The following is a 51,693-nucleotide window of genomic DNA, read 5'->3' as shown; positions in this document are numbered from 1 at the left end:
TGTGAACGATGTCCCGACACATTACAAACGCGGAGGATGGGGGATTTGAACCCCCGAGGGCGTGAACCCAACACGCGTTCCAGGCGTGCGCCATAGGCCGCTAGGCGAATCCTCCTCGGATACCCACTTCAGACCCCAGGCCTGAACAAGGCTTTACATACTTTAGCGAACTAAACAGCTAAGAGCCAATCGAGACCACCTACACGGCTGATTCGCGTCCTATTAGCCTCTCAGTTAGACTGATACGCGACCCCTCACGTGGTGTTATCTCGCTGAACTCCCCCAGGGCCGGAAGGCAGCAAGGGTAAGTGGGCTCTGGCAGGTGCGTGAGGGGTCGTTACTTTTAACTCTTCCCTCCGCCCGAACGAACCACCGTCCTCCGCACACACTCGCTTACAGCCCAGGCATACACTCGATGACTTAAACGAGCGAAGGGCCCACGGCGGTCATCGCCGTGAACCCCTCGTCCGTATATTCCAGTAGTCAGCTAGCCGAATATTCGAAGCCCGCAACTACCGTTCAAACTTGTGTAGCGCGAGGCTTACTTGAGGTTGTCCTTGACGTCCTCTGCAGCGTCGCCGGCCTTGCCCTTAGCGTTCTGGGCCTTGCCTTCAGCCTGCTGGCCCTTGTCATCGCGCAGATCGCCAAGCTTATCCTTAGCGGCGCCGACTACCTTGTCCTTAGCGTTTTCCAACTTGTCTCCCAAGCTCATGGGATACTCCTTTCACGCTGAGACCGGGGTAGCTCCCCGAGGTCTTCTATGTGTGACACTTCCACACTCACCCGCCCATGTCTAGGCATCCGCCACTTTGTTTGCTTAGAACGAATATTCAGCCACCATCGTGCACCCTTTGCTAGGGGTCTGCTGTGGTCTCTGGGTAGTCTGGTGGGGTGAGCACAGCGCTATACCGCCGGTTTAGACCCGACACGTTCGAAGACGTCATCGGGCAAGATCACGTGACCAAACCGCTCCAAGTGGCTTTGGATAAGAACCGTGTCAACCACGCGTACCTGTTCTCTGGGCCCCGCGGCTGCGGTAAGACGACCTCGGCACGCATCCTCGCCCGTTGCCTCAACTGCGAGAACGGCCCCACCTCGCATCCATGTGGCGAATGCCCGTCCTGCCGCGATCTTGCGACGGGCGGCTCGGGCTCCCTTGACGTAATCGAAATCGACGCCGCCTCCCACGGCGGTGTGGATGACGCCCGCGAGCTACGCGAGCGTGCATCCTTCGCTCCTGCACGCGACCGCTACAAGATCTTCATCATCGATGAAGCCCACATGGTGACCTCGGCCGGCTTCAACGCGTTGCTGAAAATCGTGGAAGAGCCGCCGGAGCACATCAAGTTCATTTTCGCGACAACCGAACCTGAGAAGGTCATTGGCACCATCCGTTCGCGCACCCACCACTACCCTTTCCGGCTCATCCCGCCGGAACCCATGACTGAATATGTGCAGCATCTTGCTGATGTTGAGCATGTAGCGATCGCACCCGGGGTAGTGCCTCTCGTGGTGCGTGCCGGCGGCGGTTCCGCCCGCGACACACTCTCCGTCCTCGATCAGCTCATGGCCGGCTCCGGTGATGACGGCATCTCATACGACCTCGCTGTCGCACTGTTGGGTTTCACCCACGGTGAGCTTCTGGACGATGTGGTGGATGCGTTGGCCGCGCACGATTCCGCTTCCGTGTTCGCGGCCGTGGACCGCGTGATCCAGTCTGGCCAGGACCCTCGCCGTTTTGTTGAGGACCTTCTGGAACGCTTCCGCGACCTCATTCTGGTGCGCGCCGTCCCCGAGAACGCCTCCGATGTTCTGCACGGCGTGCCCGAAGACCAGATCCAGCGGATGGCAACCCAAGCCTCCGGCCTAGGCCCGGCAGAGCTGTCTCGGTGGGGCGACATCACCAACGCCGCGCTCACCGAAATGACCGGCGCAACAAGCCCTCGCCTGCATCTTGAGCTCCTGTGCGCACGCCTATTGTTGCCGTCCACCGATGACACCGAGCGTGGCCTCGCCGCCCGCATGGACCGTGTGGAACGCCACTTGAGCTTCAGCGGCGGCCCCATGGAAGCTGGCAGCGCCTCCCCTGCACCCGCACCAGATAAGAAAACCACACAGTCCGATGCGCAAGCCGGCCCATCTTCACCGGCACCCGCAACGGCATCCAATGATGCGGCACCGGCTGCGGGACGTGGTGCTGCCGCCGCGCGCGCCGCACTGCGGGACTCGGCTCCGGCCGCGCCTCAGCCATCACAAAATCCTGAGCCTCGCCAGATGCAAGAGCCAGCGGCACCGGCTGCACAGGCTACACCGGCTGCACCCCGCCCAGCCGCACCCGCGCCAGCTTCGGCTGAACCTGCGCAGAAACCTGCGCCTACAGAGGAAACAGAACCAGCCGCACCAGCACCGGAATCGGCACCCGAGCCTGCGCAGGCACCTGAAGCAACGCCGGAGCCCACGCCCGCACAAGCCCCGGCACGCGAACCGGAAGCTGCGCCTACTCCCGAACCTGCTGCCACGCCGGCACCTGCCTCTGCCTCCGAGCCCGCTTATACTCCTGAACCTGCTCCGGAGACTCCACCGGCAACCGAGCCTGAACCTGCACAGCAACCCGAACGGCCCGCGGCAGGTTCCGAGGGTTCCGTTGAGATGTTCCGCAGGGCGTGGCCGCAGATCCTCGAGAACGTCAAACAGAACCGCAGGTTCGTGTGGTCGATCCTGCAGCAAGACGTCTCGGTCGCCGGCTATGACGGGAAGACTCTCACCCTCGGGTTCAGCAATCCTGGCCCGATGAACGCGTTCCGCAACCGTGCCGATGCCGCCGAAACACTCAAGGCTTCCATCAGTGCAGTGATAGGAGTGACACCGGACATCGACGTCGCTGAAGGCGGCGATGCCGGCCCAAAAGCTGACGGCCGGAACAACCTTCCGGCCGCGGAAGAACCACAGCACCACGAAGCACCGCACGAAGAGCCGGCCTACGGAGAAGCGCAGTACGAGGACGCGCCGCGGCACGACGACCCGTCCTACGAAGAGCCGCCCTACGAAGAGTCGCCGCGGCACGATAAGGAGCTGGCCGATGCGCCGAAGCCTCAGCCAGAACCTCCGGCTACTCCCGCTCCAGAGCCACCCACCGCTCCCACGCCGGCTGCCTCATCACCTGCGGCGGCGCCCGCTGCGCCAACACCATCATCCGCGCCTGCACCATCGGCGGCGCCAGCGGCACCGGCTCCGCCTGCCGTAGCGCCACCACAACCGGCAGCGCCCGCGCCACCATCCTCAGCACCTGCTGCTCCAGTACCACCTGCAACGTCACCAGCGGCGCCACCCCCATCGTCGGCCCCGACCCCTTCAACACCTGCGCCTGCGCCCCCAACGCCGCCATCGGGCGGGAAGCTCAGTCGCTATCAACAGTTGCTCGCGCAAAGCAAGAACAACAGCCAGGCTCCAGCTCCAGGCTGGGGTGCCCCACCGCCGCAAGCGCCGGCGCCCGTTGAAGAGCATAACTTTGTTCCGAGCGAGGATGATGAACAGCTCGAGAACTCGGTCTCGTTCGGGCGTGCCGCGTTCGAGAACATCCTCAACGCGAAGCTCATCGAAGAAACAGACCTCGAAGGCAATCCGCTACCCCACCGTCGCTGATTCGCCTCACCGCAACCATCAGGAGAGTGCACCGTGTACGAAGGCGCCGTCCAAGACCTCATCGACGAGCTCGGGCGTCTACCCGGCATTGGCCCTAAGTCTGCTCAACGCATCGCGTTCCACATCCTGGAAGCAGACAAAGAGGATATGCGGCGGCTCGCGGACGCGATCAAGGTTGTCAAAGACAAAGTGTCTTTCTGCGAAGTGTGCTTCAACATCACCGAAGACGAAAAGTGCGCGATCTGCCGCGACCCTAACCGGGACGACAGCACCATTTGTGTTGTCGAGGAATCGAAGGACGTCATGGTGATCGAACGGACGCGCGCATTCCGCGGCCGGTATCACGTACTGGGTGGCGCGATCGACCCGATGGCCGGTATTGGCCCGGATCAGCTGCACATCAAGGAGCTACTCACCAGGCTCTCGGATGATGCGATCCAGGAACTCATCATCGCAACGGACCCGAACCTTGAAGGCGAAGCCACCGCAACGTACCTGGTGAGGATCCTCAAAAGCATCGGCGTCAAAGTGTCCCGGCTCGCATCCGGACTACCGGTGGGCGGGGATCTGGAATACGCGGACGAAGTCACGCTCGGGCGAGCACTTGAAGGCCGCCGCTCACTCATCAACTAAGCGGGCGACGATCAACTAACCGGCCGATGGGGCCCAGCGGGTAGCCAGCACCGTGCGGCCCAGTCTCGCACCGGTCGCACGGCCGGACGGCTCAGCCGCACTCACTAGCGTGAGCCGGAAGGGGCGCGTGCACAACCGAATCGAGCCGCGCTCAGCCGCGCTCGAGCTCGTCTTGAATATTGTTGAGAGCGGCCAGGATGTGGAACAGGTGCTGGTCCGCTTGCAGTCGGGTTGCGTACACGATCTGCTCGGGATCCAACATGTAGCTTTGGCCCACGGTGTCTGTGACTAAGACGTGGTCTTTGCGGTGGCGCAGGCTTGCTACCTGGATTGAGACGCGTTCTGCGGGTTGATCGAACGTGAGTTGCCCCGCAACGTTTCGCCCGTCGAGCCGGCTAGCCGTGATTTCTAGACCGAATGGCTGAGGAAGGTCTTCCCTGCTACCCATCGCGTTTACGCCCCTGTCCTGTTGTGTCGATCCTGCTGGTGTCGATCGTGTCGTGTCGAATGAAGTACAGATCGGCCGCAACTAAGACGTAACCAATCCTAATCCACGGGAACAAATCACCTTTGAAGCGTCCCCCGGTAAAGATAATAGTCAAAGATAGGGTAAATCCTGGGATCTGAGAGTCTCTGGCACGAAATATTTGACTCGTCACCCATTTAACCTCTGTTGCATGCGTCACACTTGATGTTCTTACGATACCCGCTGCAACGCGCGTCACTTATTGTGTGTGCCATGCCTGCGCACCGTAGGCTGAAACACAACACTTCCCTGGGGTGCCGGCATGGCTTAGGCGCACCCATCGACTAGCGAAAGGCGCTCATGGCTCTGATCGTGCAGAAATACGGCGGCTCTTCCGTTGCGGATGCCGCAGGTATTAAGCGAGTCGCCGCCCGTGTGTTGGAAACCCGCGAAGCCGGCAACGATGTTGTCGTTGTTGTTTCCGCGATGGGTGACACGACTGATGAGCTGTTGGATCTGGCCGCCGAAATCACTGACAAGGCACCCGCCCGCGAAATGGACATGTTGCTGTCCGCTGGCGAACGCATGTCCATGGCTCTGCTCGCTATGGCGATCGAAGCGGCAGGCGGCAAAGCTGTCTCCTTCACCGGTTCGCAGGCCGGGATGATCACTGACGCACTGCACGGTTCGGCCCGCATCGTCGAGGTCTCCCCTGCGCGTGTCCGCCGCGCGGTTGAGCTCGGTTCAGTCGCGATCGTGGCTGGCTTCCAGGGCATGTCGAAGGAATCGAAGAACATTACGACGATGGGCCGCGGCGGTTCTGACACGACCGCGGTTGCGCTCGCTGCGGCCCTTGATGCCGATGTGTGCGAGATTTACACGGATGTGGACGGCGTCTTCACTGCTGATCCGCGCGTGGTTCACCATGCGCGGAAGCTCGATACGCTCTCGAGCGAGGAGATGCTGGAGCTTGCCGCGCACGGCTCGAAGATCCTGCATTTGCGCTGCGTTGAGTATGCGCGGCGTTTCGGTATCCCGATTCACGTGCGTTCGTCCTTTAGCCACAATGAGGGGACCTGGATTGTCCCTGACGCTTCTGACAAGATCCAACTCCCGGAGGGGGAACCATTGGAACAACCGATTGTTGCCGGCGTAGCTCATGACCTCTCCGAGGAGAAAGTCACCGTGATCGGCGTCCCAGACATCCCGGGTAAGGCCGCCCACATTTTTGAGGTCATCGCCCAGGCGGATACGAACGTGGACATGATCGTCCAGAACGTCTCCACCGCAGGCTCCGGCAAGACTGACATCACGTTCACCGTACCGAAGACTCAAGGCGACCGCGTGGGGAGCGCGTTGCGTGAAGCCCAGACCGAGATCGGTTTTGAGGACATCGAACAAGACAACAAGATCGGTAAGGTCTCCCTGGTTGGCGCAGCGATGCGCTCCAACGCGGGCGTCTCCGCGACGTTCTTCCGCGCCCTGCACGAGGCCGGCATCAACGTTGACCTGATCTCCACTTCGGAGATCCGCATCTCGATCGTGACCCACGAAGACAAACTCGCCAAAGCTGTCGAGGCGATCCACACCGCATTCGGACTCGACACCGAACAGGAAGCCACGGTCTACGGCGGCACAGGCCGCTAAGCTCCCTGCCGCTCGCCGCGCGGTTCGGTTCTCGCACGCGCTCTTAAGAACTTCCCAGAAGCTTCCCACTTAACTTCCCACAGTGTTATGTTGAGTGGGAAGTTAAGTGGGAAGTTAGTGAGCACTCAATGGACACCGAACGCTTAGAGTCAATCGTCCACACACTGCGGATGGTGGGAACAGACAACCAACCAACCGAGGTCAAAAGCAATGTGGGCAAGTCGATTCGCGAAACTCTCAGCGCATTCGCGAACGCAAACGGCGGCCTCATCATCCTTGGGCTCGATGAGTCAAACGGCTTCTTGCCGGTGGAGGGCTTCGATGCCGCAAAAGCTCAGGACGCGCTAGAAACCCAATGCGCCCAAACCACACCGCCAATACGTCCACTCATCGACACAGTGCCCTTTGAGAACTCCTTAGTTGTTGTAGCGGAAGTCAGTGAAATGACCTCCGAAGACAAGCCTTGCTACGTAACTGACCAGGGAAGATATGGCGGTAGCTATATACGGGTTGCCGACGGTGACATACGGCTTACGCAATACGAAGTCGACCGCCTCGTTGAGGAGCGAACCCAACCTAAATGGGACGAACAGTCAGTCACAGATGCACAACCTGAAGACCTGCATTCAGGCACCGTGAACGCCTACCTTAGCGTTCAACGCAAGCGTCGTCCCAAAACCTTCAACGATGGCCTCGAAACCGCAATGAAACGCTTGCGTATCCTCAAAGACGGACACCCAACCCTGGCGTCATTGCTTGTCATGGGCGAATATCCGCAGGAGTTTTATCCGCGCCTTACGGTGACATTTGCTAACTTCCCTGGAACAACGAAGGGCTCTGTTACTGAGGGGATTCGTCTCCTAGACAGCAAAACTTTCACCGGCACCATTCCGGAGCTCGTTGATGAAGGCATTGAAGTCGTCAGAAAAAACATGCGCACTGCCGCGCTCATCGGGGAAAAGTACCGCTCAGATTTGCCAGACTATCCGCCTGTCGCAGTACGCGAAGCTCTCGTAAATGCACTCATGCACCGCGATTACTCCCCGCTCGCGCAAGGCAGCCAGGTACAGATCAATATGTTCGTTGATCGTCTCGAAGTCACCAGTCCAGGAGGACTATATGGAGGCGTTACCGTTAGAAACTTAGGGAAGCCAGGCGTGAGCTCGACTAGAAACCAACGTCTCTCTGCATTCCTCGAGGACGTGAAGTTTCACGACGATGACGGCGAGGCAGGTGTCGTTGCTGAAAATAGGGGCACGGGCATCGCAGTCATTCAACGCTCACTCGCCGATGCCCTCATGCCGCCACCTGAGTACATCAACCGGCTAGACAGCTTCACCATTATTTTCCACCGGCGAAGAGTGGCGGAGAAAGAGCGCTATGCAAGCGCCTTTGACCAAGTGCTCACCGCTCTCAAGAGCCAAGTCTCTGCTTCCACAGCTGAGCTCGTCAAGAGCACAAAACTAAGCCGTACAGCAGTCCAAAAAGCAGTGAACGAACTCATCGCCGAAGGTGTCGTCGAGCGCACTGAACCGTTACGAAGCCCGCGGCAACGCTACCGGATCACAACATAGTCATTCAGCCAAGAAAGCCCGGCACTACCGAGCTTCCCACTTAACCTCCCACCAACTTCCCACAGTGTTATGTTGAGTGGGAAGTTGGTGGGAAGCTCAAGCATGAGCCCCCTAGCGTCGCTCCACATAGCCTCAACGCGATCCGTGAACATGGCCTCTGCATCGTCGTTGAGGGCGCGGTTTACTCCACGGTTTGGGTGTGGCCGGTTGCGTCAGCAATCGCGCGGCGAATGGTGGCTTCATCGAGCACGCCTTCTTGAACCGCGAGGTCAATGATGGACGCGTTCTCTTCGAGCGCCTGTTTCATGAGGTCAGCGGAACGTTCGTAGCCGATCAGCGGCGAAAGCGCAGTCACCACGGACACTGACTCAGCCACACGCCGCGAAAGCACGTCCTCGTTCGCCTCGATCCCGTCCACGCAACGCAACCGCAACGTCGCACATGCCGCGCGCAGGGAATCGATCGCATCGAACAAAACATCAGCCATCACGGGTTCGAAAGCGTTGAGCTGCATCTGACCGGCCTCAACCGCCATCGCAACCGTGGTATCAGCACCGACCACGCGGAACGCGACCTGGTTCACGACCTCCGGGATCACCGGGTTGACCTTGCCCGGCATGATCGAAGAACCCGCCTGCACTGGCGGCAAGTTGATCTCATTCAAGCCAGCCTGCGGGCCGGATGAAAGCAAACGCAGGTCATTACAGATCTTGGAAAGCTTGATCGCGGTACGCTTCAACCCACCGGATACGAGCACGAAAACACCCGTATCCGAGGTCGCCTCAACCAGGTTACGGGCACCGATCACGTTGTTCTTAGTGATCTGCTGCAGGTGCTTGAGCACAAGCTCGCGATACCCCACCGGCGCCGTAATCCCGGTACCGATCGCGGTGGCACCCAGGTTGAGTTCCAGCAGATGCGGAATGAAGTTAGTGAGCATCACGACGTCTTCACGCATCGCATCCGCGAACGCACCGAACTCCTGGCCCAACGTCATCGGGACGGCATCCTGGAGCTGGGTGCGGCCGATCTTGGTGATCTCCGCGAACTCTTGAGCCTTCTTCCCGAAGGATTCGGCGAGCAACCCAACCTCTTCGATGAGCCCACGCATCGCCCAATGCAGCGCAAGTTTCAGCGCGGACGGGTACACATCGTTAGTGGACTGGGCGGCGTTGACGTGATCGATCGGGTTGATCACAATCGAATCATCCCCGATGATCTGCTGGGCACGATGCGCAATAACCTCGTTCGCGTTCATGTTCGTTGAGGTTCCCGCACCACCCTGAACACGGTCGATCACAAACTGCGAATCCCACTTACCGTCCATGACCTCTTGGGCCGCGGCCTCGATCGCCTCGCAACGAGCATCATCAAGCCGGCCCAACTCGTGATTAGCCCGGGCAGCCGCGAGCTTCACAGCACCCAAAGCCCACACAAGCTCCCGGATCTGACCCACGGTGCGGCCCGTGATCGGGAAGTTCTCGACCGCCCGCAACGTGGAAATACCCCACAAAACCTCCGCCGGGACTTCACGTGTCCCCAGCGAGTCCTTCTCGGTACGGGTTTCGGTGGATTCAAGCGCGGCCCGCAACTCGGCAGGGGCCGTCAGAGGCAAAAACGACATGATGCTCCTGAGAACCGCAAACCAACGGTTTGCAACAACTGATACCAACTGATGAGTCTACGCAGACACCACGCGATCGGCCGCATCCGCACCCGCTGGTAGCTGCCGCGAGCGCTGGCCGGGGCCGCATCGTCCACAATGGATGTATGCCCACCTTGCTCTATCCTGACCAGTGGCGTGCCCGCGAGCACGCTCACGCCGAACGCGCCCGCGCATACACCGAGCCGTTCCGGCAACGGCGAGCGCGGCAGCAGACCCACCCGGTCTATGACTTCTTGTTCACGTATTACTCGTTCCCGCCGGCGCAGCTGGAACGTTGGCATCCCGGCCCCGGCGTGGTGTTGTTAGGCGACGATGCGGTAGCGCAGCGGTCTGGGTGGCGGTTTTATTCGGTGGTTGAGGATGCCGGTGGCAGCGGGAGGCCGGGCGTTACGGTGGATGCCGCGGAATTCGTGGCGGCTCGGGGACGGATGGTGGACTTCGCGGACACGATCTTCAGTGCGGTCGCGGCGCGGCCAGGGAGTTTTTCGTGTTTTGGTTTGCACGAGTGGGCTATGGCGTATAAGTCGGAAGAGAACGGTGTGCGCCACGACTATGTTCCGTTGCGGCTGGGTTCCACCGGCACCGATGAGGTGGTTGAGACCCACCAGATCCGGTGCACGCATTTTGATGCTTTCCGGTTTTATGCCCCGCAGGCTCGCGGGCTGAACCAGCTCACGCCTACGCGGGAGCGACAGGTTGAGCTTGAACAGCCTGGATGTTTGCACGCCGGGATGGACGTCTATAAGTGGCTGTATAAGCTCGCGCCACTCGTGGATTCGGGGCTCATCATGGACGCTTTCGAGCTCGCGTGGGAGACCCGCATCATGGACATGCAGGCCTCACCCTATGACTTGAGTGAATGGGGCTTCGAACCCATCCGGATCGAAACCGCGCACGGCAAGGCCGAATATGTTGAACGGCAACGCGCATTCTCTGAACGCTCCCAGCGGCTACGCCAGCGGGGGCTCGATGCGGTCGCCGCGATCCGCGCGGCCGGCAGCGGCTAGAGCAGGGTGGTGTAGCTGGCACGCAACAAGCGCCGCTGCTGCCTAGCCAAACCAGCCGCTACCTAGTCGAGGACCTTGCCGGGGTTCATGATCCCTTGCGGGTCGAAGACCTTCCGCAACTGTTGCTGCAGTTCCGTCTGGTCTGCGCCGAGCTCCTCGGGCAGGAAGCGTTTCTTCAGCAAGCCCACACCGTGTTCGCCGGTGAGCGTTCCGCCCATCTCGAGGGCAACACTGAACACTTCGTCGGCGGCTTCCCATACGTGAGTCGGAACTGCGTCCAGCCCCGTCTCACCCGCGACCGGTTCGAACACGAACACCGGATGCATATTGCCATCGCCGGCGTGGGCCGCGCTCGGCAACGCAACCTCATACTTCCGTTCAATCTCACGCATCCGAGTGAACGCCTCCGCCATCCTGGTCCGCGGAACAGCGATGTCCTCAACCAAGACGCTACCGCCCATGCGTTCAATCGCAGGGAACACGGCCCGCCGCATACCGATCAGCGCTTCGGTCTCGGCATCGCTCTGCGCAACCCGCACGTGACGGGCGAAACCAGCCACCGCATCGTGCACCTGAGCCAACTCTGCTTCGGCACCCAAGCCATCGGTCTGTACCAAAAGCAGCGACGCCGGCCTGCCCTCGGTAGGGTCCACGAACGCCTCATCCGTAGCAACCAAGTGCCCCACCACCGCGGCCGAGGTCACCTCATCGAGTAGCTCCATCATCGCCGGTTGAAGATGCGCCGCCGTCACAGCGCTCGCGGCAGCTGCGGCATCCACCGCCGAATCACACACCGCAACCAGCGTGGCAACCTCAGCGGACTGTAGCGGCCGCACCTTCAGAACACACTCGACGATGATCCCCAGCGTGCCCTCGGAACCGATCAGCATCGAGGTGACGTCATATCCTGAAACACCCTTGACGGTGCGCCGCCCCATCGACACCACACGGCCATCCGCCAAAACCACCGTGAGCCCCAAAACCCACTGCTGCGTCACACCATATTTAGCGCACAAAAACCCGCCAGCATTCGCCGCGATGTTCCCGCCCACCGTGGAGATAGCTTTCGACGCCGGATCTGGCGGCCACCACAAACCATCCTTGTGTAGCACCGCATTGAGCTCATCGTTCAAGATGCCCGGCTGAACCACCGCCAAACGGTCATCCGCCGAAACTTCAAGGACCTTATTCATGCGCTCCAGGCACACCACAAGCGAGCCTGCGCCCGCCGTCGCAGACCCCGCCAGACCCGTGCCAGCACCCCGCGGAACCACACTTACACCATGTTCGGAAGCCCAGCGCAACGCCGACTGAACCTGCTCTGTCGTTTCCGGCCACACCACCGCAACCGGAACACCATCCGGCTCAACACCCGAACGGTCAATCGAGTACGCACGCAAGGTCGGCTCATCCGTCGCGATGCCGCCGCACATCGCCTCCCGCAGAGAATCCAGGGCCGTCTGTGAAATCGACGGCGCCTGCGAAACAGCTGCAGATGCAGAAACAGTTGCCTCCGATGCCGGAGCCACCTTGGCCATGAAACCTCACCTTCCCCACAACTTTGGTATGAGCCAGGACACACACTGGTCGGAAACTAGACTAGCGCTTATGCCCACCCCACCAGAGCGCGCTGAACACGGCGACGCTACGCCGCACAGTGAAGCAAAACAGCGCAGTGAAGCAGAACAACGCGGTGAAGTTGAACAGCGCAGTGAAGCAGAACACCAGGCCGGGTCCGAGTCTCTGCTTCAGTTGCTCGGTGGTGCGCGCCCCGCGATCGAGGCGACCATCCCGCCGGTTGTGTTCGTGCTCGCATGGATGCTCAGCGGCAACGACATCGTCATCGGGGGCGCGGCAGCAACCCTGTCCGGGCTCATCATCGCCGGCTTCGCGCTCTACCAACGCCGCAGACTAACCTCCGTCATATTCGGGTTGCTCGCCGTGGTCGCATCCGCCGCGGTTGCGGTCTATACCGGCAACGCCGTGGACTTCTTCCTGTTGCGGCTGCTTTCCAACGCGGCCTCGATGCTGGCCTGGATAGCTTCCATCATGATTCGCTGGCCGTTCCTTGGGATCGTGCTCGGGGCACTGCTCGGAACCAAAACCACGTGGCGTAAGGACCCCGTGATCCTACGCGCCTACAACCGCGCATCATGGTTCTGGGTCGCCCAATACGGTGTCCGCGTCATCGTGCTCGGCTACTTCTGGGCTACCGGCCACGTCATCGGGCTCTCGGTGGCCCACATCCTGCTGAGCTACCCGCTCTTCGCGCTCAGCCTCATCGCATCCGGCTGGATGCTGTTCGGATCCATCCCGAAAACCCATCCCGGGATCCGCCACCCACAAGTGGCGCACCCTGCACAGGCTGCGGAACAGAAATAAGCCGTAAAACAGCACCAGAACCGAGCCAGAAACCGACGCCTCACCGCAGCCCTATACACGATTTCCAGACGGTTTGTCCTGAGCCTTCACATTCCCAGACGTTAAGAAATAAAAAACCGGCGAGCGCACAAATTTTTCTAGACTGGGAAGCCGCAACACGATTTCAGGAGGACCTGTGGAACCACAGCTAGAGGATGCATACGCTGACGTACTTCGCCGCAACCCTGGCGAACCAGAGTTCCACCAAGCAGTTGCAGAGGTTTTCGATTCCCTCGGCCCAGTCGTCAAACAGCACCCCGAGCTCATGGAGTACGGGATCATGCAGCGGTTGTGTGAGCCGGAGCGTCAGATCATTTTCCGTGTGCCGTGGGTTGATGACAACGGCCAGGTGCAGATCAACCGTGGCTTCCGTGTGCAATACAACTCGGCACTTGGCCCGTATAAGGGTGGTTTGCGTTTCCACCCTTCGGTGAACATCGGCATCATCAAGTTCTTGGGCTTCGAGCAGATCTTCAAGAACTCACTGACCGGTATGCCTATCGGCGGCGGTAAGGGTGGCTCTGACTTTGATCCGCACGGGAAGTCCGATGCGGAGGTCATGCGTTTCTGCCAGTCGTTTATGACTGAGCTGGCTTCCCACATCGGACAGTACACTGACGTCCCGGCTGGTGACATCGGTGTGGGTGCCCGCGAAATCGGCTACATGTTCGGCCAGTACCGCCGCATGACTAACGCTTATGAGTCCGGTGTCCTGACCGGTAAGGCGTTGCTGTGGGGTGGGTCTCGCGCCCGCACGGAAGCGACCGGCTACGGTGCCGTGATCTTCGCGGAGTCCATGCTGAAAACCCGCGGTGAATCTTTCGACGGCGCCAAGGTGACCGTGTCCGGTTCCGGTAACGTCGCGATCTATGCGATGCAGAAGTCCCAGATGCTGGGTGCCACCGTGCAGGCGTGCTCGGATTCCTCGGGTTATGTTTATGACCCGAACGGGATCGATGTTGACCTGATCAAGCAGGTCAAGGAAGTGGAGCGCGGCCGCATCTCTGATTACGCCGAACGCCGGGGCAACGGCGCCCGCGTTGTCACTGACGGCTCCATCTGGGACCTGCCGACCGACGTCGCCTTGCCGTGTGCAACCCAGAACGAACTCAACGGCCGTGACGCCCACACCCTGATCCGCAATGGTGTCAAAGCGGTTTCCGAGGGCGCGAACATGCCATCAACCCCCGATGCGGTGGCGGCTTTCCGTGACGCGAAGGTGCTCTTCGGCCCAGGTAAGGCTGCGAACGCCGGTGGCGTTGCGACCTCCGCGCTTGAGATGCAGCAGAATGCCTCCCGTGACTCCTGGACGTTCGACTACACGGTCCAGCGTCTCACCGAGATCATGGAAGACATCCACGAAACCTGCCTCGAATCAGCGGATAAGTATGGCCGCGGCGGCGACTATGTTTTCGGCGCGAACGTAGCCGGTTTCAGCCGTGTCGCAACCGCGATGCTCAACCAAGGCATCATCTAGCGGGAGCCCACCCCACGCGTGTTCCTAAACGGATAAGATAGAGAGGCAAGTGCGCAAGCACCATTTCTGTGTGCTCGCGGCAAGAAACTGCCATCTCAGGAGATCCCACATCATGGCCCGGATCGTCGTTGACGTCATGCCCAAGCCCGAGATTCTGGACCCGCAGGGTAAAGCTATTCTCGGTGCGTTCCCTCGCCTCGGTTTCACCCAGTTCAGCGAAGTCCGTCAGGGCAAGCGTTTTGAACTGACCGTGGACGGTGAAGTGACAGAAGATACTTTGGCAGCAGCTCGCGAAGCCGCTGAGACCCTGCTGTCCAACCCGGTCATCGAAGACGTTGTCAACGTGGCTGTGGTTGAGGACGGTCAGTAATGCCGCGCACCACTGATTTCCCTTTCTTGGTTGATAATTCCGTGGACACCTACCCGGATTCGGGTGTCAAGATCGGTGTTGTCACGTTCCCCGGAACCCTTGATGACCGCGATGCGTGCCGTGCGGTGCGTTTGGCTGGCGGCGAGCCGGTGAACCTGTGGCACGCCGACGCTGATCTGAAGGATGTTCAGGCTGTTGTAATCGCTGGCGGTTTCTCCTACGGCGACTACCTGCGCCCGGGCGCCATCGCTCGTTTCGCGCCTGTGATGGACAGCATCATCGCTGCCGCGAACTCGGATGAGAAGCTGCCGGTACTGGGTATCTGTAACGGTTTCCAGATCCTCACCGAAGCGCACCTGCTTCCCGGTTCGATGATCAAGAACGATCACCTCAAGTTCATTCGCCGCGATCAGCCGTTGACGATTGAGAACAACGAAACCAAGTGGACCCGCCTGTATGAGAAGAACCAGAGCGTGGTCTATCCGTTGAAGAACCAGGACGGCCAGTACGTCGCAGACGAGGCGACTCTCGACATGCTCGAGGCCGAGGGTCGCGTGGTATTCCGTTATGAGGGCTGGAACCCGAACGGTTCCCGCCGCGGCATCGCCGGCATCACGAACGAGGCCGGGAACGTGGTTGGTCTGATGCCTCACCCAGAGCACGCAGTCGAGCTGGGCTTCGGACCAGACGATGGCCGCGGCCGTGACGGCCTGACCGTGTTCACTTCCTTGATCAGCAACTTTGTGGAGGACGCCAAGTGACCACCCAAGATTTCACCCTTGATACCGTCGCTGATGCCGAATCCACCCCAGACGTTGAGCAGCCGTGGGCTGAACTGGGGCTGAAGGAAAACGAATACGAGGACATCAAGAAGATCCTGGGCCGCCGCCCCACGGATTCCGAGCTCGCGATCTATTCCGTGATGTGGTCCGAGCACGCCTCCTATAAGTCCTCCAAGATTCACCTCCGCTCCTTCGGTAAGAAGGTTGACGATGAGATGAAGAAGCACACTCTGGTTGGTATGGGCCAGAACGCTGGCGTGACCGACCTCGGTGACGGCTGGGCTGTGACGTTCAAGATCGAATCCCACAACTCACCTTCCTATGTTGAGCCGTATCAGGGTGCCGCTACCGGCATCGGCGGTATCGTCCGCGACATCATCTCGATGGGTGCCCGCCCTGTAGCGGTCATGGATCCGCTGCGTTTCGGCGCGATCGACCATCAGGACACCGCACGCGTGGTGCACGGGGCCGTGGCGGGCATCGGCGGCTACGGTAACTCGCTTGGTCTGCCGAACATCGGAGGCGAAACCGTGTTCGATCCCGTCTATCAGGGCAATCCGCTCGTCAACGCGCTCGCTGTGGGCGTGATGCGTCACGAGGACATCCACCTCGCCAACGCTAAGGGCGAAGGCAACCGTGTGGTCCTGTTCGGTGCGCGCACAGGCGGCGACGGTATCGGCGGAACCTCGGTTCTGGCTTCGGCGTCCTTCGAGGAAGACAAGCCATCCAAGCGCCCAGCGGTCCAGGTGGGTGACCCGTTCGCTGAGAAGGTCCTGATCGAATGCTGCCTCGACTTGTTCCGTGACGAGCTTGTTGTGGCGATCCAGGACCTCGGCGCGGCCGGTATTTCGTGCGCGACCAGCGAACTCGCCTCCAACGGTGGCGTGGGCATGAACGTTGAGCTCAAGGACGTGCTGTTGCGTGATCCGAGCCTCAACCCGTCCGAAATCCTGATGTCCGAATCCCAGGAACGCATGATGGCCGTGGTGACCCCTGAGAACGCCGAGGCGTTCGAGAAAGTCCTGGAGCACTACGGTGTCGAATACTCCTGGATTGGTGAGATCACCGAGGATCCGCGCCTGATCATCACGTGGAACGGCGAGGTCATTGTGGACATCGATCCGCAGACCGCCGCTGAAGAGGGACCTGAATACGACCGCCCATACGCCCGCCCTGACTATCAGGATGCGTTGCAGGCTGACTCGTTCCGTGCTTCCGAGGCCGCTAAGAACCTGCCGGAGCAGGGCGAGGACCTCAAGCAGGCGATGCTGGAGCTCATGGCGCGGCCTAACCTGTGCGATAAGACGTGGGTCACCCAACAGTTCGATTCCAACGTTGGAGGCAACACAGCGTTGGCTTCCCCTGACGACGCCGGCGTGATCCGCGTTGATGAAAACACCGGCATGGGTGTCGGTTTCGCGACGGATGCGAACGGCCGTTACGCCTACCTCGACCCCTACGCTGGCGCTCAGCTGGCTTTGGCCGAGGCGTACCGCAACGTCGCGACCTCCGGCGCTACCCCGATGGCTGTGACTGACTGCTTGAACTTCGGTTCCCCTGAGGACCCGAATGTGATGTGGCAGCTGGTCCAGGCGATCGAGGGGCTTTCGGATGCCTGCCTTGCACTCCAGGTTCCGGTGACCGGCGGTAACGTTTCGCTCTACAACCAGACCGGCGAGACCCCGATCCACCCGACCCCGGTTGTGGGCGTGATGGGTCGCTTCGATGACGTCACCGCGCGCACGGTTTCGGGTTGGCGTGAAGAGCACGACGGCAACGCGGTCTACTTGCTTGGTGTGACCCGCGATGAGCTGGATGGCTCCGAGCTCGCCGCGATGCGTGACCACCTCGGCGGTATCCCGCCGAAGGTCGACCTCGATGCGGAACGCACCCTGGGCCAGCTTCTGGTCTCTGGTTCCCGCGACGGCATGTTCGATGCCGCCCACGACCTCTCCGAAGGCGGCCTCGCAGCCGGGCTGGTCGAGATGTCGATGCGCTACGGCGTCGGTGTGCGCGTGAACCTGGATGAGCTCAAACAGCGTGACGGCATTGACGCTTTCACCGCTCTGTTCTCAGAATCGCAGGCCCGCGCGCTGGTGTGCCTGCCGCGTTCCGAGGAGGAACGTTTCACCGCGATGGCCGCGGCACGCGGCTTCGCCCACGTCCGCCTGGGTGTCGTGGACGCTTCCTCGCACGCGATCGAAGTTCAAGGCGAGTTCTGTGCAACCCTCGACGAAATCCGCGAAGGCTGGGGCACAACCATGCAACGCCACTTCGGCTAACGCCTGTTGCTAGCGGTGTGCCGTACGGCTACAGCACACCGCTAGCAGGCACCTTCGATAACAAGAGATGGCTGTGGGCGCCAGGTTCATCCTGGCGCCCACAGCCATGTCGTATTCGCGGCCGTGAAATGTACGGCCTACCCTGGCTGGCGGGCGCTGTCTCCTGCCCGCCAGCGTGGCAACCTAGCGGCGGACAGCCGCGCCCGGATGGTTTTCCGGCAACCGGTCGCCGCGACCAAACAGTGCGTGGCGCAAGGAGGAACCCGTCTGGTCTTCCACTGGGCGGTCGGCATCCCACGCAACCGTGGCGTCGGCGGCTTCCTCAGCGCTCGGGTACACGCCGAGCGCTTCGAGTTCTGGAATCACGTAGTCCACGACGTCACGGAACGTGCCAGGCTTGACCGCGTAGGCGACGTTGAAGCCATCCACCCCGGTGTCACGCACCCATTCGTGGAACTGTTCGGCGACTTCGCGGCCGGTACCCACGGCAACCGGACCGAAACCACCCACGCCGATGTAGCGCGCCAACTGGCCCACGTTCCACGGCTTATCAGAATCACCTGAAGCCGCCTGGAACATGTTCACCGCGGACTGGATCGCGTTGGACTCCACGTCTTCACCGATCACCGCATCCAGCGGGTATTCGGACAAGTCGATGCCCGTCCAGCCTGCGAGCAACGCCAACGCGCCCTGCTCATCGGCATAAGACTGGTATTCGCGGAACTTCTCCCACGCTTCCTCGTTCGTCTTACCCACAACCGGGGTGATCATCGCGAAAATCTTGACGTCATCAGCGTTACGGCCCGCCGCCACGGTTGCTTCACGAATCTTCTTCACGGTCTTCGCGAGGCCTTCCTTGGTTGCCTGCGAAACGAACACAGCCTCAGCGTGCTTCCCCGCGAAAGCCATACCGCGCGAGGACGCGCCGGCCTGGAAGATCACCGGGGTGCGTTGGCGGGAAGGCTCCGTGATCGCAATGCCTGGAACGTTGAACCACGTGCCTTCGTGTTCAATCGGGTGCACCTTAGCCGGGTCAACGAACAAGCCGGATTCGCGGTCAGCTACAACCGCGTCGTCCTCCCACGAACCCTCGAGCAGCTTATACACGACCTCGAGGTATTCATCCGCGTGATCGTAGCGTTCGTCGTGCTCCATCTGGCTGGTCTGGCCAAAGTTCTTCGCCGCGGACTCGAGGTAGCCGGTCACAACGTTCCAGCCGACTCGCCCGCCCGTGATGTGATCCAGGGTCGCCATGCGGCGCGCGAGCCCCACCGGATGCTCATACGCAGTGCCCGCAGTGACACCGAAACCGAGGTTCTTCGTCGCTGCAGCCATCCCCGCCACGATCACCGCCGGATCAGCCAACGGGATCTGCGCACCGGAACGCAACGCCGTTTCCGGGGAGTTCGCATACGCGTCATACACACCCATCACATCGGCCAAAAACAGGGCGGAGAAACGGCCCTCTTCCAGGATCCTGGCGAGCTCAACCCAGTGCGAGAGCTTGTTGTAATCCCGCGAGGTATCTTCCGGATGCTTCCACAAACCCGGGGACTGGTGGCCAATCGTGTTCATCGCGAAGGCGTTGAGAAGAATCGGTTTTTCAGACGACATGTTAACCCTTTCCCGCAGCCCTCAAACGCTGCGCCATCGTCTTCTGGCGGGAGCACCTTTCCCTCACGATTCCTGCTACGGAACCCTTCAGGATGGTTGCTGCGGCGTCAACGAGCCAGATCTCTCGGCCGCTCTGGATGGATACGGATTCAGCATAGAGGCACACCATGGGCATCACGCAAATCGCTCGTGACCGATGACAAAGAATGACGGCACGCATCGGCGGCTACACTTGCGAAAGTATTACCCCAAGCCATAACACGGGTTTCTGCAGGTGAAAGGGCTACAGCGACGTGGAACTTGCGCGGCCAGAAGTGTTCTTTACCGTCGATATCATCGCGCTGATCATCAACGGGATCATGGGTGGGGTGATCGCCCGCCGCATCGGACGCCTTTGCTTCGCCAGCCGTGTTGAGCAACATGACACACACGCTGACCCGATTTGCGTGCAACCGCATTCGTCACCCACTATGGACAGCACAACCATCCAGAGCGGCTGAGAGATCTGGCTCTACGACGCCGCAGCAACCACCCCGGGTTTTTACCGGGCATGGTGCTCACGCCAGGATCGATGGAGTGACAACGCATGACCGCAACGTCCGCACCCGCGCACCAGGCCGCCCAGGCTCAGCTCAGCAACGCAAACCTCAGCAGCGCGCAGCCTAGCGATGACGCGCTGCTTAGCGATGAAGAGCACAGCGCGTACTGGGCCAAACAGGCCGGGCAGCTCACGTGGGAGACCCCGTGGGATACGGTGCACACGCTAACCCCGCCTAACCCTGAAACTCAGGAAGGTCTGCAGCAAACCTGGTTCGCGGGAGGCACGCTCAACGCCGCTGTCAACTGCGCAGACCGCCACGTAGCGGCGGGCAACGGGGACAAAGTAGCGCTCTACTTCGAAGGTGAACCCGGCGACCGTCGCACCGTGACCTACCGCGAACTCACCGAGGAAGTCTCGCAGGCCGCCCACGCGCTCACGGAACTGGGCATCACCCGCGGCGATCGCGTCGTGATCTATCTTCCGGTGCTCGTTGAGACGATCATCATCACGCTGGCTTGCGCACGCATCGGCGCGATCCACTCGCTTGTTTTCGGCGGGTTCAGCGCAGAAGCGTTGCGTTTCCGGGTTGAAGACACCCGCGCCAAGCTGCTGGTCACCAGCGACGGCCAGTACCGCCGCGGCAAGGCCGTGCCCGTCAAGGACATCGCGGACGAGGCCGCATCCGGGGAGAACCAGCTCGAGCATGTGCTCGTGATCGACCGCACCGGCCAGCGAGACATCCCGTGGACCGAAGGCCGTGACATCTGGTGGGACCAGATTGTGCCCCGCCAGCCCCGGCAGCACACACCGGAAGCGTTCGATGCGGAAAATCCGCTGTTCATCATGTACACCTCCGGGACCACCGGGAAACCGAAGGGCCTGGTGCACACGACCGGCGGCTACCTCACCGGTGCTGTAGCGACCTATAACCAGATTTTCGCCCACCCGGACCCAGCTCAACGCGCGGGCGACGTGCATTGGTGCACTGCAGATCTCGCGTGGGTCACCGCCCACACCTACGAGATCTATGGGCCGCTCGGGGCCGGCGCGACCCAAGTCATCTATGAAGGCGTGCCGAACGCCCCGCACCCGGGCCGGCACTTCGAAGTCATCCAGCGTTATGGTGTGACCTCCTACTACACCGCGCCAACGCTCGTGCGTTCGCTCATGGGCTGGTTCCCGGAAGGGATCCCAGCCGAATACGATCTCTCCAGCATCCGCCTCGGCGGAACCGTAGGTGAAGCCGTCAACCCTGAAGCAGCACGGTGGCTACGCGAACAGATCGGCCGCGACACCTACCAGCCCGCCAACCCTGAAACCGGGGAACCCGAGCGCGGCATCAGCATGGTCGATACCTGGTGGCAGTCAGAAACTGGCTCCACCATCCTCACTCCCCTACCCGGCGCAACCACCGTCAAGCCCGGCAGCGTAGGCCGCGACATGCCAGGGGTAGCGACCGCGGTTGTCGACGACGAGGGCAACCCGACACCGGCTGGAACCCAAGGCAACATCGTGCTCACCCAGTTCCCGCCCTCGATGGCGCGCACCGTGTGGGGAAACCCTGAACGCTGGTACACCTCCTATTGGAAGGCCTACGCCACATACGGTTGGTTCAGCGCAGGCGACGGCGCGAAAGTCGATGCCGACGGCGACACCTGGATCCTCGGCCGTACCGATGACGTCATCAACATTTCAGGCCACAGGCTCTCAACCATTGAGATCGAGTCCGCGCTCGTGACCGACCCGGGTGTTGTGGAAGCCGGCGTGTGCCCGGTACCGGATGCGAAGACCGGGCACGCCGCGATCGCGTTCGTGGTCCCCGGCGATCAGTCCCTGCTCGGCGCTGACGCGAGCGAGGAGGCCGTCGCCGAGTTCGCGCAGCGGCTACGCGCCACCGTGACCAAGGAGATCGGGCCCATCGCGAAACCGGCCCGCATCATCCTCGTGCCCGACGTACCGAAAACCCGCTCCGGCAAGATCATGCGCCGCATCCTCACCCAGGCCTATACCGGTGAAACACTCGGCGACACCACGAGCCTGCGCAACGAAGAATGCATCCCGGACGTGCTCGCCGCCGCCCGCGGCTAGCTGTATCCGCAGCTAGGCCGTACCAACCGGGGAACTTACCCGCGGCTACAGCAGGAGGCCGCGCCGCAGGAGAAAATGCGTGCTTTGAGCTGATTTGAAGTCAGTTCGTCTAGGGTTAGGCGGCCAGCTCGCCCAAGCCCTATCGCGAATGTGCATTGGGTCACGCATCGTCCTAGTCTCGATGCATGCGTTCTAGCAAAGACACGGCTTCTAACAGCGGCACGGGTTCCAGCGCCGACGCTTCGCCCCGGGTTGAGAAGGCTTCCCTCGATAAAGGCCTGACCGGGCGCCACATCCAGTTCATGGCGCTGGGTTCGGCGATCGGAACCGGGCTTTTCTATGGCTCAGCGGATGCGATCAAGGCCGCCGGCCCGATCGTTCTGCTCGCCTACATCGTGGCGGGTGCCGCGGTATTCATCGTGATGCGCGCCCTGGGCGAGATGGCGGTCCGCAACCCCGTCGCTGGCGCGTTCTCTGACTACGCGACCCGCTATTTGGGCCGCTACCTGGGGTTCACGACCGGCTGGACGTACGTGTTCTGTATGCTCGTCGTCTCGATCGCGGACGTCACCGCGGTGTCCGTGTATATGGGGTTGTGGTTCCCCAACGCGCCGCAATGGATCTGGGCGGCGGCCGTCGTTTTGTTGATCGCGGGCATCAACACCCGGCACGTGAAGGTGTTCGGCGAGATGGAGTTCTGGATGTCGATCATCAAGGTCGGCGCCGTGATCGCGATGATCCTCGGCGGCATCGCGATCCTGATCTTCGGCATGAGCGTGCCGGGTGAGGCGACCCCGGGCCTTCATAATCTTTTCGATCACGGCGGCTTGGCACCTAACGGCTGGATGGGCATTCTGGCGTGCTTGACGATGGTCGTGTTCAGCTTCGGTGGCATCGAGACCATCGCCGTGACCGCGGGCGAGGCTAACGATCCGCACACCGCGATCCCGCGCGCCGTGAACTCGGTTCCGATCCGCATCCTGCTGTTCTATGTTCTGGCTTTGGGTGTGATCATGACGCTGGTTCCGTGGAACCACATGAGCTCGGACACTTCCCCGTTCGTCCAGATTTTCGCGACGCTAGGAATCCCGGCGGCGCAACATATTTTGAATATCGTGGTGCTCACGGCCGCGATCTCTGCGATCAACGCGAACTCGTACGGTGCCGGCCGCATGCTGTTCGGGATGGCACACCTGGGGCAATCCCCACGCGCGTTCACCCGGACCACGGGCAAGGGCGTGCCGTGGGCTGCGGCACTGCTCATGATGTGCGCGCTCACGGTGGGTGTGGTGTTGAACTTCCTGATGCCGGAGTCCGCTTTCGCCGTGGTTGCCTCGGTCGGTGCGTTTGCGATCACGTGGCTGTGGTGCATGGTTTTGCTGTCCCACACCGCGATGCGCATCAAACTACGCCGCGAAGGCGTGCCTAAGGAAGGGCTTGAGTTCCCGGTGCCGTTGTGGCCCATCACCCCGATCTTCGCGGGTTCCTTCCTGGTTCTGGTGATCGTGTTGATGGCGTGGTTCCCGAACACGCGCGTCTCACTCATCGCGGGTGCCGTGTGGATCGCCCTGATTTCGGTGATATATGTTGTCACAACGTGGCTCAAGCGCCGCCAGAGTCAGTAACGTGTGGTCATGGCTCCTACGTTTTACCCTGCACAGATCCCTACGGCGGCCGGTCAGAAGATCGGCCCAGACCTTGCGCGTTCGTGGCTTTTGACGAACGCGGCGCATCCTGACCGTTTCGCTGAAGCCGAGGATTCCGCCGCCGATGTGGTGGTTTTGGATATCGAAGATGCGGTGGCGCCGAAAGACAAGGTTGCTGCCCGTGAAGCCGCGGTTGAGTGGATGACTAGCGGCCACACCGCGTGGGTTCGTATGAACGGTTATGCGACCAAGTATTGGGAAGACGACGTTGAGGCTTTAGCTGCCGCGTTGCCTTCCGCTGTGGGTGGGCCTGTGGCTGAGGGTGGTTTGGCCGGTGTGATCCTCGCGATGGTCGAATCCACCGACCACGTCAACGAGACCGCACGCCGCTTGCCTGGGATTCCCGTGATTGCACTCGTTGAGACCGCGCGCGGTTTGCAGCGCATCGATTCGATCGCCGCGGCGAAGGGAACCTACCGTTTGGCGTTCGGTATCGGTGACTTCCGCCGCGACACCGGGATGGGGGACGGCCCGATGGCGTTGGCTTATGCCCGCTCACAGTTCACGATCGCATCCCGCGCAACAGGCCTGCCGGGCGCGATCGACGGCCCGACCGTGGGTACCACGGGCGTCAAACTCGCCGAAGCCGCCGCGGTCACGAGCGAGTTCGGTATGACCGGCAAACTGTGCCTAGTTCCAGAACAGACCGCAACCGTCAACGAAGGCCTCTCCCCTTCCAGCGAGGACGTCGCGTGGGCACACGAGTTCCTCACAGAATTCGAGGAAGCCGGCGGAGAGATCCGCAACGGCTCCGACCTGCCGCGCCTCTCCCGCGCGAACAAGATCCTCGCCCTTGCGAAGGCCTACAACGTGCAATGGCGCAAGGCATCCGACCCGGCCCCTGCGCCATCGGACACCTACCACTACTGACACGCGTAGCCGCCGCCGGCTTGTCGTTGCGGGCTGATCGTTAATGTGCGAGAGGCCCGCGGCGTAGCGCAAGTTCCGCGAAAAGCCGCACGCTACGGCCCAGCACGCGGTCGTCAAAGATCGCGTGCGGCGAGTGGTTGCCCGCAACTTTCGTGGGGTCTTCGCCTTCCGGGACGGCACCGAGGAAAATGTAGGCGCCCGGTACGCGCTGGAGCACTTCGGAGAAGTCTTCTGAACCGGCTTCGGTGCGCGGCAGGTCTCGGTAGGCGGTATCCCCGAACAGGTCCCGCACGGTTTCGGCAACGTAGTCCACGTGTTCGGCCGAGTTCACGGTTACAGGAAAGTCGCATTCGACCCTGTAGCTTGCGCTCATCCCGTGGGCTTCCGCGATGCCTTTGGCGACGCGCTGCACGGCCGGCACGAGCTTTTCACGTGACGCCGGGCTGAAGGAACGCAGCGTGACCTGGATGGTTGCGGTGGACGGGATGATGTTCGGCGCAGAGCCCGCCTTGATCGAGCCGACAGTCACCACGACGGGGTCGAACGGGTCGAACTGGCGGGTCACCATGGTCTGTAGGCCGAGCACGATCTCTGCCGCGACTGGCACCGGGTCCGCGGCTTGGTGCGGGGCGGATCCGTGGCCGCCTTGGCCGTGGACGGTGATGACGAGGTCATCACATCCGGACTGTATGGTTCCCGGTTTGGAGACGAACGTCGCGTGCGGATAGCGGTCGGCGTACACGTGGATCGCGTACGCCTCATCGACCGGCTGGCCTGCGGCTTCCAGTAGGCCTTCTTCGATCATGGTTTTCGCGCCGCCAGCGGTTTCTTCGGCAGGCTGGAACATGCCTACAACATCGGCGGTAAGTTCATCGCGGCGCTGTGCGAGATACAGCAGCGTGCCCACCAGGCCCGCGGTGTGCATGTCGTGGCCGCACGCATGCATCTTCCCGGTTTCGGTGGGCGAATATTCAAGCCCGGTTTCTTCGGTGACCGGTAGCGCGTCCATGTCTCCACGCAACAGGACTACGGGGCGGCGCGTACCTTCAGGAAGCGGAGCAGCACCGCGCAGAACAGCGGTCACGGAGGACTGCGCCTTCCCGGTGTGCAACTCGATCCCCTCGGTTCCCTCGAGCGCATCCAGCACCGCGGCCTGCGTCGTGGGCAGGTGCCGGTCCAGCTCGGGATTCGCGTGCAGATAGCGGCGCAACCGGACGATGTGCCCGTTGAGTTCCGCCGGGATCGGTTCTTGCGCCGCCGGATGTACCGCCGGAAGCTGTTGCCCCGGTGCTGACGTGTTTCTCGCTGATGTACTGGCGGTGCTCATCATGGGTGTCCTTGGCTTAGCTGGTGTCCGTGAACGGCGTCACAGTCAGTGTAGTGGGTGGCTGTGATGCAGCGCCGGGTTAGGAAAGTGCGCTGCGGATGTGGTGCAGGTGCGCTTCTTGGGCTGGGGTGAGGTAGCGGATGTCGCAGTTGCGCAACCCCGGATTGCTGATGTTCCACTCGTCCAGGGTGTTGAGCAGGCAGCGGGTGGTCGAGCCGTGGGATACGGCGATGACGCGTTGGCCTGGGTTGCGCTGGAGCGCTTCGGCGAGCGCTGTAGCGCTACGGCGGCCGGCGTCTTTGGAGCTTTCGACGCCTTCGAGGATCCCGAGCTCTTTACCGCGGGCTTCGACCTCTTCGACGTTGGGGAGGTGTGCCGGGAAGAGGTAGGTGAAGGTTTCTTTGTCGAGGTCGCCGTAGGCACGGCCTTCGTAGGGCCCGTATGAGCGTTCTTTGAGCCCGGCGACGACGCGCGGCGCCTCAAGTCCGAGGTGTTCAGCGATGATCTCCGCGGTTTCGCGCGCCCTGAGTTGCGGGGAGGTGAGGATGACGTCCCACGGGCTACCCCATCGTGATGTCGCGTCAGCCGCCAGGGTTTCCGCCGCGGCGCGGGCTTGTTCGATGCCGGTCGCGTTGAGGGGGACGTCCGCGCTTCCTTGGAAGCGGCGTTCTTTATTCCAGTCTGTTTGCCCGTGGCGGACCAAAGCGAGAGACGGGACGTGGTGAGGGCTGGTGCTCATATCCCCAGCTTATGCCGGCCGCACTGTTCCCGGCGCGCCTTAGTACGTCACATGCGTTTGCCCTGGCTCGAGGCGAGTGCGCATAATGGTGGCTGACCATCTAGAGCGGTCGAGGGACCTGGCCCTGTGACGCCGCAGCAACCATCGCCACAGTGTTCACTCATGTAGCGTTCACTGCTGCAGCGAATGGTGCTCATGCCGGGATCGATGGAGTTGAAGGAGTTCCATGTCTTCTGCCGACCGTCAATTCGGTTTCCGTACCCGTGCCCTGCATGCGGGTGCCACCCCTGATTCGGAGCACGGTTCGCGTGCCGTCCCGCTGTATAACACGACGTCTTTCGTGTTTGAAAACGCGGACGATGCGGCAACGCTGTTCGCGCTGCAGAAGTACGGGAACGTGTATTCGCGTATCGCTAACCCTACGGTTGCGGCGTTCGAGGAACGCGTCGCGTCCCTTGAGGGCGGTATCGGCGCGGTCGCGACGTCTTCGGGTATGGCCGCTGAGTTCATCACGTTCGCCGCGCTGTGCCAGGCGGGCGATCACGTGGTCGCTTCCTCGAAGCTCTACGGCGGGACCGTAACCCAGCTGGATGTCACGCTGCGCCGATTCGGCGTGGAGACGACGTTCATCGACTCGACCGAGGTCGAGGACTTCGCGGCCGCGATCCAACCGAACACCAAGGTCCTCTACACCGAGGTGGTAGCGAACCCATCCGGAGTCATCACCGACATCGAAGGTCTCGGCGCTCTCGCCCACGAACACGGGATCCCACTGGTTGTGGATTCAACCCTGACCCCGCCGTACATTTTCCGTCCGCTGGAACACGGCGCGGACATCGTGATCCACTCGGCGACCAAGTTCCTGGGCGGCCACGGAACCACCCTGGGCGGCGTCGTCGTTGAATCAGGCCGTTTCAACTGGGGCAACGGCAACTTCCCATCCATGACGGAGCCGGTGCCTTCCTACGGTGACTTGTCGTGGTGGGGCAACTTCGGTGAATACGGTTTCCTCACCAAGCTACGCAACGAACAGTTGCGTGACATCGGCGCATCGCTCGCCCCTCAGTCCGCGTGGCAGTTGCTCATCGGCATCGAAACCCTGCCGCAGCGTATGGATGAGCACATCGCCAACGCCCGTGAGGTCGCGCGTTGGCTGGCTAACGATGACCGCATCGAGTGGGTCTCCTACGCCGGCCTGGAAGACCACGCCTACCACGAGCGCGGCAAGCAGCTCTTGCCGAAGGGCGTGGGCTCCGTGTTCAGCTTTGGTGTCAAGGGTGGGCGCGACGTCGGGGCTGAGTTCATCGCGAACCTGCAGCTGGCAAGCCACCTAGCCAACATTGGTGACGCGAAGACCCTCGTGTTGCATCCGGCATCCACAACGCATCAGCAGCTAAGTAAAGAACAGCTGATTGCGGGCGGGATCGGCGAAGACCTGATCCGTATTTCGGTGGGCCTTGAAGATGTTGAGGACATCATCTGGGACCTCGACCAGGCCCTGGAAGCCGCCGTGAACGGTGCTAGTGACGGTGCTGCGAACGGGGAGGAAGCGTAATGAGCAACGAAACCACCACAACAGAGGCCAACAGTGCGTGGGTTGGCCCATCAGCCCCGCAACGGTTGAACCTGCTGCGTGCCGCCAAGAGCATCGCGATCGTGGGCGCCTCCACGAACCCCGCGCGTGCCGCGTATTTCGTGGCGACCTACCTGCAGTCCTCCGCCCCCTACAAGCTGTACTTCATCAACCCGCGAGCCACTGAGCTACTCGGGGAGCCCGTGTACCCGAGCCTCGATGACCTGCCGGAAGTGCCCGACATCGTGGTTGCGTTCCGCCGTAACGAGGACCTCCCGAGCGTCGCTGAGGACGCCGTGCGTGTGGGCGCGAAGGTGTTCTGGGCACAGTTGGGCCTGTGGAACGAAGAAGCCGCGCGCATCGCTGAAGCCGGCGGGCTCGCCGCGGTCATGAACCGTTGCGTCAAAATCGAGCACGCACGCTTCCACGGCGGCCTCCACCTTGCAGGCTTCGACACCGGAGTCATCTCCTCCAAACGCCAACTGCGCGCATAACGGTTGCTGTTGCGTCGCTGCGCGGCACGATCGCGCACCGACGCTTGAGGCGCCTGCGCGGCGGCGCGGTGGCGACCGCGTGACCGTCTCACCGCGGCGCCGCGGGGTTGAACGTCCAGCGCGTCGCGGTGGCCGGGAACGGGTGGAACTGGTGCCAGAATAGAGGCATGTCTGCTCGCAACAAGATCCGCTCCAAACTCGGCCTCCCCCTCGTTTCGGGACGTGCCAGTCATAAGCGAACCCCCGTTGCGCCGCCGACCCCGCACGTGGTGAAAGACAACATCCGCGCAGTCTCATTCGATAACGAAGGCGCGTTCCCGCTCACCGGCGGCCACACCATCGAAACCGCTGGCAGGTATTCGGAAGAACACCCTGACCAGGTCGTCGTGATCTCGATGGATAAGCCGACTGACCAGCAGATTGAAGACCTCGCGGAGGCCTGGGATCTTCACCCGCTGCTGCTCGAGGACCTGCAGGCCCCATCGCGGCGCGCTAAAGCCGAACGTCAGGGCGACACCCTGTTCGTCGTGACTCACTCTGTTGCCTATCAAGATGACATCGAAGAGGTCGTTTTCGGCGAATTCAACCTGTTGATGCGAGGGAACCAGGTAGCGGTTTTGTGCCAGGATCAGGCCGCGGTGCGAGCCTGGCAGGCGAAAGGTTTCCGGCTCGAACACCGCTTCGGCGAACAGAACGAGCTACTCAAGCACGGCCCGGAAGCCGTGCTGCATGCAGTGCTCGATGCGGTCGTGGACGGATACGGCCCCGTGCTGCGTGGCCTCGAGACTGACAAAGAAGAGATTGAACGCCAGGTGTTCTCGGGTGACCCGGCGGCTGCCGAGCGTATTTACCGCTTGTCGCGCGAGATCATCGAGCTACGCCAAATGTCCAACGGGTTAGCGACCGTGATCCGCCGCCTGTTGATCGGAACCACCCGCTATGGGACCGACACCGAGTTGCGTATGTACCTCGATGACGTCTCTGATCATCTCTCCCAGATCATCCCCGACATCGCCGAGCTACGGGACGCGCTGAATCAGATCCTGCAGGTCAACGCGACCTTGGTCTCTCAGCGGCAAAACGAAGACATGAAGAAGATCTCCGGGTGGGCGGCTATCATCTTTGCGCCCACGCTCATCGGTGCGATCTACGGCATGAACTTCACCAACATGCCCGAACTCGAATGGACCTACGGCTACCCGCTCGCGCTCGCGGCCATGTTTGGATTCGCTCTGTTCCTGTTCATCGTCTTCAAAAAGAAAGACTGGATGTAGCGGCGCTGGCTAGCCCTGCCGCGGCTAGCCCGCGGTCAGCGATCAGGCCTTTGGCGCGTCGACCCCTACGCGGCGGTTCTGAAGAACCGGCAGGTATTCTCGCACGCTCTTGACCTTCTTGCGGCCCACTTTGCCTGTGACCAAACCGAATGGCTCGTCCTCAAGATAAGCGACAGGCTGGGCCAGCGGATCCAGGATGACCGAGTAGCCGATCGTCTGGTTCGAGGCCGTACCGGCAGCCGCAACCCATACCGTGTTCTCCACAGCGCGGGCCTTCAGTAGCGTCTGCCAGTGGTCGATCTTGTTCTCGCCCTTATACCAAGCCGCTGGAACCAACAGGACATCAGCGCCAGCCAACGCAAGGTTGCGCGCGAGCTCGGGGAAACGCACGTCGTAGCACGTCATCATCCCGAACGTCAGGTTCCCGTACGTGAACGTAGCGACCTGGTTGGGGTCGCCTGCAGAAATACGGTTGGATTCCTTGAACGTGAACGCGTCATATAAGTGGATCTTGCGGTACGTCTCAAGCTCCTGACCATTCGCATCCACTGCCAAGACCGTGTTGTACGGCTTGCCGGTTTCGTTCGGCTCATAACCACCCACCACAACCGCGATGCTGTGGCTCGCCGCAATCAAACCGACCTGGCGGGCGAAACGCTCCCACCCCTTCTCAACAAGCCCAGCGAAATCATCGCCAGCCTGGACCAGCGAAAGCATCGACTCCTCAGGGAACACGATCATGTCCGCCTTCTCAGAGGCGGCCTGCCGCGCCAACTTATCCAACGTTTCGAGGTTTTCGAAGACATCGGCGGTCGGGCTGAACTGGCCAAGGGAAATCTTCATCGCGTTCTCCTTGCTGTCTGCAACAAGCGGTGTGAGCCCTACTCTACACACCTTCGGATAAAGCACAGCGTGCATAGAAACAAGGTTCTATGCACGCTGGCTTCAGATGCTACTAGCGGTCTCTTTCAAGGCCGGATGAGTGAGCTCAGTTGTCTTCAACCGGGCCGATCAGATCCCGCACCACGATGCTCGCGTCACGGTCCGGGCCTACCCCGATCGCGGAGAAGCGACAACCCGACATCGCTTCGAGCGCTTCAACGTATTTGCGGGCGTTTTCCGGCAGGTCATCGAGGCTCCGAGCCCCTGAGATGTCTTCGATCCAGCCGTCAAAGTATTCATAGATCGGCTTGGCGTGGTGGAACTCGGACTGCGTCATCGGTACCTCGTCGTGGCGCACCCCGTCCACGTCGTAGGCGACGCATACCGGGATCTTCTCGATGCCCGTCAGAACGTCGAGCTTGGTCAAGAAGTAGTCGGTGAAGCCGTTGACGCGGGACGCGTAGCGAGCCATAACCGCGTCATACCAGCCGGTGCGGCGCGGACGGCCCGTGTTGACGCCGAACTCGCCACCCACGGTGCGTAGGCGCTCGCCCATATCGTCGAACAGTTCGGTCGGGAACGGGCCAGCACCCACGCGGGTGGTGTAGGCCTTGATGATGCCGATCGAGCGCTGGATGCGGGTCGGGCCGATGCCCGCACCCACCGATGCGCCGCCGGCGGTCGGGTTCGATGAGGTCACGAACGGGTAGGTCCCGTGGTCCACATCCAAGAAGGTGGCCTGCCCGCCCTCCATGAGCACAACCTTGCCCTCATCGAGCGCCTTGTTGATTTCCAGCTCAGCGTCGATCACCATCGGGCGCAAACGGTCAGCGAAGCTCAAGAAGTATTCAACAACCTCTTCGACTGTCACGGCACGGCGGTTATAGACCTTGACTAAGAGTTCGTTCTTCTGCCGCAGTGAGCCCTCGATCTTCTGGCGCAGGATCGATTCGTCGAAAATGTCCTGGACACGGATGCCGAGGCGGCCGATCTTATCCATGTAGGTCGGGCCGATGCCGCGACCGGTTGTGCCGATCGCGCGCTTACCCAAGAAACGTTCGGTGACCTTATCGAGTGTCTGGTGATACGGGGCCACCAAGTGAGCGTTCGCAGAAACACGCAGCCGGGACGTATCAGCGCCGCGAGCCTCAAGCGCGTCGATCTCCTCGAAGAGGGCCTCAAGGTTCACAACACAACCGTTCCCCAGAACAGGGATCACATTCGGGGCCAAAATACCGGCCGGGATGAGCTTGAGCTCATACTTTTCACCACCCACCACAACGGTGTGGCCCGCGTTGTTACCGCCATTCGGTTTCACAACGTAATCAACACGACCACCAAGAAGGTCGGTTGCTTTGCCCTTGCCTTCATCGCCCCACTGGGCGCCAACAATAACGACGGCCGGCATGCATCTACTCCTCGCGCACTGTCTCCTAGTGCGTGCTCTAGTGCGTTGGCAGGGAAACACCCCCATCACCGGGGCCCGCTTCAAGCGAACCCGCCATCTCAAGGCACGATGCCGCAAGCAATCCGGCTTTGTGGCGCGTGCTTTCCCGCGATGAGGGCCTTACTTGCTGATTCTATCAATCCGGCCCCCACACAGCTTGAGCGCGGAGACCAACGTCAGCACAGCAAATAGTGAACCCATCACCGCAACGGGCCACACGTGCCCGCCGGCCATCGTGATCATCGCGGAACCCACCAGCGGTGCCGAACCAGAGAACACCGAGGAAGCGACCTGGTAGCTCAGCGAAATACCCGTGTAGCGGACCTCGGGCGGGAAGGACTCAGAGAGCAAGCCCGCGAGCGCTGAGAAATACAGGGCGTGCGGGATCGTGACCGCAAAAATCCCCACGACTGCGAGCACAGGGTTGCCCGTGCTGATCAGAACGAACATGAGCGGAAGCAACACGATCTCAGGAATCAGCATCCCGGCGACCGCGCGCCGCACCCGGCCCCTCTCCTTCGCGCGGTGCACCAGCAACGCACCCAACGGCTGAACACAGAACTGCACGACCAAAGCCGCCGTAACCATCGCGAGGAAACCCTGCCGCGTGAACAAGCCAGCGTCCGTGGCCCAGGACAACGCGAGCGTGGCCTTGAAATACGTGACCGTGGTCGCCAAAACACTCGCGCCCACACCCCACAAAACCATCGCCTTATGTTCACGGAACAAGGTCACGATGGGAGCCTCACGGCGAGCGCGGCCGCTGCCGGTGGCGGGGGTGTTGCTGTTGGCAGTAGCTGGGTTGGCGGCCTGGCTGGCGTCGGCAGTGACTGCCTTGGCAGCGGCGGGGCTGGCGTCGTCGTGGCGGTGGAGGGTCCCACGCATCATCTCCGGGGACTCTTCGACCGAGACCCTGATCCACAACCCGATCGCTACGAGTGCCGCAGAGATCAGGAACGGAACGCGCCAACCCCACGTGAAGAACGCGTCATCCGGCAGCATCGCAACGAGCAACCACATGCCGGAGGCACACAAGTTACCGGCCGGGGAGCCTTGTTGGGCGAAAGCGGCGTACAGGATCCCGCGGTTGCTTGGGGCGTGCTCTGCGGCGAGCACCACGGCCCCACCCCATTCCCCACCCATCGCGATACCTTGCACCAGCCGCAACACGACCAGGGCGGCGGGCGCCCACCAGCCGGCCACATCGTAGGTGGGAAGCAAACCGACCGCGGTGGTGCACCCGCCCATGAGCAACAGGGTGGTGATGAGGGCGCTCCTGCGGCCAAACGTGTCGCCCCAGTGACCGAAGATCACCCCGCCGATCGGGCGGGCGAGGAACCCAGCCCAGAACGTTGCGAACGAGGCCAGGACCCCGAGCTCGCCAGGGAAGAACAGCGGCCCTAAAACCAGCGCGGCCGCTGTCGAATACGTATAGAAGTCATACCATTCGATGGTCGTGCCGATGAACGCCGCGAACCCTGCTTTACGGGCCTGCCGCCTGCGGTGGAGCGCCGGCTTGTCAGTGGCGCGGTTAGTCTTCGAGCCACGCCAAGATTGCATCACGGTCCTCATCTATACCCGGCGGCTCCTTGCGATACGCAGGTTCCGCGTCCGAAAGCCACAACGGCGTGCGTACCGTAGGCACCCCATCGGGCTTCCCCACCGGCGTCATGACCGGCTCCAATCCCAGCGATTCAGCGAAAGCGACACCTTCATCGACCCCGAGGATCGGCGAAGCCGGAAGCCCCACCTCGCGCAGTCGTGTGGCCCACTCATCGGCCGTGGCACGTGCGAGCTGCTGCTCGATCAGCGGCCGCAACGCATCCCGGTTGCGGTTGCGGGCAGGCATCGTCGCGTAGTCTTCGTTGTCCGCAAGCTCAGGCACACCGAGCGCTGTGGCAAGGAGCGCGAACTGGCGGTCATTACCAACGCAAATCACCACGTGCCGGTCCGAGCACATGAACGGACCGTACGGGAAGAGGCTCGGGTGGTCGTTGCCCATCCGGAACGGGACCGCGCCCGCGCCGACGAAGCCGGAGGTTTGATTCGCAAGTCCAGACAGCGCAGAACTCAGCAGGTTGACTTCGATGTGCTGGCCGCGGCCGGTCTGTTCGCGCTGGCGGAGGGCGGCGAGGACGCCGACGGCGGCGTGAAGGCCAGCCATAATGTCGAAGATCGCGACGCCACCGCGCTGCGGATCGCCATCCGGCTCTCCGGTCAGAGACATGAACCCAGAGGTCGCTTGAGCGAGCAGGTCGTAGCCGGGCATGTCCGCGCCGCCGCGGGAGCCGAAACCTGTGATGCTCGCATGGACTACGTGAGGATGCTTGTCCCTGACGCTCTGCGGGTCCAAGCCGAACTGCTTGAGCCCACCAGGGCGGAAGTTCTCCATGAAAACATCGGCCTTGGCCACGATGCGGTGGGCGATTTCGAGGTCGTGGGCGTCTTTGAGGTTCAGGGCGATCGCATGCTTATTGCGGTTGACGCCCAGGTAGTAGGTCGCTTCGCCGTCGCGGGCCGGCGGCTGCCACGTACGGGTGTCATCCCCACTGGGAGACTCAACCTTGATGACGGTGGCGCCAAGGTCAGCGAGCAGCATCGTCGCGTACGGACCCGCAAGAATCCGCGTGAAATCCGCGACAACCAAACCCTCCAAGGGGCCGCTCACCCTACCCGCATCCGCTGTGACCATAGTCACATAACTATCACGGGCGAAACCAGGCTGTCCAGAATCTAGCCGTCGCCCGCGCGGCGGTGGAGCGCGCGGCAGTCAGCGCGGCGGCGGAGCGCGGGGGCGGCAGAGCGCGACCGGCGCGGCGAGCCGCACCCGCGCACAGCCAGCCCCGGCTTTCGGCCGCACGGCATCCGGTGGCAAGATGGGACCTGAGATGTGACCCACGCAACATAACAGTTTGCGGGAGGCCGCATCGTGCGCTGACCACCAACGCAACCAACCATCAACGCAACCGCCGCGGCGCAGCAAGTGCCGCATCGGCATCATCACGGAAGGAAACCCATGCCACGCAACCAGACAGACCTCATGAATATTGACGGGATGCTGAGTGAAACCGAACGTGAAACCCGCGACCGCGTGGCAGCTTTTGTGGACGCCGAGATCCGGCCGAACATTGCTGAGTGGTTCGATTCGGCTACGCTTCCGGTGGAATTGTTGCCGAAGATGGCGGCGGAAGGCCTGTTCGGGATGCACTTGAACGGTTACGGGTGCGCGGGGAGATCCGCGGTCGAGTACGGGCTTGCGATGCAGGAGCTAGAGGCCGGGGATTCTGGTTTGCGCACTGTGGTTTCGGTGCAGGGTTCGCTTGCGATGTCCGCGATCTATAAGCACGGCTCCGAGGAACAGAAACAGGAGTGGCTACCGCGAATGGCCGCGGGTGAGGTGATCGGCTGCTTCGGGTTGACGGAGCCAACCGCGGGGTCTGATCCGGTATCGATGCTCACCCGTGCCCGCTGGGTTGATGGCGAGTGGGTTCTGGATGGCGCTAAGCGATGGATCGGTTTGGCATCCCTAGCGCAGGTTGCAGTGATTTGGGCGCACGTGAGCAACGAGGACGCCGCGGCCGCTGGCGTTTTGGATGAGGCCCGCGTGAAGCCGGGGGTGGACTCGATGGTGCGCGGATTCATTGTGCCGACTGATTCCGATGGGTTTGTGGCGACCCCGATCACGCAGAAGCTTTCGATGCGCGCCTCACTTCAGTGCGACATTACCCTGGATGGGGTGCGGGTTGGCGCGAATGCTTTGCTGCCTGGCGCTCAGGGGTTGAGTGGCCCGCTCGCGTGCCTGAACGAGGCGAGGTACGGGATCGCGTGGGGCGCGATGGGGGCCGCAAGGGATTCGATTGAGGCTGCGCTGGGGTATGCGTTGGAGCGTGAACAGTTCGGGCGGCCGCTCGCGGCGTTCCAGTTGACGCAGGAGAAGCTCGCCCGGATGACGGTCGAGCTGAATAAGGGCCAGTTGCTGGCGTTGCAGTTGGGGCGGGCGAAGGATGAGGGGACGTTGGAGTTCCACCAGATTTCGGTTGCAAAGCTCGCTAACGTCAAGACCGCGATCGAGATCGCACGCGAGGCCCGCACCGTGTGTGGCGGCAACGGGATCACGCTCGATTATTCGCCGCTGCGCCACGCGAACAACCTCGAATCAGTGCGCACCTACGAAGGCACCGACGAGGTGCACACGCTCATCATCGGTCAAAAACTCACCGGAATCAGCGCATTCGCGAACTAGCGAGCTGAGCGGGGCGGCGGGTAGCGGCTTGGTCTGGGCAGGACGCGACTTGGTCGGGGCGTCCGGGCTAGTAGCCGGCGGGGCGGCGCTGTACGGCGCCGCCCCACCTGGTTTAAGCATCTTCGGCACCGAAATTGCTGTAAAAAAATTAATGCCATCGCATAAATTTGCAGCAATTTCGGTGCCGAAGGTTAGAAAAGGCGGCTATTTGGCGGCGAGTTTCGCTTCCGCTTCGGGGTCGGCATCCCGCAGGAAGTCGCCGATGCGCTGAACCTCGTCCACCTCACCAATCCGCTCGGCAGCGAGCTTCAACTGGTACAAGCAGCGCAAGAATCCACGGTTCGGTTCATGCTCGTAAGGAACCGGGCCTTGCCCCTTCCAGCCAGCGCGACGCAACGCATCCAAGCCACGGTGATAACCCACCCGGGCGAACGCATACGCCTCAATATCGCGGCCATCGGCGGCAGCATCCTCAGCGAGCAAAGCCCACGGAAGCTGCTCGGCAGGGAACTGACGCACCAAATCCTCGGCCTCATCGCCGGCATCGTAGCGGGCAACCAGCTCAGGGTTTTCAGGGATCCGCGTCTCCGGGATCCCCAGCAAGTTACGGCCGATCATTACTTGATCGCCTTCCCGGCGGAACCGAGGTCCTGGCACGCCTCAACCACGCGGGCCGCCATCGATTTCTCTGCCGCGGCACCCCACGAGCGAGGGTCATACAGTTTCTTGTTGCCGACCTCGCCGTCGATCTTGAGCACGCCATCGTAGTTGCGGAACATGTGCTCAACCACGGGGCGAGTGAAAGCGTACTGGGTGTCGGTGTCGATGTTCATCTTGATCACGCCGTAGGACACCGCGTCAGCGATCTCCTGCTCGGTGGAGCCGGAACCGCCGTGGAACACGAGGTCGAACGGCTTGTCCTTGCCCAGACGGCTACCGATTTCGTCCTGGATTTCCTTCAACAGCTCAGGGCGCAATTTGACGTTACCCGGCTTATAAACGCCGTGGACGTTACCGAACGTCAACGCCGTCATGTAGCGGCCGTATTCGCCAGAACCGAGCGCTTCAACAGTTTCTGCGGCGTCTTCGATGGTTGTGTAGAGCTTCTCGTTGATCTCGTTTTCAACGCCGTCCTCTTCACCACCAACAACGCCGATCTCAACTTCGAGAATCTGCTTATTCGAGGCGGTCAACGGGAGCAGTTCACGCGCGATGCGCAGGTTTTCGCTCAGCGTCTCAGCGGAGCCGTCCCACATGTGGGAGTTGAACAGCGGGTCACGGCCGGCCTGCACCTCTGCCTTGGAGGCTTCGATGAGCGGCATAACCCACGAATCGATCTGCTCACGCGGCGCGTGGTCGGTGTGCAGCGCGACGGTGATCGGATAGTTCTTCGCAACCTCACGCACGTACGCGACAAAAGCGAGGGAACCTGCGATGCGGTCCTTCACGGTGGAGCCGGAGAAGTACTGCGCGCCACCGGTGGAGATCTGCAGGATCCCGTCAGAACCTGCTTCCGCGAGACCGGCGAGCGCCGCGGAAACCGTCTGGGAGCTGGTCACGTTGAACGCAGGGTAAGCGAATCCGCCGGCTTTGGCGGTGTCGAGCATCTGGTTGTACTGGTCCGGTGTTGCAACACCCATGTGGGCTCCTTCTATATAGGGGCTGGCGCGGCTGGTTCGGCGTGCGATGCGCAGGCCAGCGTGGTCTTGCGTGCCGGCTAGCGTGCGCGCACGCAACGGTTCCGCTGGTAGGCGGTGCCGCCGTCTTCCTCTATGCTACCGACCCGCGGTGTTGCGTGCGCTGTGTTGAGGGGTTGCGGCCGCGGTGCGGGGGCAGGTGCCGCACCGCGGGGCGGGTTACTGTTTGCGGCACGGGCTGGCGGTTAGGGGTGTTGGTTGAAGACGTGTTGGCGGATCCAGGCGTGCATCGCGATACCGCTGGCGACTCCGGCGTTGATGGAGCGGGTTGAACCGAATTGTTCGATGGAGAGGGTGTCGACCGCGGCGGTGCGCATCTCTTCGGAGAGTCCCGGGCCTTCTTGGCCGAACACGAGCACGCATCGTTCCGGGAGGCTGTAGGTTTCGAGTTGGACGGAGTCGGGGAAGATGTCGATCCCGAGGATCGGGATGTTTTCTTGCCGGGCCCAGGTCACGAAGTCTTCGACGGTGGGGTGGTGCATGACGGTCATGTAGCGGTCGGTGACCATGGCGCCGCGGCGGTTCCAGCGGCGGCGGCCTACGATGTGCACGGCGGCCGCGTTGAACGCGTTGGCGTTGCGTACCACGGTGCCGATGTTGAAGTCGTGCTGCCAGTTTTCGATGGCGATGTGGAGTGGGTGGCGGCGAGAATTGAGGTCGGCGACGATCGCATCGTGTTTCCAGTACCGGTATTGGTCGAGAACGTTGCGGCGGTCGCCGTGAGCGAGGAGTTCGGGGTCCCAGTGGGCGCCTTTAGGGTGGGGACCTTCCCACGGGCCGACACCGACGACGTGCTCAGGTGTTTCGGGGCTGTTGTTCTGGCTCGGGGTGCTGTTTTCGCTCGGGGTTTGGTTCTCGCTCACGAAACACAACTGTACGTCCCCAGTTTTAATCTTGGGCAACGTAATTGCTGAAATAACGTTCCCCGGCGCAGCTACTGACATAACCTTTAGCAACGTGAGTGCTGCTATTTGCATCTTCGGCAACACCAGTGTTGCTATTTCGATGCCCCTGCCCGCATGGTTTAACCTTCGGCATCACTAGTGTTGTTATTTCTCGCGGCCGCTTCCGTTGCGGTGCGCCCGTCGCGCTCCCCCACGGTTGCGTCGCCCTGCCCTCCGCTGCCGTTGCCCTCCGGCACCGCTGCCACCAGCGGCCGTGGCGGCCGCCCCAGCCGCCACCCTTCCGGCGCCGGCTGGCACACACCGTCTGGCGAAATAACTACAATTTTTGTGCCGAAGGTTAATCTCTCGGTCGTTAAGCCTTAGATGTTCGTCCGTTACGCCTTAGACGTGGGGTTACCGTCGTGCCCCTCGAGCAGGGTCGCGAAATCCACCACGTGGGTCAGCTCATTTCCAGACGTCCGTTGGCGTCCGCCCTTCGCAGCTGGCTGTTGCATTGCCGTGAAACCAGCAACTGTGTTGCCGAAACTCATCATCGCTTGGGTCAGCTCATCCGCTGCCTGCGCAATACGTCCGGCAAGGCCCTTCCCCGTTTCCGTCCCGAAGTCTTCGGTCGCCGCGAACACACCGGTCGGGACCACTGTGGCGTGCAGGTAGGCGAACATCGGGCGCATCGCGTGGTCGATCACCAGCTGATGCCGCGGCGTCCCCGCCGTCGCCGCCGCCAGCACCGGCACGCCCCGCAGCGTATCCACATCGAGCGAATCAAACAGCATCTTGAACAGCCCCGACATGCTCGCGGTGAACACCGGCGTCACCGCAACAACCCCATCCGCGGCTGCAAGCTTTTCCCGAACTTCAGCCAGCTTCGGCGTCAGCATCCCGCCGGTCAGCATCGTCTGCGTGAGGTCTTGTGCGATCTCACGAACCTCAATGACCTCCGCCTCAACATCTTCGCCGCGCGCGGTCACCGCGGCACGGACGGCATTGACGATCTGATCGGTCAAAAGCCTGGTGCTCGATGGCTGCGATAGCCCAGCTGTTACTGCAACGAGTTTCACTGCCATGTCTCCTCCTCTGCCACGTCTGTCTTCCTAGTTGTCGTTCTCTGCCGCGTGTTCCCGCTTCGCAGCTTCTGCCGCGCGGGCCACCGGCGAGGAGATCACCTGGTGGTAGTCGTGATCCTTCGGTAGGGCGGCGAGCTGTTCGTGGCTTGGCGCGCGGGACGGAACACCGGTGGGGCGGCGCGTCTCGAATTCGCGACGGAGCACGGGCACGATCTCGCGGCCGAGGATCTCAATTTGCTCCAGGACCACATCTTCCGGCAGGCCTGCGTGGTCGATCAGGAAACCTTGCCGCTGGTAGTCGCCCACCGCATCGGCGAATCCGAGCGTCCGTTCGATCACGTGCTCCACCGTGCCGACAGTCAGCGGTGTATCCCGCGTGAACTCTTCGAGGGACGGCCCGTACCCGTAAACCGGCGCGTTGTCGAAGTAAGGCCGGAAGAACTCTTTGGCTTTCTTCTCGGTTTCGCCTACGAAGATGTGGCCGCCCAGGCCTACGATGGCTTGTTCGGCTCCGCCGTGACCGTAGTGTTCGTAGCGCTCGCGGTAGAGCTGGACCATGGAGGCGGTGTGTTCCATGGTCCAGAAGATGTTGTTGTGGAAGAAACCGTCGCCATAGAAAGCGGCTTGTTCGGCGATTTCTGGGGAGCGGATGGAGCCGTGCCATACGAACGGCGGGGTGTCGTCGAGCGGGCGGGGCGCGAGCGTGAAGCCGTGGAGTGGTGTACGGAATTTCCCTTCCCACCTCACGGTTTCTTCGCGGAAGAGTTTGCGCAGCAGATGGTAGTTCTCGATCGCGAGTGGGATGCCTTGTCGGATGTCTTTGCCGAACCACGGGTAGACGGGGCCGGTGTTGCCGCGGCCCATCATGAGGTCGATGCGGCCGCCGGATACGTGTTGCAGCATCGTGTAGTCCTCGGCGATGAGGACGGGATCGTTGGTGGTGATGAGGGTTGTTGAGGTGGTGAGTTTGATGTGTTCGGTTTTCGCGGCGATGTAGGCGAGGTTGGTGGTTGGTGATGACACGACGAAGGGCGGGTTGTGGTGCTCGCCTTGTGCGAAGAAGTCGAGGCCGACTTCTTCGGCTTTGATTGCGTATTTCTGGATGGACCGGAGCCGTTCGTGCTCGGTTTGGGTTGTGCCGGTGGTTGGGTCCGGGGTGAGGTCTCCGACGGTGAAGATACCGAATTCCATGGTGGCTTCTCCTAGGTGCCGGGGTTCAAACCCCGAACTTTGTTGACGTGTCAAATATATCAACCGCCAGGTATCCACTTTCATTCCCGCCAGCCCCGACCCATCCAATCCCGGGCAACCCTTTAACCTTGAGCATCAAAATTGCAGAAATAACGTTGAGTAGATTGCGCACTGAACCAACCTTCGGCAACGCCAGTGCTGCTATTTCGGCACCACAACCGTCATTACAGTCCAGTCGCACCACTTGCCCCCCCCTATATGACCTATGTCACACTGATGTGGTGCCGTCCCACGCTCGCGCGCCTTGCTAGCCGGCGCTACGGATGACCGGCGCTACCAGATACGCAGCACCACAGACGCCCACCACTGCAGACGGAAGCGGCGGCAAAAGGGCGGATGTTCCGCCAGCAAGAAGACCAACCAGCTTTTGCACCCACCTCATCGAAAACACAATAGGGGAAAACATTTCTACTGATTCGAACGATTCAAAAGTTCCCGCTCTGGAGTTCCGCAACGTTTCGCGGACGTATGACAAGGGGAAGTTCACTGCGGTCAGCGAGGTTTCACTCACCGTTGAACCTGGCCAGATCCATGCACTCATCGGGCCGAACGGCGCAGGAAAAACCACCTTGGTGAAGATGGCCGCTTCCATCCTGGACCCAAGCCAGGGTGAGGTCATCGTCGACGGCCACAACGCCACAACACATTCACAGCAGGCCCGCCGCGACGTCGGGCTCGCCCTCGGCGGCGAACTCGGCTTCTACCCTAGGGCGAGCGCTATCAAGAACTTGCGTTTCTTCGCCAACGTCGCAGGCATCCCATCGAAAAACATTCCTGCAGAGACTGAAAGAGTTCTTGAGGCTGTCAGTTTATCTAAAAATGGTAATCAGAAAGTCAATTCATTCTCGCGAGGAATGGTGCAGCGTCTTCATATCGCCCGCGCACTTCTGGGGCACCCGGCCCTGCTTGTCATGGATGAGCCAACGAACGGACTCGATCCGGACATCGCGCTATCCATCCGTACCCTACTGAAGGATCTCGCGAACAACGGGCACGCCGTCTTTCTCACCAGCCACACGATGTCTGAAATCGAGGACGTGTCTCATGTCATTTCGGTCATCGGTGCCGGCCGCATCCACTTCACGGGCGGGCTTACGGAAGTCGTGAATTACGCAGGTGTCACCGCTACAACCACTGCAACAATCCACGCGCGCAACAAGGACATTGTTGAGACGCTGCGCTCCCAGCCGCATGTGAAGGAGCTGCGTCAGTCCCCGAAAGGTGCACGATGGGGGCTCACTGTTTTCTGGGAAAGCAGCCAAACGCCCGCACAGATTCAAGCTGAAGTGCAGCGTATTTTCCGGGAACACAGCATCGAAATACCGAACGATTTAGTAACCAGGAAACCCACGCTTGAGGAAGCCTATTTGTCATTGGCAGGTGAGCTCAAACGCCCATGATGCGCTACTTCCGTATGGTTGCTTTCCACCTGGGCGAGTTCGCTCGGGTTCCGTTTTTCGTTTCACTCATGGCCACATCGACCCTCGGCATTCTCGCTATTCAAGCGCTTGCATACTACGCGTGGGGTGGCGACGCGTGGGTTGCGTGGATGCGTAGCGGCATCGTTGGCATGTGGACCACAACAACTGTTGCGGCGGGAATCCTCGGATTCGAACGTTTCAAAGGCACGCTTGTCCACCTATTCAGTGCACGCATCAACGTTCTTTCCCCGGCTGCGGCGGTTGTCTCTGCGGCCTCGGTTTTCGGGCTTTTATCCTTCGCGGTCGCTTGGCTCGCGTGGGGCCTACTGTGGATCGCGACTGACGTAGGCCACGGCACTCCCCCGGTTTCAGGGGCGTCAGTTGCGGTCAGCATCCTGTTGCTGTGGGTTTCGTGCCTCAGTATTTCTTTTGTGATTGCGGCGATTTTCGTGCTGACACCGAACGCGATTGCGTATGAGGAACTTCTTCTGATTCCTGTTTTCATTCTTTCCGGTCTTGTTTTCACTTCTACAGACGCGCCACCGGTATTGCACGAGTTGAGTTACATCATTCCGCTGTCAGCACCAACCCAGGTTTTGCTGGGACAAGTCCCGGACGGTGAAGTGATGTTCCGTCTGCTCATCGGCCTGGGCGTGACAGCGTGCTGGTTCGCCGCATCGTACTGGCTCGGCAAATCAGCTATCCGCAAGGCCCGTTCCGCTGGCACATTGGCGGTGATCTAGATGAGTTTCGCATCTCGTTTCGGTGCCGCGTTCCGGGTTTCTTTGGCGTCATCGATTGCGTACGCAACCGTCGGAACCTTGCTGGTCTCGATGCTTGCGATCCCGTTGTTAGAGATTCTGTTCAGTGTTCTGCTCGCCAAAGACGTCGGGTCCATGGATGTGCTGCGTACCGCGTATGCGTCCACGCTGGTGGGCATCGGTTTGGGCGTGTGTTCCGGGGTGGTTTCCAAGACCGCGACCGACCGGAACCTCGGAGTCTTCCAGGTTGTGCATGAATACCGGCGGGTGGATCTCGCGTACTGGCTGGCGTCGCTGGTGATGCCGGTGCTACTCGCGCTGCCGGCGGGTGTGGCCTCTCTTGCGGTGATCACCGTGATGTCCGGGCACGCTAGCTTTGCGGTGGTGGCGCGACTGGCCTTGTTGGTGGTGTGCGCTGTGCTGGTGGGCGGCTTGTTGGGGATTTCGATGTCGGGTGTTGGCTTGGCGTTGTCTGACCCGTATCAAGGTGCTGCGTTCGCGGGCGCCGTTGTCCCGGTTTTGGCGGGTGTGATCGTGCCGGTCGCGTTGTTCCCGCAATGGCTGGCCCCGTTGAGTGCGGTGATCCCGCTGACTGGTGTGGTCGATGCTGTAGGCAGCTTGAACTCGAGTGTGGCGTGGTCTGTGCTTGCGTTCGATGTGGCTCGCGGCGTGGCATGGGCTGTTCTCGGTTTGCTGATGGTGCAGATCGCTCGTTCGCGGTTGCGTGGAGGCCATAAGTTCAGCGTCATCTAGCCCCCCCTTTAATCTTGGGCAACTAAATTGCTGAAATAACGTCAAGCCGACTGAGTGCCGAAATAACCTTCGGCAACATGTGTGCTGTTATTCCACGGCCAGCCCCGCCCCGTGTTTAACCTTCGGCATCGTGAGTGCTGTTATTTTTCTGCCGTAGCCATCCGCGCATATAACCGGCACATAAAACGTGGCTGCCACCCCGGCAAGGGGCGGCAGCCACGTTTTATTTCGACACTCTCGGTGCTAAAGGTTATTCAGCACTTACAGGTCTTAACGTTTTTCGACACTCTTGTTGCTAAAGGTTTAGAGGCCGAGGTCGTGTTTGCTGAACAGCGCAATGTACGGCACGCCGGCTTCTTCTTTGATGCGTTCGGCTGCGCCGGTGTCCCGGTCAACGATCACCGCTACCGCGACCACGTTGCCGCCCGCTTTCCGCACCCCTTCCACTGCCGTGAGGGCGGAGCCGCCGGTCGTGGATGTGTCTTCGACGATCAGCACGTCGCGCCCCTCAACGCCCGGCCCTTCAACCTGCCGACCCATGCCGTAGTCTTTCGCGGCTTTCCGCACCACGAACGCATCAATCTCACGCCCGGCTTCCCGCGCCGCGTGCATGATCGCGGTACCTACGGGGTCAGCACCCATGGTGAGTCCACCGGCTGCCGCAAAGCTCACACCGGCGTCGTCGCATGCCGCCAACAGTTGGCGGCCGATCAAGATCGAGGCTTCGTGATGCAGCGTCACCCGGCGTAGGTCGACGTAGTAGTCGGCTTCTTTCCCGGAGGAGAGGATCACTTTGCCTCGCACCACGGCGAGGTCGCTGATGAGCTGTTGCAGGCGTGCGCGTTCGTTGCTGGTCATGTTCCTTAGTTTAGGTGCTGCACCGGTTTTTGCTCATTTTCCTCACGCCTTATTCCCCGTATTCTGGGGTTAGTTGTTTCTTGGGTTAGTCGATTCTGGGATTCGTTCCGTTTTTGGGGGTCTTCGATGTCTCTTCCTACTCCTCCTGGGCCTGCCGGTCAGGATGTGGAACCGTTTGACGCGGCTCCTGCCGAGCTTGATGTTCCTGCGCCGCAGTCTTCGTGGGAGCCCACGGACTGGGAACCGACTGATTGGGAACCTGATTCCGATGCGGTTGATGCCGCTATCGCGAAACGTCTCGGTGTGGATTCTGAGGACATTTATGCGGCTGTTCGTGCCGCTGAGCAGCAGGCTGATGCGATCGCGGATCCGCATGTTCGCGCGGCTGAACCGGTGATTCCCGCGCCGCAGGTTCCCGACGAGGTCGGCCTGGATGCCCCGGTTTCGGAGAAGGTTTCGATGCGCGGCGTGGTTGAGGCCGCCGCTGCCGAGGTTGGGCAGGAGATCGCCCACGGCACAGTTGGGTCTGACGCCGGCTCGGTTGATGGGCCAGCGGCTCCCGATGCGCCAGCGGCTCCCGATGCGGACCCAGCCCCCGCGGTCCCTCACTCGGACCAAGCTGACGATGCGGACTCAGCGCCCGCATCGCCCGTCACGTTGCCTCCTCCGCCGGCCCCGCCAGAGAGCACGACACCGGATGCGGACACCGCAACACCCGCGGACGCAGAGCCAGCAGAAAACACAACACCATCGGAAAACACTGCACAGGAAGGTTCAGCCCCGCGAGACTTCCTGCCGCCGCCACCGGCGCCACCGGCATCGTAAACCCAGCACCGCCACCCCATCCACACCTGCACCCCACGGACTAAGCTGGGTTTATGAGGTCTCTGCAGCAACAAATCATCGCTGAAATGGGTGTGAAGCCGAAGATTGATGCGGCTCAGGAGGTTGAGGATCGCGTCCAGTTTTTGGTGGATTATGCCCGCTCGGCTCATGCGCGCGGCTATGTTCTAGGTATTTCAGGCGGGGTTGATTCCTCGCTCGCGGGCCGTCTAGCGCAGCTCGCGGTGGAGCGGCTTCGCGCCGAGCACAACACTGACGCCACCTTCACTGCGGTTCGGTTGCCGTTCGAGGTTCAAGCTGATGAGGCTGATGCGCAAGCGGCGATGGATTTCATACAGCCCGATGACCCTCACACAGTGGACATCGCGCCGGGGGTCGTTGGTCTTGAGGAGCAGATCAAAGCCACCACGGGCGCCCCGCTCACGGATTTCAACCGCGGCAATCTGAAGGCTCGCATGCGGATGGCGGCCCAATATGCTCTTGCGGGTGAGCGCGGCCAGCTGGTGGTCGGTACGGATCAGGCGGCTGAATCGACGATGGGGTTCTTCACTAAGTTCGGTGACGGCGGTGCCGATGTGCTTCCGTTGGCGGGGCTGACGAAGGGGCAGGTCGGTGAACTGTTGCGCCACCTGGGTGCCCCGCGACGCGTGGTGGACAAGGTCCCAACCGCTGACCTCTTGGACGGCAACCCCGGCCGGCTCGACGAGGACGAAATGGGCGTCTCATACGCCCACCTTGACGCCTACCTACGCGGCGAAACCGTCCCCGACGAGACCGCGGAACGCATCGAGGCCGCCTACCTACGTAGCCGACATAAGCGCCGCACCCCAACCACCCCATCGGACACATGGTGGAAGGAATGAGGCGGCGGGGCTCAGCCGGTCCAGGACTGAACCTCTAGTGGAACCAAAGCGCTGGCGAAACTGAGCCCCGTCATGGACCGTATCTTTCCACCCCCAGCACTGTTTTTATCGATAATCTAAACAACAACAATCCAATCAATACCAACCTCGTCAACTGCCAGCCGCGCAGGGCAACCACCCACATATGCGGCAACAGGCATAGACGAACCCCGGGAGGAACCCCATGTCGCAACAATTCGAGCAGTACAAGGCCGCACGCGACCAGTTGCTGACCTACCGGGAGGATTACGAAAAAGCGCGTGAAACGTTCACGTGGCCGGACATCCCGGGCTTCAACTTCGGGTTCGACTGGTTCGATCAGATCGCAGCCGGCGAGCGCGCGAATGACCCAGCGCTCATCATCGTTGAGGACGATGAGACGCGCACCACGCGCACGTGGGTTGAGCTTTCGGCACGGTCGAATCAGGTGGCGTCATGGTGGGCGCAGCTGGGCGTGAAGTTTGGCGACAAGATCATTTTGATGCTCGGGAACCGGGTCGAGTTGTGGGAGTCGGTTTTGGCTTCGGTGAAGCTCGGTTCGGTTTTGATCCCGACCACTACCCAGATGGTGGGGGCTGACCTTCAGGACCGTATTACGCGTGGCGGTGCGCGTTGGGTCATCGCTGACCACAACGATTTGGAGAAGTTCGCGGACATCGAGGGCGAGTATTCACTGATCGATGTTGATTCGGTGTTCGCTGGGGCTCATCATTGGGCTGATGCGGATGCCGCGCCGGAATCGTTCGTTCCGGAACACAAAGCTACCGGTGACGATTCGATGCTGCTGTACTTCACATCGGGCACCACACAGCAAGCGAAGCTGGTTGAGCACACGCACTATTCATACCCGATGGGGCATCTATCCACGATGTATTGGATCGGGATTGAGCCGGGCGATGTGCATTTGAACGTGGCCTCCCCGGGCTGGGGTAAGCATGCGTGGTCGAATGTTTTCGCGCCGTGGATCGGCGAAGCAACTGTGTACATCTATAACTATGATCGTTTCGATGCGATCAAGTTGATGGAGCACATGTCGGAGGAGTCGGTCACGTGTTTCTGCGCACCGCCAACCGTGTGGCGCATGCTGATCCAGGCTGATTTGACGCGCCTGACGAACCCGCCGAAGAAGCTGGTTTCCGCGGGTGAGCCGCTCAACGCCGTAGTGATCGATACGGTCGCGAAGGCGTGGGGTCAGACGATCCGCGACGGCTTCGGGCAAACCGAATCCACGGTCCAGGTGGCGAACCCTCCGGGTATGCCGGTCAAGATCGGCGCGATGGGGCGTGCGATGCCGGGCTATGAGCCGGTCTTGATCGACACGACCACCGGTGAAGAGGCGCAGCTGGGTGAGCTGTGCCTGCGGCTGGATCCCCGCCCCGGCGGTCTGATGGCCGGCTACTATAACGAACCGGAACGCACCGAGCGGGCGATGCGCGGCGGCATCTACCATACGGGCGACATCGCTGAGGTCGATGAGCGCGGCATCTATACGTATGTGGGGCGCGCTGACGATGTGTTCAAGTCTTCGGACTACCGTATTTCACCGTTCGAACTGGAGTCTGTCCTGGTTGAGCATCCGGCCGTCGCAGAAGCCGCGGTAGTGCCGTCGCCGGACCCGATCCGTTTGTCCGTCCCGAAGGCCTACATCATCCTCGCTGCCGGGCATGAACCGACCCCGGAAACCGCGGAGGCGATCTTCCGTTACTGCAAGGAAAACGTGCCGCCGTTCCGCCGGATCCGCCGCCTCGAGTTCGCGGATCTACCGAAAACAGTGTCCGGCAAGATCCGCCGCGTTGACCTGCGCAACGAAGAGTCCGAGAAACCGCGGCCCCGACGGGCAGCTGCTACCTGACGCGCAAGGCACCGAATACACCGAACGAGACTTCCCGGCACTAAAGTCGGTCCGGTCTAAGTAGATGCCGATGCGGTCGCGCCCGGTGAAAGCCGGGCACGGCACGCGCGGGCGTTGATACGGTTGTGTGCGTGAAGATTGCAACGTGGAATGTGAATTCGCTGCGGGCCCGCGCTGACCGTGTTGAGGCGTGGCTTGAGCAGAATGATGTTGATGTTCTGGCCATCCAGGAAACCAAATGCAAGGACGAGAACTTTCCGTGGGAGCTGTTCGAGTCGCTCGATTATGATGTGGCGCATTTCGGTTTTTCTCAGTGGAATGGTGTTGCGATCGCGTCCCGTGTGGGGCTTGAGGATGTTGAGCGGACGTTCCCTGGGCAGCCCGCGTTCGGTAAGGGTGGGGTGGATCCTGTTCAGGAGGCTCGTGCGATCGCAGCGACCTGTAACGGTGTGCGCGTGTGGAGCTTGTATGTGCCGAATGGGCGCGCCCTGGACGATGAACACATGCCGTATAAGTTGGAGTGGCTTGCGGAGCTGAACCGTCAAGCGGCCGGCTGGCTGGCGGAGGATCCGCAGGCGCAGATCGCTTTGACGGGCGACTGGAATATCGCCCCGCGCGATGAGGACGTGTGGGATATGCAGTACTTCCTCGACAACCAGTTGACGCACGTGTCACAGCCTGAACGCGACGCTTTCCACGCATTCCTGGATACGGGTTTTGTTGATCCGATGCGGAAGCGCCACCCCGGCCCCGGCGTGTTCACCTACTGGGATTACCAGAAGCTACGTTTCCCTAAAGGTGAGGGGATGCGGATTGACTTCCAGCTGCTCTCCCCCGCCTTGGCGGCGCGGGTGACGGATGCGGCAGTCGACCGTGAGGAACGCAAAGGTAAGGGCCCATCGGACCACGCGCCAGTCGTCGTGACATTGGCTTGAGGTCCTGCTAGGGCTAGCTCTCTGATGGGGACTTTCTCAGACGACAATGCGGGCGGCGGCGCTGGCGGCGCCGGCAACTCTGGCGACAACGGCGGCGCTGGCGGGTTTCCGCGTATGCCGGTGGGCGCGCGTCGTAACATGCCTCCCACCGCATATTTGCGCGTGTATTCGCCGTTGGCTAGTTTCGATGACGCTGAGCAGTTGTTAATTGCTACGCCAGGGCACACGTTGGATGCATCGTTTGATGACGAGGCCGCGTTGTGGCGTTCTTTGGTGCGTATTTCGCGCCCGCGGGTGGACCCGTTTCCGCATGGGACTATTGAGCAGTATCGCATGATTGTGCTCGATAGGGAGCATGGCGATGTCGTGATGTTTTGCCCGGCGCAGGAGCCGTTGCGTGCGGGTATCGCGGCGTCTTTGCTGGAGGACTACGTGCCTGAGGATGCTTTAGATGTGTGGTTCCCTCCGGCCTCAGCCGCGGCGCATAGTGAGCGTTTGCAGGAACACGGGATGTGGCTGGCTGAATCGCCGTTGTACACGCGGATGTCTACGTGGCGGATCCCGTTGAGTTGGTTCGCGTTGTTCCGTTCCGGCGATGAGGAGGAGGTCGTCGAGGGCGAGGATTCGCAGCCGCTCTCGGTTGCGGTTCGGGTTCCTTTGGTGTTGGCTCTGGAGCGGGCGGCGTATGCCGTTGCCGCGTTGTCTTCGATTTCGATGGTCACCGACGATGATGGCTTCGGCGAGGGTGATTCATGGGGCGGCGATCCAGCAGAGGACGGGGAAGCGGACGAGGACGTCGATGCCACTGGTTTCCTCGACGGTTCTGGCATGGATGATGTCGATGCGGTGGACCCGACTGGGTTATTAGCCTCGGCTGTGGAGTTGCATGACTGGTTGCAGCAGTTCCATCCGGATTCGGTTGTTGAGTTGGATTATGGTTTGTTGACGGCTAGGGCATGGCCGGATGATTCGGTTTTGGATGTCGCCGATGGGTTGGATGCGTTGATGGACGCGGACATGGCTGGTGCCGTGGCTGCTTATTTCCGTTTGCGGCGGCGGTGGGATTCGATTTCGATGTGGGCGCACGCGGGTTAGCGACCCCCACATTGTGTAGGGCTAGTCGCTACCCCGCGCTTGCGAGGTATGCTTACTTCCCTCGCGGCAAATCTTCGATTGCGTAAAACCCGCGCATTCTCCAACCGTCTGCTTTGCGCTCCAAGACCAGAGCGGCATCGTCAGTCCAAGCCGCCTCTATTGTTTGGACTGGTTTTGTTTTCCCGGGCACGTAGAAGGATTGTTTCTCGACAGGCCAAGTGGACGTCACGTAATAGTTCCCGTTCTTGAGCTTTTATTTGGTATGCGCACGTCTTCTAAACGCACCTTTCCGCCGACCACCCAGGCTTTGTCTTTCTTCATGCGCGAGAAAACTTCGTCCTCGGCTTTACAGTATTGACACTTTGGTGAGGTGATGTCCCAGAATTCTTTCTGGCATGACGGTGCCTCATTTCGTCCGTGTCGTGTTGTGGTGGGGGTTAGCGTGTTTGGCGGGGTTTGAAGATGGTGAAGTCTTGTATTTTGCAGGTCGGGTCGTTCCTCGGGTTGCCTGGTTGGCAGGGGCCGGAGACGTTGACTGATCGCATACTCCACACCCGTATATCTAGGGGTGTGGCTTGGGTTTCTAAGGTT

Annotated in this window: 43 protein-coding genes, 1 tRNA gene, 1 other RNA gene and 3 riboswitches; of the genes, 26 read left to right on the top strand and 19 right to left on the bottom strand. The window is 61.3% G+C overall.

The window, feature by feature from the left end; all coding sequences use genetic code 11:
• Positions 1-30: 30 nt before the first annotated feature.
• Positions 31-115, bottom strand: a tRNA-Ser gene (locus HMPREF3175_RS07385).
• A gap of 130 nt (positions 116-245) precedes the next feature.
• Here HMPREF3175_RS07385 and ffs point away from each other — a divergent pair.
• Positions 246-342: signal recognition particle sRNA small type (gene ffs / locus HMPREF3175_RS07380), an RNA gene on the top strand.
• 199 nt (positions 343-541) lie between these two features.
• Here the strand turns inward: ffs and HMPREF3175_RS09995 are convergent.
• Entirely contained in the window at positions 542-712 is a 171-nt protein-coding gene (locus tag HMPREF3175_RS09995; protein WP_083285302.1) for a CsbD family protein, read from the bottom strand.
• Positions 713-891: 179 nt separating this feature from the next.
• On the opposite strand from HMPREF3175_RS09995, the gene HMPREF3175_RS07375 reads away from it, so the two are divergent.
• Both HMPREF3175_RS07375 and recR read left to right on the top strand, forming a co-directional pair.
• A complete protein-coding gene (locus HMPREF3175_RS07375; protein WP_083289495.1) occupies positions 892-3,642 on the top strand; it encodes a DNA polymerase III subunit gamma and tau in 2,751 nt (916 codons plus the stop codon).
• Positions 3,643-3,675: 33 nt separating this feature from the next.
• Positions 3,676-4,275, top strand: a complete 600-nt coding sequence (gene recR, locus HMPREF3175_RS07370) for a recombination mediator RecR (protein WP_070491574.1) — start codon at positions 3,676-3,678, stop codon at positions 4,273-4,275.
• Positions 4,276-4,426: 151 nt separating this feature from the next.
• On the opposite strand, the gene HMPREF3175_RS07365 is transcribed toward recR, so the two are convergent.
• On the bottom strand, positions 4,427-4,723 hold the full coding sequence (locus HMPREF3175_RS07365) for a hypothetical protein (protein ID WP_035756554.1): 297 nt from the start codon (positions 4,721-4,723) through the stop codon (positions 4,427-4,429).
• A 378-nt stretch (positions 4,724-5,101) separates the two neighbouring features.
• Here HMPREF3175_RS07365 and HMPREF3175_RS07355 point away from each other — a divergent pair, with 378 nt between their 5' ends.
• Both HMPREF3175_RS07355 and HMPREF3175_RS07350 read left to right on the top strand, forming a co-directional pair.
• The gene (locus tag HMPREF3175_RS07355) at positions 5,102-6,388 is read left to right on the top strand and encodes an aspartate kinase (RefSeq protein ID WP_070491570.1); all 1,287 of its coding nucleotides are present in this window, start codon (positions 5,102-5,104) and stop codon (positions 6,386-6,388) included.
• A 128-nt stretch (positions 6,389-6,516) separates the two neighbouring features.
• Positions 6,517-7,962 (top strand): ATP-binding protein, encoded by a 1,446-nt coding sequence (locus HMPREF3175_RS07350; protein ID WP_070491568.1) that lies wholly within the window; start codon positions 6,517-6,519, stop codon positions 7,960-7,962.
• A gap of 181 nt (positions 7,963-8,143) precedes the next feature.
• Here the strand turns inward: HMPREF3175_RS07350 and HMPREF3175_RS07345 are convergent, their stop codons facing one another.
• On the bottom strand, positions 8,144-9,586 hold the full coding sequence (locus tag HMPREF3175_RS07345; RefSeq protein ID WP_070491566.1) for an aspartate ammonia-lyase: 1,443 nt from the start codon (positions 9,584-9,586) through the stop codon (positions 8,144-8,146).
• A gap of 146 nt (positions 9,587-9,732) precedes the next feature.
• Here HMPREF3175_RS07345 and HMPREF3175_RS07340 point away from each other — a divergent pair, with 146 nt between their 5' ends.
• The gene (locus HMPREF3175_RS07340; RefSeq protein ID WP_070491564.1) at positions 9,733-10,635 is read left to right on the top strand and encodes a 3-methyladenine DNA glycosylase; all 903 of its coding nucleotides are present in this window, start codon (positions 9,733-9,735) and stop codon (positions 10,633-10,635) included.
• A 62-nt stretch (positions 10,636-10,697) separates the two neighbouring features.
• Here the strand turns inward: HMPREF3175_RS07340 and HMPREF3175_RS07335 are convergent, their stop codons facing one another.
• On the bottom strand, positions 10,698-12,173 hold the full coding sequence (locus HMPREF3175_RS07335; protein WP_083289494.1) for an FAD-binding oxidoreductase: 1,476 nt from the start codon (positions 12,171-12,173) through the stop codon (positions 10,698-10,700).
• A 70-nt stretch (positions 12,174-12,243) separates the two neighbouring features.
• On the opposite strand from HMPREF3175_RS07335, the gene HMPREF3175_RS07330 reads away from it, so the two are divergent.
• The 5 genes from HMPREF3175_RS07330 (at position 12,244) to purL (ending at position 17,967) form a co-directional block, all read left to right on the top strand.
• A complete protein-coding gene (locus tag HMPREF3175_RS07330) occupies positions 12,244-13,017 on the top strand; it encodes a DUF3159 domain-containing protein (RefSeq protein WP_083289493.1) in 774 nt (257 codons plus the stop codon).
• 175 nt (positions 13,018-13,192) lie between these two features.
• Positions 13,193-14,533 carry an NADP-specific glutamate dehydrogenase gene (gene gdhA / locus HMPREF3175_RS07325; protein ID WP_070491562.1) on the top strand — a complete coding sequence of 447 codons (1,341 nt, stop codon included), beginning with the start codon at positions 13,193-13,195 and terminating at the stop codon, positions 14,531-14,533.
• 112 nt (positions 14,534-14,645) lie between these two features.
• Positions 14,646-14,903 (top strand): phosphoribosylformylglycinamidine synthase subunit PurS, encoded by a 258-nt coding sequence (purS, locus tag HMPREF3175_RS07320; RefSeq protein ID WP_035756569.1) that lies wholly within the window; start codon positions 14,646-14,648, stop codon positions 14,901-14,903.
• Positions 14,903-15,664: a phosphoribosylformylglycinamidine synthase subunit PurQ gene (gene purQ / locus HMPREF3175_RS07315; RefSeq protein ID WP_070491560.1), complete on the top strand. Its 762-nt coding sequence runs from the start codon at positions 14,903-14,905 to the stop codon at positions 15,662-15,664. Before purS ends, purQ begins: the two co-directional genes overlap by 1 nt.
• On the top strand, positions 15,661-17,967 hold the full coding sequence (purL, locus tag HMPREF3175_RS07310; RefSeq protein ID WP_070491558.1) for a phosphoribosylformylglycinamidine synthase subunit PurL: 2,307 nt from the start codon (positions 15,661-15,663) through the stop codon (positions 17,965-17,967). The genes purQ and purL overlap by 4 nt, the downstream gene beginning before the upstream one ends.
• Positions 17,968-18,150: 183 nt before the next feature.
• On the opposite strand, the gene HMPREF3175_RS07305 is transcribed toward purL, so the two are convergent.
• Entirely contained in the window at positions 18,151-19,581 is a 1,431-nt protein-coding gene (locus HMPREF3175_RS07305; RefSeq protein WP_052048532.1) for an LLM class flavin-dependent oxidoreductase, read from the bottom strand.
• A gap of 30 nt (positions 19,582-19,611) precedes the next feature.
• Positions 19,612-19,725: riboswitch (SAM riboswitch) on the bottom strand.
• A gap of 5 nt (positions 19,726-19,730) precedes the next feature.
• On the bottom strand, positions 19,731-20,003 hold the full coding sequence (locus HMPREF3175_RS07300) for a hypothetical protein (protein WP_070491557.1): 273 nt from the start codon (positions 20,001-20,003) through the stop codon (positions 19,731-19,733).
• A gap of 58 nt (positions 20,004-20,061) precedes the next feature.
• Positions 20,062-20,159: riboswitch (SAM riboswitch) on the top strand.
• An 8-nt stretch (positions 20,160-20,167) separates the two neighbouring features.
• Here HMPREF3175_RS07300 and acs point away from each other — a divergent pair.
• The 3 genes from acs to HMPREF3175_RS07285 all read left to right on the top strand — a co-directional run bounded on the left by acs (position 20,168) and on the right by HMPREF3175_RS07285 (position 24,786).
• Positions 20,168-22,210: an acetate--CoA ligase gene (acs, locus tag HMPREF3175_RS07295; protein WP_083289492.1), complete on the top strand. Its 2,043-nt coding sequence runs from the start codon at positions 20,168-20,170 to the stop codon at positions 22,208-22,210.
• Positions 22,211-22,395: 185 nt separating this feature from the next.
• Entirely contained in the window at positions 22,396-23,835 is a 1,440-nt protein-coding gene (locus tag HMPREF3175_RS07290) for an amino acid permease (RefSeq protein ID WP_083289491.1), read from the top strand.
• A gap of 9 nt (positions 23,836-23,844) precedes the next feature.
• The gene (locus tag HMPREF3175_RS07285; RefSeq protein ID WP_052048547.1) at positions 23,845-24,786 is read left to right on the top strand and encodes an HpcH/HpaI aldolase/citrate lyase family protein; all 942 of its coding nucleotides are present in this window, start codon (positions 23,845-23,847) and stop codon (positions 24,784-24,786) included.
• 40 nt (positions 24,787-24,826) lie between these two features.
• On the opposite strand, the gene HMPREF3175_RS07280 is transcribed toward HMPREF3175_RS07285, so the two are convergent.
• Positions 24,827-26,116, bottom strand: coding sequence for a M20 metallopeptidase family protein (locus tag HMPREF3175_RS07280; RefSeq protein WP_256276321.1), 1,290 nt, complete (start codon positions 26,114-26,116; stop codon positions 24,827-24,829).
• A gap of 76 nt (positions 26,117-26,192) precedes the next feature.
• Positions 26,193-26,852 (bottom strand): histidine phosphatase family protein, encoded by a 660-nt coding sequence (locus HMPREF3175_RS07275; RefSeq protein ID WP_052048533.1) that lies wholly within the window; start codon positions 26,850-26,852, stop codon positions 26,193-26,195.
• A 93-nt stretch (positions 26,853-26,945) separates the two neighbouring features.
• Positions 26,946-27,066: riboswitch (SAM riboswitch) on the top strand.
• Positions 27,067-27,078: 12 nt separating this feature from the next.
• On the opposite strand from HMPREF3175_RS07275, the gene HMPREF3175_RS07270 reads away from it, so the two are divergent.
• The 3 genes from HMPREF3175_RS07270 to HMPREF3175_RS07260 all read left to right on the top strand — a co-directional run bounded on the left by HMPREF3175_RS07270 (position 27,079) and on the right by HMPREF3175_RS07260 (position 30,193).
• Positions 27,079-28,407, top strand: coding sequence for an O-acetylhomoserine aminocarboxypropyltransferase/cysteine synthase family protein (locus HMPREF3175_RS07270; RefSeq protein WP_070491555.1), 1,329 nt, complete (start codon positions 27,079-27,081; stop codon positions 28,405-28,407).
• Positions 28,407-28,919, top strand: coding sequence for a CoA-binding protein (locus HMPREF3175_RS07265; protein ID WP_035756582.1), 513 nt, complete (start codon positions 28,407-28,409; stop codon positions 28,917-28,919). Before HMPREF3175_RS07270 ends, HMPREF3175_RS07265 begins: the two co-directional genes overlap by 1 nt.
• 167 nt (positions 28,920-29,086) lie before the next feature.
• A complete protein-coding gene (locus tag HMPREF3175_RS07260; protein WP_070491553.1) occupies positions 29,087-30,193 on the top strand; it encodes a magnesium and cobalt transport protein CorA in 1,107 nt (368 codons plus the stop codon).
• A 42-nt stretch (positions 30,194-30,235) separates the two neighbouring features.
• On the opposite strand, the gene HMPREF3175_RS07255 is transcribed toward HMPREF3175_RS07260, so the two are convergent.
• From HMPREF3175_RS07255 to HMPREF3175_RS07240, 4 genes are all read right to left on the bottom strand, one after another.
• A complete protein-coding gene (locus tag HMPREF3175_RS07255; RefSeq protein WP_070491551.1) occupies positions 30,236-31,036 on the bottom strand; it encodes a carbon-nitrogen hydrolase family protein in 801 nt (266 codons plus the stop codon).
• Between the two features lie 145 nt (positions 31,037-31,181).
• Positions 31,182-32,483 carry an adenylosuccinate synthase gene (locus HMPREF3175_RS07250; RefSeq protein WP_070491549.1) on the bottom strand — a complete coding sequence of 434 codons (1,302 nt, stop codon included), beginning with the start codon at positions 32,481-32,483 and terminating at the stop codon, positions 31,182-31,184.
• A gap of 159 nt (positions 32,484-32,642) precedes the next feature.
• Entirely contained in the window at positions 32,643-34,082 is a 1,440-nt protein-coding gene (locus tag HMPREF3175_RS07245; protein WP_070491547.1) for an MFS transporter, read from the bottom strand.
• Positions 34,054-35,190 (bottom strand): CaiB/BaiF CoA transferase family protein, encoded by a 1,137-nt coding sequence (locus tag HMPREF3175_RS07240; protein ID WP_256276319.1) that lies wholly within the window; start codon positions 35,188-35,190, stop codon positions 34,054-34,056. Before HMPREF3175_RS07240 ends, HMPREF3175_RS07245 begins: the two co-directional genes overlap by 29 nt.
• Before the next feature lie 348 nt (positions 35,191-35,538).
• On the opposite strand from HMPREF3175_RS07240, the gene HMPREF3175_RS07235 reads away from it, so the two are divergent.
• Positions 35,539-36,765 (top strand): acyl-CoA dehydrogenase family protein, encoded by a 1,227-nt coding sequence (locus HMPREF3175_RS07235; protein ID WP_070491543.1) that lies wholly within the window; start codon positions 35,539-35,541, stop codon positions 36,763-36,765.
• Between the two features lie 204 nt (positions 36,766-36,969).
• Here HMPREF3175_RS07235 and HMPREF3175_RS07230 read toward each other — a convergent pair whose 3' ends face one another.
• The 5 genes from HMPREF3175_RS07230 to HMPREF3175_RS07210 form a co-directional block, all read right to left on the bottom strand.
• Positions 36,970-37,383: a DUF3151 domain-containing protein gene (locus HMPREF3175_RS07230; protein ID WP_052048534.1), complete on the bottom strand. Its 414-nt coding sequence runs from the start codon at positions 37,381-37,383 to the stop codon at positions 36,970-36,972.
• Complete coding sequence (gene fbaA, locus HMPREF3175_RS07225; protein ID WP_035756602.1) at positions 37,383-38,405, bottom strand: class II fructose-bisphosphate aldolase; 1,023 nt, start codon at positions 38,403-38,405, stop codon at positions 37,383-37,385. The genes HMPREF3175_RS07230 and fbaA overlap by 1 nt, the downstream gene beginning before the upstream one ends.
• Before the next feature lie 242 nt (positions 38,406-38,647).
• On the bottom strand, positions 38,648-39,325 hold the full coding sequence (locus HMPREF3175_RS07220; RefSeq protein WP_256173826.1) for a TrmH family RNA methyltransferase: 678 nt from the start codon (positions 39,323-39,325) through the stop codon (positions 38,648-38,650).
• A gap of 416 nt (positions 39,326-39,741) precedes the next feature.
• Positions 39,742-40,431: an FMN reductase gene (locus HMPREF3175_RS07215; protein ID WP_070491541.1), complete on the bottom strand. Its 690-nt coding sequence runs from the start codon at positions 40,429-40,431 to the stop codon at positions 39,742-39,744.
• A gap of 27 nt (positions 40,432-40,458) precedes the next feature.
• Complete coding sequence (locus HMPREF3175_RS07210; protein ID WP_070491539.1) at positions 40,459-41,622, bottom strand: CE1758 family FMN-dependent luciferase-like monooxygenase; 1,164 nt, start codon at positions 41,620-41,622, stop codon at positions 40,459-40,461.
• 440 nt (positions 41,623-42,062) lie between these two features.
• On the opposite strand from HMPREF3175_RS07210, the gene HMPREF3175_RS07205 reads away from it, so the two are divergent.
• From HMPREF3175_RS07205 to HMPREF3175_RS07195, 3 genes are read left to right on the top strand one after another with little or no spacing between them, the layout of a single operon-like run.
• Positions 42,063-43,082, top strand: a complete 1,020-nt coding sequence (locus HMPREF3175_RS07205; RefSeq protein ID WP_370991849.1) for an ABC transporter ATP-binding protein — start codon at positions 42,063-42,065, stop codon at positions 43,080-43,082.
• Positions 43,079-43,846 (top strand): ABC transporter permease, encoded by a 768-nt coding sequence (locus tag HMPREF3175_RS07200; protein WP_035756618.1) that lies wholly within the window; start codon positions 43,079-43,081, stop codon positions 43,844-43,846. The genes HMPREF3175_RS07205 and HMPREF3175_RS07200 overlap by 4 nt, the downstream gene beginning before the upstream one ends.
• Positions 43,847-44,617 (top strand): hypothetical protein, encoded by a 771-nt coding sequence (locus HMPREF3175_RS07195; RefSeq protein ID WP_070491537.1) that lies wholly within the window; start codon positions 43,847-43,849, stop codon positions 44,615-44,617.
• Positions 44,618-44,920: 303 nt separating this feature from the next.
• On the opposite strand, the gene pyrE is transcribed toward HMPREF3175_RS07195, so the two are convergent.
• Complete coding sequence (pyrE, locus tag HMPREF3175_RS07190; protein WP_035756624.1) at positions 44,921-45,475, bottom strand: orotate phosphoribosyltransferase; 555 nt, start codon at positions 45,473-45,475, stop codon at positions 44,921-44,923.
• Positions 45,476-45,601: 126 nt separating this feature from the next.
• Here pyrE and HMPREF3175_RS07185 point away from each other — a divergent pair, with 126 nt between their 5' ends.
• From HMPREF3175_RS07185 to HMPREF3175_RS07165, 5 genes are all read left to right on the top strand, one after another.
• Positions 45,602-46,300, top strand: a complete 699-nt coding sequence (locus HMPREF3175_RS07185; protein ID WP_141742500.1) for a hypothetical protein — start codon at positions 45,602-45,604, stop codon at positions 46,298-46,300.
• Positions 46,301-46,353: 53 nt separating this feature from the next.
• Positions 46,354-47,181 carry an ammonia-dependent NAD(+) synthetase gene (gene nadE / locus HMPREF3175_RS07180; RefSeq protein ID WP_070491534.1) on the top strand — a complete coding sequence of 276 codons (828 nt, stop codon included), beginning with the start codon at positions 46,354-46,356 and terminating at the stop codon, positions 47,179-47,181.
• A gap of 223 nt (positions 47,182-47,404) precedes the next feature.
• On the top strand, positions 47,405-49,072 hold the full coding sequence (locus tag HMPREF3175_RS07175) for an AMP-binding protein (protein ID WP_141742499.1): 1,668 nt from the start codon (positions 47,405-47,407) through the stop codon (positions 49,070-49,072).
• 131 nt (positions 49,073-49,203) lie between these two features.
• Positions 49,204-50,007 (top strand): exodeoxyribonuclease III, encoded by an 804-nt coding sequence (locus HMPREF3175_RS07170; RefSeq protein ID WP_070491532.1) that lies wholly within the window; start codon positions 49,204-49,206, stop codon positions 50,005-50,007.
• A 24-nt stretch (positions 50,008-50,031) separates the two neighbouring features.
• Positions 50,032-51,102, top strand: a complete 1,071-nt coding sequence (locus tag HMPREF3175_RS07165; RefSeq protein ID WP_070491530.1) for a DUF8083 family protein — start codon at positions 50,032-50,034, stop codon at positions 51,100-51,102.
• Positions 51,103-51,693 lie beyond the last annotated feature (591 nt).

Origin of the sequence: Arthrobacter sp. HMSC08H08 (assembly GCF_001807575.1) — a bacterium.
GTDB classification, from domain to species: domain Bacteria; phylum Actinomycetota; class Actinomycetes; order Actinomycetales; family Micrococcaceae; genus Pseudoglutamicibacter; species Pseudoglutamicibacter albus.
Note: the sequence above shows the minus strand (reverse complement) of the source record. Positions and strands in the feature narration are given on the sequence as shown.

Bases quoted from the DNA above. Each gene is read 5' to 3' on its own strand.
- HMPREF3175_RS07165 (WP_070491530.1), top strand. From the start codon at position 50,032: ATGGGGACTTTCTCAGACGACAATGCGGGCGGCGGCGCTGGCGGCGCC.
- HMPREF3175_RS07340 (WP_070491564.1), top strand. From the start codon at position 9,733: ATGCCCACCTTGCTCTATCCTGACCAGTGGCGTGCCCGCGAGCACGCT.
- HMPREF3175_RS07330 (WP_083289493.1), top strand. From the start codon at position 12,244: ATGCCCACCCCACCAGAGCGCGCTGAACACGGCGACGCTACGCCGCAC.
- fbaA (WP_035756602.1), bottom strand. From the start codon at position 38,405: ATGGGTGTTGCAACACCGGACCAGTACAACCAGATGCTCGACACCGCC.
- HMPREF3175_RS07355 (WP_070491570.1), top strand. From the start codon at position 5,102: ATGGCTCTGATCGTGCAGAAATACGGCGGCTCTTCCGTTGCGGATGCC.
- HMPREF3175_RS07265 (WP_035756582.1), top strand. From the start codon at position 28,407: ATGAGCAACGAAACCACCACAACAGAGGCCAACAGTGCGTGGGTTGGC.
- HMPREF3175_RS07260 (WP_070491553.1), top strand. From the start codon at position 29,087: ATGTCTGCTCGCAACAAGATCCGCTCCAAACTCGGCCTCCCCCTCGTT.
- HMPREF3175_RS07305 (WP_052048532.1), bottom strand. From the start codon at position 19,581: ATGTCGTCTGAAAAACCGATTCTTCTCAACGCCTTCGCGATGAACACG.
- HMPREF3175_RS07280 (WP_256276321.1), bottom strand. From the start codon at position 26,116: ATGATGAGCACCGCCAGTACATCAGCGAGAAACACGTCAGCACCGGGG.
- HMPREF3175_RS07335 (WP_083289494.1), bottom strand. From the start codon at position 12,173: ATGGCCAAGGTGGCTCCGGCATCGGAGGCAACTGTTTCTGCATCTGCA.
- HMPREF3175_RS07345 (WP_070491566.1), bottom strand. From the start codon at position 9,586: ATGTCGTTTTTGCCTCTGACGGCCCCTGCCGAGTTGCGGGCCGCGCTT.
- HMPREF3175_RS09995 (WP_083285302.1), bottom strand. From the start codon at position 712: ATGAGCTTGGGAGACAAGTTGGAAAACGCTAAGGACAAGGTAGTCGGC.
- HMPREF3175_RS07235 (WP_070491543.1), top strand. From the start codon at position 35,539: ATGCCACGCAACCAGACAGACCTCATGAATATTGACGGGATGCTGAGT.
- HMPREF3175_RS07365 (WP_035756554.1), bottom strand. From the start codon at position 4,723: ATGGGTAGCAGGGAAGACCTTCCTCAGCCATTCGGTCTAGAAATCACG.
- HMPREF3175_RS07175 (WP_141742499.1), top strand. From the start codon at position 47,405: ATGTCGCAACAATTCGAGCAGTACAAGGCCGCACGCGACCAGTTGCTG.
- HMPREF3175_RS07245 (WP_070491547.1), bottom strand. From the start codon at position 34,082: ATGCAATCTTGGCGTGGCTCGAAGACTAACCGCGCCACTGACAAGCCG.
- HMPREF3175_RS07285 (WP_052048547.1), top strand. From the start codon at position 23,845: ATGGCTCCTACGTTTTACCCTGCACAGATCCCTACGGCGGCCGGTCAG.
- HMPREF3175_RS07300 (WP_070491557.1), bottom strand. From the start codon at position 20,003: ATGTTGCTCAACACGGCTGGCGAAGCAAAGGCGTCCGATGCGGCGGGC.
- HMPREF3175_RS07215 (WP_070491541.1), bottom strand. From the start codon at position 40,431: ATGGCAGTGAAACTCGTTGCAGTAACAGCTGGGCTATCGCAGCCATCG.
- acs (WP_083289492.1), top strand. From the start codon at position 20,168: ATGACCGCAACGTCCGCACCCGCGCACCAGGCCGCCCAGGCTCAGCTC.
- HMPREF3175_RS07200 (WP_035756618.1), top strand. From the start codon at position 43,079: ATGATGCGCTACTTCCGTATGGTTGCTTTCCACCTGGGCGAGTTCGCT.
- HMPREF3175_RS07210 (WP_070491539.1), bottom strand. From the start codon at position 41,622: ATGGAATTCGGTATCTTCACCGTCGGAGACCTCACCCCGGACCCAACC.
- pyrE (WP_035756624.1), bottom strand. From the start codon at position 45,475: ATGACCAGCAACGAACGCGCACGCCTGCAACAGCTCATCAGCGACCTC.
- purS (WP_035756569.1), top strand. From the start codon at position 14,646: ATGGCCCGGATCGTCGTTGACGTCATGCCCAAGCCCGAGATTCTGGAC.
- purQ (WP_070491560.1), top strand. From the start codon at position 14,903: ATGCCGCGCACCACTGATTTCCCTTTCTTGGTTGATAATTCCGTGGAC.
- HMPREF3175_RS07255 (WP_070491551.1), bottom strand. From the start codon at position 31,036: ATGAAGATTTCCCTTGGCCAGTTCAGCCCGACCGCCGATGTCTTCGAA.
- HMPREF3175_RS07350 (WP_070491568.1), top strand. From the start codon at position 6,517: ATGGACACCGAACGCTTAGAGTCAATCGTCCACACACTGCGGATGGTG.
- HMPREF3175_RS07185 (WP_141742500.1), top strand. From the start codon at position 45,602: ATGTCTCTTCCTACTCCTCCTGGGCCTGCCGGTCAGGATGTGGAACCG.
- HMPREF3175_RS07270 (WP_070491555.1), top strand. From the start codon at position 27,079: ATGTCTTCTGCCGACCGTCAATTCGGTTTCCGTACCCGTGCCCTGCAT.
- nadE (WP_070491534.1), top strand. From the start codon at position 46,354: ATGAGGTCTCTGCAGCAACAAATCATCGCTGAAATGGGTGTGAAGCCG.
- HMPREF3175_RS07275 (WP_052048533.1), bottom strand. From the start codon at position 26,852: ATGAGCACCAGCCCTCACCACGTCCCGTCTCTCGCTTTGGTCCGCCAC.
- HMPREF3175_RS07250 (WP_070491549.1), bottom strand. From the start codon at position 32,483: ATGCCGGCCGTCGTTATTGTTGGCGCCCAGTGGGGCGATGAAGGCAAG.
- HMPREF3175_RS07230 (WP_052048534.1), bottom strand. From the start codon at position 37,383: ATGATCGGCCGTAACTTGCTGGGGATCCCGGAGACGCGGATCCCTGAA.
- HMPREF3175_RS07195 (WP_070491537.1), top strand. From the start codon at position 43,847: ATGAGTTTCGCATCTCGTTTCGGTGCCGCGTTCCGGGTTTCTTTGGCG.
- HMPREF3175_RS07290 (WP_083289491.1), top strand. From the start codon at position 22,396: ATGCGTTCTAGCAAAGACACGGCTTCTAACAGCGGCACGGGTTCCAGC.